Origin of the sequence: Kocuria tytonicola (assembly GCF_003687455.1) — a bacterium.
Taxonomy (GTDB): domain Bacteria; phylum Actinomycetota; class Actinomycetes; order Actinomycetales; family Micrococcaceae; genus Kocuria; species Kocuria tytonicola.
The window spans coordinates 1-53,095 of record NZ_PHOA01000004.1 but is presented as its reverse complement, the minus strand read 5'-3'; the positions used below and the strand labels follow the sequence as shown (position 1 = coordinate 53,095).

General features: G+C 71.1%; 50 protein-coding genes and 1 pseudogene. 24 read left to right on the top strand and 27 right to left on the bottom strand.

Annotated features, from left to right (window positions below):
• The first annotated feature begins 74 nt into the window (after window positions 1-74).
• The 4 genes from CWC38_RS01325 to CWC38_RS01310 all read left to right on the top strand — a co-directional run bounded on the left by CWC38_RS01325 (window position 75) and on the right by CWC38_RS01310 (window position 3,976).
• Window positions 75-755 carry a TetR/AcrR family transcriptional regulator gene (locus tag CWC38_RS01325; RefSeq protein ID WP_240624986.1) on the top strand — a complete coding sequence of 227 codons (681 nt, stop codon included), beginning with the start codon at window positions 75-77 and terminating at the stop codon, window positions 753-755.
• 86 nt (window positions 756-841) lie between these two features.
• A complete protein-coding gene (locus tag CWC38_RS01320) occupies window positions 842-1,069 on the top strand; it encodes a DUF3107 domain-containing protein (protein ID WP_121845044.1) in 228 nt (75 codons plus the stop codon).
• Window positions 1,070-1,408: 339 nt separating this feature from the next.
• On the top strand, window positions 1,409-3,100 hold the full coding sequence (locus tag CWC38_RS01315; RefSeq protein ID WP_121845043.1) for a DEAD/DEAH box helicase: 1,692 nt from the start codon (window positions 1,409-1,411) through the stop codon (window positions 3,098-3,100).
• Between the two features lie 6 nt (window positions 3,101-3,106).
• Complete coding sequence (locus tag CWC38_RS01310) at window positions 3,107-3,976, top strand: DNA-methyltransferase (RefSeq protein WP_121845042.1); 870 nt, start codon at window positions 3,107-3,109, stop codon at window positions 3,974-3,976.
• Between the two features lie 31 nt (window positions 3,977-4,007).
• On the opposite strand, the gene CWC38_RS12215 is transcribed toward CWC38_RS01310, so the two are convergent.
• Window positions 4,008-4,859: a PHP domain-containing protein gene (locus CWC38_RS12215; RefSeq protein ID WP_206059834.1), complete on the bottom strand. Its 852-nt coding sequence runs from the start codon at window positions 4,857-4,859 to the stop codon at window positions 4,008-4,010.
• A gap of 125 nt (window positions 4,860-4,984) precedes the next feature.
• On the opposite strand from CWC38_RS12215, the gene CWC38_RS01300 reads away from it, so the two are divergent.
• Window positions 4,985-6,580, top strand: a complete 1,596-nt coding sequence (locus CWC38_RS01300; protein WP_121845054.1) for an aminopeptidase P family protein — start codon at window positions 4,985-4,987, stop codon at window positions 6,578-6,580.
• A gap of 98 nt (window positions 6,581-6,678) precedes the next feature.
• On the opposite strand, the gene CWC38_RS01295 is transcribed toward CWC38_RS01300, so the two are convergent.
• Window positions 6,679-7,680: a general stress protein gene (locus tag CWC38_RS01295; RefSeq protein ID WP_121845041.1), complete on the bottom strand. Its 1,002-nt coding sequence runs from the start codon at window positions 7,678-7,680 to the stop codon at window positions 6,679-6,681.
• A gap of 226 nt (window positions 7,681-7,906) precedes the next feature.
• Between CWC38_RS01295 and CWC38_RS01290 the strand changes: the two genes are divergently transcribed.
• From CWC38_RS01290 to CWC38_RS01280, 3 genes are read left to right on the top strand one after another with little or no spacing between them, the layout of a single operon-like run.
• Window positions 7,907-9,205 (top strand): magnesium transporter MgtE N-terminal domain-containing protein, encoded by a 1,299-nt coding sequence (locus CWC38_RS01290; protein WP_121845040.1) that lies wholly within the window; start codon window positions 7,907-7,909, stop codon window positions 9,203-9,205.
• A complete protein-coding gene (locus CWC38_RS01285; protein WP_121845039.1) occupies window positions 9,198-9,905 on the top strand; it encodes a DUF1003 domain-containing protein in 708 nt (235 codons plus the stop codon). Before CWC38_RS01290 ends, CWC38_RS01285 begins: the two co-directional genes overlap by 8 nt.
• The gene (locus CWC38_RS01280) at window positions 9,902-11,104 is read left to right on the top strand and encodes an Mrp/NBP35 family ATP-binding protein (protein WP_240624985.1); all 1,203 of its coding nucleotides are present in this window, start codon (window positions 9,902-9,904) and stop codon (window positions 11,102-11,104) included. The genes CWC38_RS01285 and CWC38_RS01280 overlap by 4 nt, the downstream gene beginning before the upstream one ends.
• A gap of 46 nt (window positions 11,105-11,150) precedes the next feature.
• On the opposite strand, the gene CWC38_RS01275 is transcribed toward CWC38_RS01280, so the two are convergent.
• Entirely contained in the window at window positions 11,151-11,510 is a 360-nt protein-coding gene (locus CWC38_RS01275) for a twin-arginine translocase TatA/TatE family subunit (RefSeq protein WP_121845038.1), read from the bottom strand.
• Between the two features lie 44 nt (window positions 11,511-11,554).
• Window positions 11,555-12,241, bottom strand: coding sequence for a hypothetical protein (locus tag CWC38_RS01270; RefSeq protein ID WP_121845037.1), 687 nt, complete (start codon window positions 12,239-12,241; stop codon window positions 11,555-11,557).
• Window positions 12,242-12,478: 237 nt separating this feature from the next.
• On the opposite strand from CWC38_RS01270, the gene CWC38_RS01265 reads away from it, so the two are divergent.
• Genes CWC38_RS01265 through crcB form a run of 3 tightly spaced genes read left to right on the top strand, consistent with a single transcriptional unit; the run spans window position 12,479 to window position 14,057 of the window.
• Window positions 12,479-13,111 carry an O-methyltransferase gene (locus CWC38_RS01265; RefSeq protein ID WP_121845036.1) on the top strand — a complete coding sequence of 211 codons (633 nt, stop codon included), beginning with the start codon at window positions 12,479-12,481 and terminating at the stop codon, window positions 13,109-13,111.
• A complete protein-coding gene (locus CWC38_RS01260) occupies window positions 13,111-13,689 on the top strand; it encodes a fluoride efflux transporter FluC (protein WP_240624984.1) in 579 nt (192 codons plus the stop codon). Before CWC38_RS01265 ends, CWC38_RS01260 begins: the two co-directional genes overlap by 1 nt.
• Window positions 13,686-14,057, top strand: coding sequence for a fluoride efflux transporter CrcB (crcB, locus tag CWC38_RS01255; RefSeq protein ID WP_121845034.1), 372 nt, complete (start codon window positions 13,686-13,688; stop codon window positions 14,055-14,057). Before CWC38_RS01260 ends, crcB begins: the two co-directional genes overlap by 4 nt.
• A gap of 113 nt (window positions 14,058-14,170) precedes the next feature.
• On the opposite strand, the gene CWC38_RS01250 is transcribed toward crcB, so the two are convergent.
• From CWC38_RS01250 to dapE, 4 genes are all read right to left on the bottom strand, one after another.
• Window positions 14,171-14,338, bottom strand: coding sequence for a DUF3117 domain-containing protein (locus tag CWC38_RS01250; protein WP_121845033.1), 168 nt, complete (start codon window positions 14,336-14,338; stop codon window positions 14,171-14,173).
• A 125-nt stretch (window positions 14,339-14,463) separates the two neighbouring features.
• Window positions 14,464-15,759 carry a putative hexosyltransferase gene (locus CWC38_RS01245; protein ID WP_240624983.1) on the bottom strand — a complete coding sequence of 432 codons (1,296 nt, stop codon included), beginning with the start codon at window positions 15,757-15,759 and terminating at the stop codon, window positions 14,464-14,466.
• Between the two features lie 83 nt (window positions 15,760-15,842).
• Window positions 15,843-16,679 (bottom strand): LOG family protein, encoded by an 837-nt coding sequence (locus tag CWC38_RS01240; RefSeq protein WP_121845031.1) that lies wholly within the window; start codon window positions 16,677-16,679, stop codon window positions 15,843-15,845.
• A gap of 21 nt (window positions 16,680-16,700) precedes the next feature.
• Window positions 16,701-17,807 carry a succinyl-diaminopimelate desuccinylase gene (gene dapE / locus CWC38_RS01235; RefSeq protein ID WP_121845052.1) on the bottom strand — a complete coding sequence of 369 codons (1,107 nt, stop codon included), beginning with the start codon at window positions 17,805-17,807 and terminating at the stop codon, window positions 16,701-16,703.
• A gap of 140 nt (window positions 17,808-17,947) precedes the next feature.
• On the opposite strand from dapE, the gene dapD reads away from it, so the two are divergent.
• Together dapD and galE are read left to right on the top strand one after the other, a co-directional pair.
• Entirely contained in the window at window positions 17,948-18,919 is a 972-nt protein-coding gene (gene dapD / locus CWC38_RS01230; protein WP_121845030.1) for a 2,3,4,5-tetrahydropyridine-2,6-dicarboxylate N-succinyltransferase, read from the top strand.
• Window positions 18,920-19,088: 169 nt separating this feature from the next.
• Window positions 19,089-20,105, top strand: coding sequence for a UDP-glucose 4-epimerase GalE (gene galE / locus CWC38_RS01225; protein ID WP_121845051.1), 1,017 nt, complete (start codon window positions 19,089-19,091; stop codon window positions 20,103-20,105).
• Between the two features lie 187 nt (window positions 20,106-20,292).
• Here galE and CWC38_RS01220 read toward each other — a convergent pair whose 3' ends face one another.
• From CWC38_RS01220 to CWC38_RS01190, 7 genes are all read right to left on the bottom strand, one after another.
• Window positions 20,293-21,594, bottom strand: a complete 1,302-nt coding sequence (locus CWC38_RS01220; RefSeq protein ID WP_121845029.1) for a citrate synthase — start codon at window positions 21,592-21,594, stop codon at window positions 20,293-20,295.
• Between the two features lie 174 nt (window positions 21,595-21,768).
• The gene (dapC, locus tag CWC38_RS01215) at window positions 21,769-22,914 is read right to left on the bottom strand and encodes a succinyldiaminopimelate transaminase (RefSeq protein WP_121845028.1); all 1,146 of its coding nucleotides are present in this window, start codon (window positions 22,912-22,914) and stop codon (window positions 21,769-21,771) included.
• A gap of 4 nt (window positions 22,915-22,918) precedes the next feature.
• Window positions 22,919-23,242, bottom strand: coding sequence for a ferredoxin (gene fdxA / locus CWC38_RS01210; RefSeq protein ID WP_121845027.1), 324 nt, complete (start codon window positions 23,240-23,242; stop codon window positions 22,919-22,921).
• Between the two features lie 62 nt (window positions 23,243-23,304).
• Window positions 23,305-23,730, bottom strand: a complete 426-nt coding sequence (locus CWC38_RS01205) for a hypothetical protein (RefSeq protein WP_240624982.1) — start codon at window positions 23,728-23,730, stop codon at window positions 23,305-23,307.
• A gap of 197 nt (window positions 23,731-23,927) precedes the next feature.
• Window positions 23,928-24,833: a PIG-L family deacetylase gene (locus tag CWC38_RS01200; RefSeq protein ID WP_121845026.1), complete on the bottom strand. Its 906-nt coding sequence runs from the start codon at window positions 24,831-24,833 to the stop codon at window positions 23,928-23,930.
• 2 nt (window positions 24,834-24,835) lie between these two features.
• Window positions 24,836-26,743, bottom strand: a complete 1,908-nt coding sequence (gene typA / locus CWC38_RS01195; RefSeq protein ID WP_121845025.1) for a translational GTPase TypA — start codon at window positions 26,741-26,743, stop codon at window positions 24,836-24,838.
• Between the two features lie 175 nt (window positions 26,744-26,918).
• The gene (locus tag CWC38_RS01190) at window positions 26,919-29,108 is read right to left on the bottom strand and encodes an alpha/beta hydrolase family protein (RefSeq protein WP_121845024.1); all 2,190 of its coding nucleotides are present in this window, start codon (window positions 29,106-29,108) and stop codon (window positions 26,919-26,921) included.
• A gap of 108 nt (window positions 29,109-29,216) precedes the next feature.
• Between CWC38_RS01190 and CWC38_RS01185 the strand changes: the two genes are divergently transcribed.
• The 3 genes from CWC38_RS01185 to CWC38_RS01175 all read left to right on the top strand — a co-directional run bounded on the left by CWC38_RS01185 (window position 29,217) and on the right by CWC38_RS01175 (window position 30,697).
• The gene (locus CWC38_RS01185; RefSeq protein WP_121845023.1) at window positions 29,217-29,927 is read left to right on the top strand and encodes an AzlC family ABC transporter permease; all 711 of its coding nucleotides are present in this window, start codon (window positions 29,217-29,219) and stop codon (window positions 29,925-29,927) included.
• A 1-nt stretch (window position 29,928) separates the two neighbouring features.
• Entirely contained in the window at window positions 29,929-30,231 is a 303-nt protein-coding gene (locus CWC38_RS01180) for an AzlD domain-containing protein (protein ID WP_121845022.1), read from the top strand.
• Between the two features lie 187 nt (window positions 30,232-30,418).
• Complete coding sequence (locus CWC38_RS01175) at window positions 30,419-30,697, top strand: DUF1540 domain-containing protein (RefSeq protein ID WP_121845021.1); 279 nt, start codon at window positions 30,419-30,421, stop codon at window positions 30,695-30,697.
• A gap of 3 nt (window positions 30,698-30,700) precedes the next feature.
• On the opposite strand, the gene CWC38_RS01170 is transcribed toward CWC38_RS01175, so the two are convergent.
• Window positions 30,701-31,549, bottom strand: a complete 849-nt coding sequence (locus tag CWC38_RS01170) for a hypothetical protein (RefSeq protein ID WP_121845050.1) — start codon at window positions 31,547-31,549, stop codon at window positions 30,701-30,703.
• A 150-nt stretch (window positions 31,550-31,699) separates the two neighbouring features.
• On the opposite strand from CWC38_RS01170, the gene CWC38_RS01165 reads away from it, so the two are divergent.
• Window positions 31,700-32,995: a CapA family protein gene (locus CWC38_RS01165; protein WP_240624981.1), complete on the top strand. Its 1,296-nt coding sequence runs from the start codon at window positions 31,700-31,702 to the stop codon at window positions 32,993-32,995.
• 68 nt (window positions 32,996-33,063) lie between these two features.
• Here the strand turns inward: CWC38_RS01165 and gatB are convergent, their stop codons facing one another.
• Genes gatB through gatC form a run of 3 tightly spaced genes read right to left on the bottom strand, consistent with a single transcriptional unit; the run spans window position 33,064 to window position 36,469 of the window.
• Window positions 33,064-34,569: an Asp-tRNA(Asn)/Glu-tRNA(Gln) amidotransferase subunit GatB gene (gene gatB / locus CWC38_RS01160; RefSeq protein ID WP_121845020.1), complete on the bottom strand. Its 1,506-nt coding sequence runs from the start codon at window positions 34,567-34,569 to the stop codon at window positions 33,064-33,066.
• Window positions 34,569-36,170 carry an Asp-tRNA(Asn)/Glu-tRNA(Gln) amidotransferase subunit GatA gene (gatA, locus tag CWC38_RS01155; protein WP_206059833.1) on the bottom strand — a complete coding sequence of 534 codons (1,602 nt, stop codon included), beginning with the start codon at window positions 36,168-36,170 and terminating at the stop codon, window positions 34,569-34,571. The genes gatB and gatA overlap by 1 nt, the downstream gene beginning before the upstream one ends.
• A 2-nt stretch (window positions 36,171-36,172) precedes the next feature.
• Window positions 36,173-36,469: an Asp-tRNA(Asn)/Glu-tRNA(Gln) amidotransferase subunit GatC gene (gene gatC / locus CWC38_RS01150; protein WP_121845018.1), complete on the bottom strand. Its 297-nt coding sequence runs from the start codon at window positions 36,467-36,469 to the stop codon at window positions 36,173-36,175.
• Between the two features lie 105 nt (window positions 36,470-36,574).
• Here gatC and CWC38_RS01145 point away from each other — a divergent pair, with 105 nt between their 5' ends.
• Both CWC38_RS01145 and CWC38_RS01140 read left to right on the top strand, forming a co-directional pair.
• Complete coding sequence (locus tag CWC38_RS01145; RefSeq protein WP_240624980.1) at window positions 36,575-37,132, top strand: hypothetical protein; 558 nt, start codon at window positions 36,575-36,577, stop codon at window positions 37,130-37,132.
• 165 nt (window positions 37,133-37,297) lie between these two features.
• Window positions 37,298-38,359 (top strand): calcium:cation antiporter family protein, encoded by a 1,062-nt coding sequence (locus CWC38_RS01140; protein ID WP_121845016.1) that lies wholly within the window; start codon window positions 37,298-37,300, stop codon window positions 38,357-38,359.
• Between the two features lie 80 nt (window positions 38,360-38,439).
• On the opposite strand, the gene CWC38_RS01135 is transcribed toward CWC38_RS01140, so the two are convergent.
• Together CWC38_RS01135 and CWC38_RS01130 are read right to left on the bottom strand one after the other, a co-directional pair.
• Window positions 38,440-39,138, bottom strand: coding sequence for a maleylpyruvate isomerase family mycothiol-dependent enzyme (locus CWC38_RS01135; RefSeq protein WP_121845015.1), 699 nt, complete (start codon window positions 39,136-39,138; stop codon window positions 38,440-38,442).
• Window positions 39,139-39,339: 201 nt separating this feature from the next.
• The gene (locus tag CWC38_RS01130; protein ID WP_240624979.1) at window positions 39,340-41,484 is read right to left on the bottom strand and encodes an ABC transporter ATP-binding protein; all 2,145 of its coding nucleotides are present in this window, start codon (window positions 41,482-41,484) and stop codon (window positions 39,340-39,342) included.
• 71 nt (window positions 41,485-41,555) lie between these two features.
• Here CWC38_RS01130 and CWC38_RS01125 point away from each other — a divergent pair, with 71 nt between their 5' ends.
• A complete protein-coding gene (locus CWC38_RS01125; protein WP_121845047.1) occupies window positions 41,556-42,224 on the top strand; it encodes a PH domain-containing protein in 669 nt (222 codons plus the stop codon).
• On the opposite strand, the gene CWC38_RS01120 is transcribed toward CWC38_RS01125, so the two are convergent.
• The 3 genes from CWC38_RS01120 to CWC38_RS01110 all read right to left on the bottom strand — a co-directional run bounded on the left by CWC38_RS01120 (window position 42,209) and on the right by CWC38_RS01110 (window position 46,737).
• Window positions 42,209-43,309, bottom strand: coding sequence for an ABC transporter permease (locus CWC38_RS01120; RefSeq protein ID WP_240624978.1), 1,101 nt, complete (start codon window positions 43,307-43,309; stop codon window positions 42,209-42,211). The genes CWC38_RS01125 and CWC38_RS01120 overlap by 16 nt on opposite strands.
• Window positions 43,306-44,841 (bottom strand): ABC transporter permease, encoded by a 1,536-nt coding sequence (locus CWC38_RS01115; protein ID WP_121845014.1) that lies wholly within the window; start codon window positions 44,839-44,841, stop codon window positions 43,306-43,308. The genes CWC38_RS01120 and CWC38_RS01115 overlap by 4 nt, the downstream gene beginning before the upstream one ends.
• A 108-nt stretch (window positions 44,842-44,949) precedes the next feature.
• Complete coding sequence (locus tag CWC38_RS01110) at window positions 44,950-46,737, bottom strand: ABC transporter family substrate-binding protein (RefSeq protein ID WP_121845013.1); 1,788 nt, start codon at window positions 46,735-46,737, stop codon at window positions 44,950-44,952.
• A 273-nt stretch (window positions 46,738-47,010) separates the two neighbouring features.
• Between CWC38_RS01110 and CWC38_RS01105 the strand changes: the two genes are divergently transcribed.
• Both CWC38_RS01105 and CWC38_RS01100 read left to right on the top strand, forming a co-directional pair.
• Complete coding sequence (locus tag CWC38_RS01105) at window positions 47,011-47,574, top strand: LapA family protein (protein WP_121845012.1); 564 nt, start codon at window positions 47,011-47,013, stop codon at window positions 47,572-47,574.
• A gap of 118 nt (window positions 47,575-47,692) precedes the next feature.
• Entirely contained in the window at window positions 47,693-49,906 is a 2,214-nt protein-coding gene (locus CWC38_RS01100) for an NADP-dependent isocitrate dehydrogenase (protein WP_121845011.1), read from the top strand.
• A 142-nt stretch (window positions 49,907-50,048) separates the two neighbouring features.
• On the opposite strand, the gene tpx is transcribed toward CWC38_RS01100, so the two are convergent.
• Entirely contained in the window at window positions 50,049-50,546 is a 498-nt protein-coding gene (gene tpx, locus CWC38_RS01095) for a thiol peroxidase (RefSeq protein WP_121845010.1), read from the bottom strand.
• 137 nt (window positions 50,547-50,683) lie between these two features.
• On the opposite strand from tpx, the gene CWC38_RS01090 reads away from it, so the two are divergent.
• Complete coding sequence (locus CWC38_RS01090) at window positions 50,684-51,670, top strand: malate dehydrogenase (RefSeq protein WP_121845009.1); 987 nt, start codon at window positions 50,684-50,686, stop codon at window positions 51,668-51,670.
• Window positions 51,671-51,825: 155 nt separating this feature from the next.
• Here CWC38_RS01090 and CWC38_RS01085 read toward each other — a convergent pair whose 3' ends face one another.
• On the bottom strand, window positions 51,826-52,344 hold the full coding sequence (locus tag CWC38_RS01085) for an O-acetyl-ADP-ribose deacetylase (RefSeq protein WP_121845008.1): 519 nt from the start codon (window positions 52,342-52,344) through the stop codon (window positions 51,826-51,828).
• A gap of 155 nt (window positions 52,345-52,499) precedes the next feature.
• Window positions 52,500-52,886 carry a YchJ family protein gene (locus tag CWC38_RS01080; protein ID WP_121845046.1) on the bottom strand — a complete coding sequence of 129 codons (387 nt, stop codon included), beginning with the start codon at window positions 52,884-52,886 and terminating at the stop codon, window positions 52,500-52,502.
• An 83-nt stretch (window positions 52,887-52,969) separates the two neighbouring features.
• On the opposite strand from CWC38_RS01080, the pseudogene CWC38_RS01075 reads away from it, so the two are divergent.
• A pseudogene (locus CWC38_RS01075) lies at window positions 52,970-53,095 on the top strand (IS5/IS1182 family transposase); the annotation flags it as partial.

The window sequence follows — 53,095 nt, the reverse complement described above, 5'->3', positions numbered from 1 at the left end:
CCCACAGACACCCCGCGCCCCCGCGCGGCGAGCTGATGCCACCACGGACACCGCCGTCCGCAGAGGAGAACCCCATGACAGCCGTCGACGACCGCGATCCCGCCTCCCGCACCGCGCCCACGCGCGCCCGCCGCATGAGCCGGGACCAGCGCCGCGAGCAGCTGCTGGACACCGCCCTGCGGGTGTTCTCGGACGGCGGCTACCACGCCACGTCCATGGACGAGATCGCGGCCGCCGCCGGGGTGTCCAAACCCGTCCTGTACCAGCACTTCCCCGGCAAACGGGACCTCTTCCTGGCGCTGGTGGAGCACACGCTGCGCGAGCTGTCCGGGCGCCTGGAGGAGTCACTCTCGGAGTCGGACACGCACCGGGAGCGGGTGCGCAACGTGATCGTCACGCACTTCGACTTCGTGCACAGCCACCCCCAGGCCCACCGTCTGGTGTTCAGCGCGGACGTGATGTCCTTCCCGGAGGTCGCCGCCCAGCTGGACGACTTCTCGGAGGGGGTCGCAAGCGCCGTGGCCGCCCTGCTGGGACCCACCACGGGCGCCCCGCCCGCGCAGGCCATGCTGCTCTCGCGCGGTCTCGTGAACATGGTGCAGACCTCCGCGATCTACTGGATCCGCCACCCGGAGTCCGGGTCGCGCGAGGAGGTCCAGGACCGGATCTTCCGTTTAGCCTGGGGCGGAATCAAGTCCCTCAGCGAGGAGCGCCCGGAGCCTGCTCCTAGACTGGGCCGCAACGACCGGGACTGACGCCCCGTCCCCGCACGGCGCGTCCGGTCCGCAGCACACCGTCCCGCTCCGCGCGCAGCGGCCGGGACCGTCGCAGGAGGGTATCCATGGAAATCAAGATCGGCATCCAGAACGTCTCGCAGGTGCTCATGCTCAACAGCGACCTGTCCGCTGACGAGGTGCGGGCCAGGGTGACCGAGGCGCTGTCCTCCGGATCCCCCCTCGTGCTGGAGGACACCAAGGGCGGCACCGCCATGGTCCCCGCGGCGAGCATCGGCTACGTGGAGACCGGCAAGGAGACCCGCCGGAAGGTGGGCTTCGCCCCCGTCGCCTGAGCTCCCCGAACCATCCGCCGGGCCCGAGCGGTGCGCCACGACGCCCCCGTCCCGGGGGCGTCGTCCCGTTCCGGCCTCTCGTATTGCGGGTACACTGGGCTCGTCTAGCAGGATGACCGGTCGTCCCAAGAGACCGTCACGTTCACTTTCCACCCGCTCCGGCACCGCGCCCGGAGGGCGCACGCGCCCTCCGCTGAGCGCCCGGGCGGGGTGCGTTTCACGATCGGCTTCCTCACACTCGCGCGGTGGCCCCCGGCTCGCGCCGTGCCCGTCCCCCGCAGGACGGCAGGCGCACGAGACCCGGTGCCGGTGCCCCGCGCCTACCCGTGAAGGATCGTTTTGACCGACATCACCGCAACACCCGAGCAGGACGCCCCCGAGCCCGACGAGGCCGGGGTGCAGGCCATCGAGACCGCCGAGCCCGTGGCGGAGTCCTCGTTCGCGGACTTCGGGGTCCGCCAGGACATCGTGGACGCCCTCGCGGCCCACGGCATCACCTCTCCCTTCCCCATCCAGGCGATGACGCTGCCCATCGCCCTCTCGGGGCAGGACATCATCGGCCAGGCCAAGACGGGCACCGGAAAGACCCTGGGCTTCGGCATCCCCGCCCTGCAGCGTGCGGTGGGCCGGGACGACGAGGGCTGGGAGCAGCTGAAGAAGCCCGGCGCCCCGCAGGCCCTGATCGTGGTCCCCACGCGTGAGCTCGCCGTTCAGGTGGGCAGCGACCTCGCGATCGCCGCGAAGACCCGCAACGCCCGCGTGGCCACCATCTACGGCGGACGCCCGTACGAGTCGCAGATCGCCGAGCTCGAGAAGGGCGTGGAGGTCGTCGTGGGCACCCCCGGGCGCCTGATCGACCTGAACCGTCAGCACTTCCTGGACCTGAGCCACGTGCGCATGGTCGTGCTGGACGAGGCGGACGAGATGCTGGACCTGGGCTTCCTCCCGGACGTGGAGAAGCTGCTGGCCGCCGTTCCCGAGGTGCGCCAGACCATGCTGTTCTCGGCCACCATGCCGGGTCCCGTGGTCGCCATGGCCCGCCGGTACATGACCCACCCCATGCACATCCGCGCGGCGGCCCCGGACGAGGGCACCACCAAGAAGGACATCCGCCAGGTCATCTACCGCGCCCACCACCTGGACAAGGACGAGGTGGTCGCGCGCATCCTGCAGGCCGAGGGCCGCGGGCGCAGCATCATCTTCACGCGCACCAAGCGCGCCGCGGCCAAGCTCGCGGACGAGCTCATCCACCGCGGCTTCGCGGCTGCTCCCCTGCACGGGGACCTGGGCCAGGGCGCCCGTGAGCAGGCGCTGCGCGCGTTCCGCAACTCCAAGGTGGACGTGCTCGTGGCCACGGACGTCGCCGCGCGCGGCATCGACGTGGAGGACGTCACGCACGTCATCAACTTCCAGTGCCCCGAGGACGAGAAGACCTACCTGCACCGCACGGGCCGCACGGGCCGCGCGGGCAACAAGGGCACGGCCATCACGTTCGTGGACTGGGACGACGTCCCCCGCTGGCGCCTGATCGACAAGGCGCTGGAGCTCGGCGTCCCGGAGCCCGTGGAGACCTACTCGTCCTCCGAGCACCTCTACACGGACCTGAGCATCCCGCGCACGGTCAAGGGCAGGCTGCCCAAGTCCCAGCGCACCCTCGAGGGCCTCGACGCCGAGGAGCTCGAGGACCTCGGGGACGCCCGCCCCCGCCGCGACGACAAGCGCCCCGCGGGCGGCTCCCGCGGAAGCTCCGGGGAACGACGCCGCTCGGGCGGCTCGGGCTCCGAGCGCCGGCGCTCCGGCGGTTCCGACGCGGGCGGTTCCGGTTCCGGGCAGCGCTCCCGCCGTCCCCGCTCCGGCGACGGCGAGGGCTCCCGCGGGACCGGTCAGGGTGAGAGCTCCACGCGGGAGACGTCCGTGGAGACCTCGGGCGAGGGCGGCGCCAAGCGGCGTCGGCGGCGTCGTCGTTCCTCCGGGCAGAATCGGGCCGACAGCGCGCAGAACGCCCAGCAGTCCTCCGACGCCGGGGAGTAGGAGGCGGTGAGCGCGGCGGAGCCCTTCGTGTTCGACCCGGAGGGCACCAGCGCCGTCGTGCACGGCGAGAACCTCACCGTGCTGGAGTCCCTGCCGGACGAGTCGTTCTCCCTGGTGTACCTGGATCCCCCGTTCAACACCGGGCGGGACCAGGTGCGCCGCACCACCCGCTCGGTCCCCGTGGCCCACGGCCAGGGGGACCGAGTGGGGTTCGCGGGGCGGTCCTACGAGACCGTCATGGGCTCGCTGCGGCGCTACGAGGACTCGTTCGCGGACTACCTGGGGTTCCTGGAGCCGCGGCTCGCGCACGCGCGCCGCGTGCTGGCGAACCACGGCACCCTCTACGTGCACCTGGACTACCGGGAGGTGCACTACGTGAAGATCCTGCTGGACGCCCTGTTCGGCCGGGAGTGCTTCCTCAACGAGATCATCTGGGCCTACGACTTCGGCGGCCGCACCACCCGGCGCTGGCCCGCGAAGCACGACACCATCCTGGTGTACGTCAAGGACCCCGCCGCGTACCACTTCAGCTCCGAGGACGTGGACCGCGAGCCGTACATGGCTCCGGGGCTCGTGGGGCCCGAGAAGGCCGCGCGCGGGAAGCTGCCCACGGACGTGTGGTGGCACACCATCGTCTCCCCCACCGGGCGGGAGAAGACCGGCTACCCCACGCAGAAGCCCGCGGGCGTGCTGCGGCGGATCGTCACGGCGTCCTCCCGCCCCGGGGACTGGGTGCTGGACTTCTTCGCGGGCTCCGGCACCACGGGTGCCGTGAGCGCGGAGCTGGGGCGCCGGTTCGTGTGCGTGGACAGCAACCCCGAGGCCGTGGACGTCATGCGGCTGCGCCTGCCGGACGTCCCCGTCCACACCGTCTGAGCCACCGACGCCGCCACCGTGCGCCGGCCGCTCAGGGCCAGCGCACCTCCACGCCGGAGGTGGCCTGCTCGCAGATCCGGGTGAGCGAGCGCGCGGACGTGGAGTTCTCCCCCAGCCGGTTGGGCTTGCCCTCACCGTGGTAGTCGCTGGAGCCGGTGACCAGCAGGTCGTGCTCGGCGGCCATGGTCATGAGGATCGCGCGGGACTCGTCCGGGTTGTCCCGGTGGGCGACCTCCAGGCCGGCCAGGCCCGCGTCGATCATCGCCTCGAAGTCCGCGGCACTCGCCACGCGTCCCCGCAGCGGCGCCATGGGGTGCGCGCACACGGGCACCCCACCCGCCGCGCGCACGAGCTTGATGGCCTCCACCGGGTCCAGTGCATCGTGGCGCACGTAGTACTTGGACCGCCCGGAGAGCAGGTCGGAGAACGCCGCGGACCGGGTGGGCACCACGCCCAGGGAGACCAGGGCATCCGCGATGTGGGGGCGGCCCACCGTGGCGTCCGGGCCCACCTGCGCCATGACGTCCTGCCACGAGATGTCGAAGTCCTCCCCGAGCAGCTCCACCATGCGCCGCGCCCGGGTGAGCCGGTTGCGGCGGCACTCCTCGATGCGCGCCACGAGCGGCTGGTACCCGGGGTCGTGGAGGTAGCTGAGCATGTGCACGGAGATCCCGTCCGCCGTGGTGCACGTGACCTCCATGCCCGGCACGAACGCCACGCCCAGGGAGACCGCGGTGTCCCCGGCCTCCTGCCACCCGGCGGTGGTGTCGTGGTCGGTGAGTGCGAAGACGCTGAGCCCGGCGGCGTGGGCCGAGCGGGCGACGTCGGCGGGGGTCTCCGTGCCGTCCGAGGCGATCGAGTGGGTGTGCAGGTCGATTCTCACCGGCTCCACGATACCGGCGGTGCCCCGTGCGGGCGCGCTGTTGACCGGCGTGACACCATGGACGGGACAGACCCGCACCCCACCCGTGCGCGAGCGATCGCGCCGCGAAGGAGATGACCGCGCCCATGAGCCAGGGCCCCCAGCACACCGCCGCTTCCCACCACGCGAGCGAGGACGCCGCGCAGCCCATGGACGAGCGCGTGGACAACCGCTCCCAGCGCCCGGACAACGAGCAGTTCCGCGAGTTCATGGCCTCGGGCTGGGCCGCGCCGGAGCACACGACGACGCCGCGCGCAGAGGTTGCCGAGTACGCGGCCGCGCGCCGTGCCCGGCTCTCGCGCCTGTTCCCAGGCGAGCGCCTGGTGATCCCGGCCGGTGCCCCCAAGGTGCGCTCGAACGACACCGACTACCGCTTCCGCCCGCACTCGGCGTTCGCGCACGTGACGGGCATGGGAGTGGACCACGAGCCCGAGGCCGTGCTGGTCATGGAGCCCACCGAGCCGGGCCGGGGCGACAACGGCAGCGACCACGTGGCCACTCTCTACTTCCACCCCATGGCGGGGCGGGACTCCGCCGAGTTCTACGCGGACGCCAAGAACGGCGAGTTCTGGGTGGGACCGCGACCCACCCTGCAGCAGCTGCAGGACGAGTTCGGTCTGCCCACGCAGGACCTCTCGGCTCTGGAGACGGCCGTGACCAAGGACGCCGGCAACGCTGCCCTGGGCGGTCTGAGCATCCGGCTGGTGCGGGACGTGGACCTGAACATGGACGCGCTCGTGGACACCTCCCGGATCAACACGGGCGTGGACCTCGAGCAGTCCGACGCGAAGGACGCCACGCTGGCCGAGGCGCTGAGCGAGCTGCGGCTCGTGAAGGACGACTACGAGGTCGGTGAGCTGCGCAAGGCCGTGGACGCCACCATCCGCGGCTTCGAGGACATCGTGGCGGTGCTGCCCCAGGCGATTGGCGGCGAGCGCGGTGAGCGCGTGGTCGAGGGAGCGTTCTTCTCGCGTGCCCGCCTCGAGGGCAACGACCTCGGGTACGACACGATTGCGGCCTCCGGCAACAACGCCACGGTGCTGCACTGGATCCGCAACAACGGCTCGGTCAAGCCCGGGGAGCTGATCCTGGTGGACGCCGGGGTGGAGGCGGAGTCCCTCTACACGGCTGATCTCACCCGCACCCTGCCGGTGGACGGCACCTACACCGAGGTGCAGCGCCGGATCTACCAGGCCGTGCTGGACGCCTCCGAGGCGGCGTTCGAGGTGGCCGTGCCCGGCAACCGGTTCCGGGACGTCCACGCCGCGGCCATGGACGTGCTGGCCCACCGCCTCGAGGAGTGGGACCTGCTCCCGGTCTCCGCGGAGGTCTCCCTGTCCGAGTCGGGCCAGCACCACCGCCGCTGGATGCCCCACGGCACGAGCCACCACCTGGGGATCGACGTGCACGACTGCGCCCAGGCCAAGCGCGAGCTGTACCTGGACGCCGTGATCGAGCCGGGCATGGTGTTCACCATCGAGCCGGGGCTCTACTTCAAGGAGGAGGACCTCGCGATCCCCGAGGAGTACCGCGGGATCGGCGTGCGCATCGAGGACGACGTCCTCGTGACCGAGAACGGCAACGAGAACCTCTCCGCGGCGCTGCCCCGCCACCCGGACGACGTCGAGTCGTGGATCCAGGGCATCTGGAACCGCACCGAGAACGTGGGCCCGCGCGCCTGACCCCGAGCCCGGACCATGCAGAACGCCCCGCACACCGTGCGGGGCGTTCAGCATTTCCACCGGGTGCGGCTCGTGGGCCGGCACCGGTCACCGAGGACTCAGCGGCGGTTCTCCGGGGTGCCGTTCTCGGCGCCGCCGCCCTGCTGGGCGTCGCGTGCGTCCCGGGCGTCCTGCGCGGCGGCGGGGCCACCCGTGCGGGTCCACGGCGCGGAGCGGTCGACCTCGGGAGTGGCCTCGGCCTCCACGCGGATGCCGTACTGGGGCCGTCCGTCCGGGAGGTCGGGGAACTTCGCGGAGCGGTTGGGGTCCTGCTGCTGGGCCGCCGGGCCCGGCTGCGTGTCCTGGGAGGCACCGGGGGCCGACGCCGCGGAGCTGCTGCCGTGCGCGGCACCGGAGGGCGTGCCCTGGCCCGGCACGCCCGGCCGCCCCTCGGGGCCACCGGTGTACGTGCCGTTCCGGGGTGCACCGCCGTGGGGTGCACCCTGCCGGGCTCCGCCGTGGCCCGGGTCGCCCGGGCCCCACTGCTCGCCGTTCCCCCCGTCCTGCCGGGCCCCGCCCGGACCGCGTCCGCCGAAGGGGGCGGGGTTCTGGGCGCGTGCCCCGGCACCCGGCTCACCGGGCATGCCGCCGAGCACCTGACGGGCTTGCCCGGCCACCTCGGGTGCGGCGAGGACCTCGTAGCTGCCCGCCACGATCCGGCTGGTGGAGGTGAAGTCCCGCTTGCCGCGCGACATCGCGTACGTGATGGTGGCCATCAGCATGAAGAACGCCCCGCCCAGCAGCATGGTGAGCAGCACCGTGGGCACCATGTTCGCGCCCCCGAACATGGTCATGACCAGGCCGAAGAAGGCGCCGAAGAAGATGCCGTTGAGCGCCCCCTGCAGGGCCACCCGCGGGTACGAGAGCCGCCCGGTCACCTGCTCCACGGACTTCAGGTCGCTGCCGATGATCGAGACCATGGCCACGGGGAAGTGCTCGTCGGACATGTAGTCCACGGCCTTCTGCGCCTCGGCGTAGGTGCGGTAGCGCCCCACCACCTCCCCGCGGGGCATCTCCGGGGCGATGGACAACTGGGCTGGGCTGCGGTTCGGGTTGCTCATACCGGACATTGTCCCGCACAGCGGTGCGAGCGCGCCGGGAAACCCCTGGGGCATCGCAGCGGGTGAACCCCGTGGGACCGCATCCCGCCGGTGTCGTGGCACCGCACCTGCCGGGGTGCCGCCTGTCCCCGGCCCTGCTCCGGTCCCGCAGGGCCACGGCCCCGTGGCGTTGTGCCCGGTCCGGCCCCGAATGTCCCCATCCTGCGTGGATCACTAGGCTGGGCGGGTGAGCACAAACCTTTCCAAGATCTTCGTCGCCCGGCTGATCGGCCTGGACGTCTTCGACCCCCTGGGCGACCGCCTGGGGCGGCTGCGCGACGTCGTCGTGCTGCTGCGCCCCGGCACGCGCCCGTCCGTGAAGAACCGGCCCCTCGTGGTGGGCCTGGTGGTGGAGGTGCTCGGGAAGAAGCGGGTGTTCGTGCCCATGACCCGCGTGACGAGCATCGACGCGGACCAGATCATCTCCACGGGCCTCGTGAACCTGCGGCGCTTCGAGCAGCGCGGGGCCGAGACCCTCGCCGTGGGCGAGCTCTTCGACCGCACCGTGGTGCTGCTGGACGGATCCGGCACGGCCACCATCGAGGACGTGGCCATGGAGAAGTCCAACAACCGCGGCGACTGGGTGGTGTCGCAGCTGTTCGTGCGCCGGTCCCAGGCCACGGGCGGACTGATCCGGCGCCGCAACCAGACGCTGATCGTGGACTGGGAGGACACCGACGACCCCTCCAACGCGGGGCACCAGCCCGCCACCCAGTGGATCGCGCAGCACGAGGAGGACCAGGCCGCGGACCTCGCGGACGAGCTGCGGGACATGCCGGACAAGCGCAAGCTCGAGATCGCCGGGGAGCTGCAGGACGAGCGCCTCGCGGACGTGCTCGAGGAGCTGCCGGAGGAGGACCAGGTGTTCATCCTCACGCACATGGCGAAGGAGCGCGCCGTCGCCCTGCTCGAGGAGATGGACCCGGACGACGCCGCGGACCTGCTCAACGAGCTGCCCGAGGCGGAGGCCGAGCGCCTCATCACCATGATGGAGCCCGAGGACGCCGAGGACGTCCGGCGCCTGCGCGAGTACGAGGAGGGCACCGCCGGTTCCCTCATGACGCCGGTGCCCATCGTGCTCTCCCCCGAGGCCACCGTGGCGGAGGCGCTCGCGCACATCCGCCAGGAGGAGATCATCCCCGCCGCGGCCTCCGCGGTGCTCGTGTGCCGCCCGCCGCTGGAGACCCCCACGGGCAAGTACCTGGGGTTCGTGCACACGCAGCGGCTGCTGCGCTACCCTCCCCCCGAGGCCATCGGCAACCTGATCGACCGGTCCATCGAGCCGGTCTCCGACCAGGCGTCGCTGGCGGACGTCGCTCGGGAGCTGGCCACCTACGACCTCACGATCCTGCCGGTGGTCAACGACCAGGACCGGCTCGTGGGAGCGGTCACGATCGACGACGTCCTGGACGCGCTGCTGCCCGACGACTGGCGCACGTACGACGACGGGACCCCGGTCCGGAAGGTGGGCAAGAGGTATGAGTAGCCCCAGGCAGAGCACAGGCTCGCAGTATTCCCCCGGTCCCCTGGACCAGCCGCGCGAGAAGCGCCCGGGGTTCCTCAACCGCTTCCGCCCCAACCCGGACTCGTTCGGTGAGCTCACGGAGGCCATTGCCCGCTGGATGGGCACCCCGCAGTTCCTGCTGTGGATGACGGTGTTCGTGGCCATCTGGCTGTCCTGGAACACGCTGGCGCCGGAGGAGATCCAGTTCGACCCGCGGTCCCTGAACTTCACCCTGCTGACGCTCATGCTGTCCCTGCAGGCGTCCTACGCGGCTCCGCTGCTGCTGCTGGCGCAGAACCGCCAGGACGACCGCGACCGCGTGGTCGCGGAGGAGGACCGCCAGCGCGGCCAGCAGAACCTCGCGGACACCGAGTACCTCACCCGCGAGATCGCCTCGTTGCGCATCGCCATGCGGGAGGTCGCCACGCGCGACTACGTGCGCTCGGAGCTGCGCAGCCTGCTCGAGGAGATCATCGACGCCCAGGACCAGCGTGCCGAGGCGGCCGGGACCGGTGCTCCCGAGCGGAAGTCCGAGAGCGCACGGAAGTCCGGGGGCGGCAGGAAGTCCGAGCGGGCCAAGCGCCCCGGCGCGGCCGGGGAGACGGCACGCTCCGGTGGTTCGCACGCGGCGTCGGCCCCCGGGGCGGGGAACGACGGTGCGGGCGGGGAGACCCCGCGGTGACCGGGAAGGACGGCACCGCCGGAACCGTGGACCCGCGGCTGCGCAGCGCCCTGGACGGGGTCATCGACCCGGAGCTGCGCCGGCCGGTGACCGAGCTCGGCATGATCCCCGCGGCCACGCTGGACGGCACCACGGCGCACGTCACGGTGCTGCTCACCGTGTCCGGCTGCCCGCTGCGCGGGACGATCGAGGCGGACCTGCGCACCGCGCTGTCCGAGGTGCCCGGTGTCACCGAGGTGGTCGTGGACGTGGGCGTGATGACCCCCGAGCAGCGCCGGGAGCTGCAGGAACGGCTGGGTCACCACCGCAGCAACCCGTTCGCGGACCCGGACTCCCTGACCCGCGTGCACGCCGTGACCAGCGGCAAGGGCGGGGTGGGCAAGTCCAGCGTGACCGTCAACCTCGCGGCGGCCCTCGCCGCGATGGGGCGCACGGTGGGGATCGTGGACGCGGACGTGCACGGCTTCTCCGTCCCCGGTCTGCTGGGCATCACCCAGTCCCCCACGCGTGTGGGGGACATGATCCTGCCCCCCGTGGTGGAGGTGCCCGAGGGCGTGGACCGGCTGCCCCAGGACAGCGCGGCGGGCGCGGGGCACCGTTCGCGCGGCGTCGTGAAGGTGATCTCCATCGGGATGTTCGTGGACCCCGCCCAGCCCGTGGCGTGGCGCGGGCCCATGCTGCACCGAGCCGTGGAGCAGTTCCTCACGGACGTGCACTTCGGGGACCTGGACCACCTGCTCCTGGACCTGCCGCCGGGCACGGGGGACATCGCCATCTCGGTGGGTCAGCTGCTGCCCCGCTCGGGGGTGCTGGTGGTCTCCACCCCGCAGCACGCCGCGGTCAGCGTGGCCCAGCGCTCCGGGACGCTCGCGGAGCAGACCGGGCAGAGGGTCACGGGCGTGGTGGAGAACATGTCCGCCATGGTCATGCCGGACGGCTCCCGCATGGAGGTCTTCGGCGCGGGAGGCGGGGAGACCATCGCCACCTCGCTGAGCGAACGCCTCGGCTACCCCGTCCCGCTGCTGGGCAGCGTGCCGCTGGACGTCACCGTCCGGGAGGCCTCGGACCGGGGTGTGCCCGCGGTGTGGGCGGACCCGGACTCACCCGCCGCCGCCCAGCTCTGGGAGATCGCCCGGGCGCTGGACCGCCAGGGCCGGGGACTCGCCGGGCGCAGCCTGGGCATCACGCCGCGCGGCTGAGCCGTCCACCGCCCCGCGGGCCTGCGTGCCCCGGTGACGACGCCGCTCAGGTGGCCTCGGTGTCGAACGGCGCCCGTTCGCCCCGGGCCAGGCGCCGCACGGTGGGGGCGGCCACGGTGGAGGCCGAGTACTGCGGACGGGGGCGCTCGGCGTCGTCCTCCAGGAGAGCCTCCCGCACGATCACGCGGGGGTCGTACTGCCGGGGGTCGAGCTTGCGCCAGTCCAGGTCCGAGAACTCGGGGCCCAGGGTCTCCTTGAGGTCCTCCGTGGCACCCGTGGCGTAGCTGCGGACGGCCTTGACCATCTCCTTGAGCTTCTGGGCGTACTCGGGAACGCGCTCGGGCCCGATGATCACCAGGGCCACGATGAGAATGATGATGGCTTCTCCGCCAGAAATCCCGAACACGCGCTGAGCCTATCAACGTCGGGCAACGCCCCGCGGGGTCGTTCCTAGCCGAACAGCTTCTGCAGGCCGTCCACCACGGTGGCGCCGAAGCTCTCGTCGTGGCGCGAGGGCAAACTCACACGGGCGCGGTCCTCCGCCACCACCGCGCTCACGGTCTCGGCCACGGTGGCCGGGGGCGTGTCCGAGGTGATGGTGTAGACCGCGTCCGGGCGGACCATCACGGCGCGCCACGGGTCCTCGCGCTCCACCCACAGCCGGGACCCCGCCACCACGGACTCGTGCAACCCCTCGGCGCTGACGGGCAGTCCGCTCACGCCGTCCACGGGGTTCTCCGGGTTCACGTGGCCGCGCTGCTCCACGATCTCGACCGTGCCGCGGTCGTCGTGCAGGGTGAGGGCCACGGCGGGCTCGCCGCCCACGGTGGTCTGGCGGATGTCGGTCACGCTGTAGCCCTCCGCGGCAAGCCCGGGCACGGCCCAGCCCAGTGAGCGCAGGGAGCGGATGTCCGCCGCGGACGTGGTGTCCACCATGCCCTGGGCCCCCGGGGACCACGTGGCCGCGGCCTGCGCGCCACTGAGCTGCTCCTGCTGCGCCCTGCGACCCACGCTCCACACCGCGGTGGCGACCAGGGCCACGCACAGGCACGTGGCGACGGCGGCCACGAGAGTGACGGTGCGTCGGGCGGGCCGGCGCGTGGGCCGGACGGCCGTGCCTGCGCTGCGTGTGGACACCCCGTCCCCTCTCCTCGAGCGAATCCTGCGTGTGACGCGTCCCGAACCGGGGCGCGTCTCCATTGTTCTGCAGGAAACTGACAGCGATCTGGGCGGGCACCGGGGGTTCCCCGCGCCCCGCGCCCGGACCGCGATAGGCTGGCCTCCGGAAAACTCCGGCGCCACGCCGGGGCGTCACATCGGGCGCCGGGGCCCGCTGGCTCCCGCCGCACACGGCAGCGAAGGACATGCGCGTCCATGACCACGGACAAGACCACGAGCTGGGCCTACTGCGAGGCCTACGCCACGGAGGACGAGACCGCCTTCCGTGCCCGCGAGCGCTCCCTCGCCCTGCGGCTGGACCCCGTGACACCCGCCTCGGCCGCGCTCCTCACCGTCCTGGCGTCCTCCGCCCGACCCGCGACCGTGGTGGAGGTGGGCACCGGAGCGGGGGTCTCCGGGCTGGCACTGCTGCGGGGGATGCCCGCCGAGTCCGTGCTGACCACCATCGACACGGACATCCGTGCGCTGCGCGCCGCCCGGGACACGTTCCGCGAGGCGGGTTTCGAGACCAAGCGGACCCGCACGATCTCCGGCGCCGCAGCCCTCGTGCTGCCCCGCCTCACGGAGAACGCATACGACATGGTCTTCGTGGACGCGGACGTGGCCAACACAGCGGAGTACGTGATCGAGGGCGCGCGGCTGCTGCGCCGCGGCGGCATGCTCGTGGTCAACGACGCCCTGCACCAGGACCTCGTGCCGCAGCCCGCGCAGCGGCAGGAGGAGACCGTGATCATGCGGGAGGTCGTGCGCACCCTGCGTGACGAGCCCCGGCTGTCCACCGCGGTGGTGCCCACGGGGACGGGCATGCTGCTCGCCGTGCGCCGCTGATGCCTTCCCTGCTGCGCGACGTCTGTCTCGTGGCCCTCGGCGGTGCCGTGGGCAGCGTGGCCCGCTGGGGTGTGGCCCACGTGCTGCCCACCGGCTCCTTCGGGCACTGGCCCACGTTCGCCGTCAACGTCCTCGGTGCACTGCTGCTCGGGCTGCTCCTCGAGGCCCTCACACGGCCCGGTCCCGAGACCCCGCGCGCGCACACCGTGCGGCTGCTCGTGGGCACCGGGGCCCTCGGCGGGGTCACCACGTACTCCACGTTCGCGCAGGAGCTCTGGGACGGGGTCAGCTCCGGTGCCACGGGCCCCGCCCTGGGGTATGCGGGCCTCACGCTCGTCTCCGGTCTGCTCGCCGCCGCCCTCGGGATGATCCTCGGGGCGCGCGTGCGGGGCCCCGGCGGCGCCCGCGCGGCGGAGCAGGCACTGGACACCACCGCTGGGGACACGCGGACCGGTGCCCCGGCGGCGTCGGCCACCGCGAGCCCGACGACGCCTGGCGGCCTGCCTGCCGGCGCCGACGAGCAGCCCCCGGCCGGGTCGTCCTCGACCGGCCCGGCGTCCTCCGGGGAGCACCGGTGATCGCGGTGCTGGCCGTCGCGGTGGGCGGTGCAGTGGGCGCGGCGCTGCGCCACCTGACGGACCGCGCCGTGAGCGCGCGCCAGGAGCGGCCGTTCCCCCTGGGCACGGTGCTCGTGAACGTGCTGGGCTCGTTCGTGCTGGGCGTGGTCAGCGGGCTCGGCATGGTCCTGGGCCCCGAGTGGACGGTGGCCCTGGGCACGGGGCTGTGCGGGGGTTTCACCACCTTCTCCACCGCGATGGTGGACGCCGTGCGGCTGGCCCGCGAGCGCCGTGGTGCCGCGGCCCTGGCGGTGGTGCTCGGCACGCTGCTGTGGGCCCTGCTGGCCGTGGCCGCGGGTATAACGCTCGGGACGCGCTGGGCGGCCTGAGCACGGCTGAGCACGGAGCAGCGCGAGAGCCCCTCACCGTGGTGAGGGGCTCTCGCGCTGTGGAACCGGGGATCCGCGGGTCACGGGTCCGTTCCGAAGACGGGGTGACGCCGCTACTGGGTCACGCCGGAGAGGCATTCGCGCAGCTCCGCGGCCTCGTCCGCCTTGAGCTCGACCACCAGACGCCCGCCGCCTTCCAGGGGGACCCGCATGATCAGGCTGCGTCCTTCTTTGGTGACCTCCATGGGTCCGTCACCCGTTCTCGGCTTCATGGCCGCCATTTAGCGCTCCTCTTCGTGGATGTGTGCGCCCACCATCTTATCGAACGCGAACCCCTGGCCGTGACGCCGCCCACGGCCCCCGCCGCGCGGCCCGGCAGCCGCCGCCCCGTGCCCGGGTTGCGGTCTCACGGCGGGTAGTCCCCTCCCCCGGGGAGCTGCTTCCAGTGCCACAGCCACCCTACCCACACCACCTGCAGGACGGCTCCCGTGACCACGAGCAGCGTGCGGTACGCCCGGGACCCGCTCGCGTGCACGAGCGGCGCGGCGAGAGGGGCCCACGGCAGCAGCAGGCGGAACGTGGAGGACTGCGGGTTGAGCACGAGCAGCAGGTAGCAGCCGTACGCGGCGATCCACACGCGCACGAAGAACGGCAGCGAGCGCCGCACCACGCCGGAGCGCAGCACGCACACCACGGCCACCACGAGCAGCACCGGGGCCAGCAGCCCGCCCACCGGCCCGAAGAGCGAGACCGCCTGCTCGAACCACGGCAGCACGGGCACCACGGTGGAGCTCCCGCGCCACGCGGCCTCGGTCTCGGTGTACGCCCCAGGATCTCCGGTGACGGCCCACGCGATGGCGGGCCAGGCCAGCGCCGCCGCACACGCGAGCAGCGCGACCGCGAGCCAGCGGTCCGCGCACCGGTACCACGCACGACGCCGGGCCCGCACGTCCCGCACCGCGCGCCACAGCCACCACACGCCCAGGGCCGCCGCGAGGGCGACGCCGGTGGGCCGGGTGAGCGCCTGCAGCACCACGAGCACGGCGGTCCACACGGGCCGCCCCCGCACGACGCACAGGATGGCGCCGAGCAGGAGCAACAGGCTCAAGGCCTCGGCGTAGGGGGTCTGCAGCACGGGGGCCACGGGGTTGAACGCGAACACCGCCACGGCCCACAGCGCGGGGCGCGAGGTGCCACCGGGTGTCCGCGGGCCGGCCATGACGGGCGCGGTGCACACCAGCCGGTACAGCACGAGCGCCGCCCCGAACCCCGCGAGCAGGGACACCGTGGCGGCGGTGCCCGCCCAGCCCGTGCCGGTCACCCCGGCGATCCCCCGGGCCAGCAGCGGGAAGACGGGGTAGAAGGCCCAGGGATTCTCCTGCACCGTGCCCAGGGCATCCGTGGGCAGCTGCGAGGGGTAGCCCTCCCGGAAGATGGTGCGGTACCAGTCCGAGTCCCACGTGGCCACGAAGTCCAGGTACCCCAGCGGGCCGTCGCCCCACGGCCCCGGGCCCTGCTGCGCGCCCACCACGCCGAAGACGGCCCAGCCCCACAGCCGGGAGATGCCGTAGACGGCGACGACGGCGAGCCACCACGGAGCCCGCGAGAACAGGGCCCGCGTTCGGGCCGCTGCCCCGCGGGCGCGGCTCTCTCCGGCGCGCGGGGCGCGGCTGGCACCAGCAGAGTCCTGCGGTGCGGTCACCGTGCGGTCCCTCGCCGGGCTGTGGCCGGGCTCTTCGCACTCGCGCGGGAGGCTCTCGGAAGGCGAGTCGGGTGGAACCGGACTCATGCCTCGGAACCGGGGCGGGCGGCGTCGTCGTCCGGGGGTGCGATCCCCATGCCGGGGTCCTGGGCATGGACGGAGGTGAGGATCTCCACGACCTCCTCGGCGGTGTCCACCACGCGCAGCAGGTCGAGGTCCGCGTCCGAGGCCTTGCCCCCGGCCACGAGGGTGCCCGTGATCCAGTCCAGCAGCGGACGCCAGTACTCGGTGCCCACCAGGATCACGGGGAAACGGGTGATCTTACCGGTCTGCACCAGGGTCAGCGCCTCGAAGAGCTCGTCCAGCGTGCCGAAGCCGCCGGGCAGCGCCACGAAGCCCTGGCTGTACTTCACGAACATGGTCTTGCGCGCGAAGAAGTACCGGAAGTTGATGCCCAGATCCACCCAGTGGTTCAGGTGCTGCTCGTGGGGCAGCTCGATGCCGATGCCCACGGAGTGCGCCCCCACGTCCACGGCGCCGCGGTTCGCGGCCTCCATGACGCCGGGGCCGCCCCCTGTGACCACGGCGTAGCCCGCCTCGCCGACGGCCCGGCCCACCGCTCGCGCGAGCTCGTACTCCGGGTGGCCCGGAGCCGTGCGCGCGGAGCCGAAGACCGTGATGGCCGGACCCAGGTTGGCGAGTGCGTCGAAGCCCTCCACGAACTCGGCCTGGATGCGCAGCACGCGCCACGGGTCCGTGCGGGTGAAGTCGTCCGGCTCGGCGGGGCGCTGGTCCAGGAAGCGCTGGTCGGAGGTGCGCCGCTGCAGCTGGGCACGGCGCAGCACCACCGGACCCTTGTGGCGCTCGGCGGGACTGCTCGCGCCGGAGTCGGGTTCAGGAGTCGTGTCGTGGGAGGTCATGGACCCAGGCTACGTGCCGGATCAGGACAACCAGTGGGCGAGGGCGGCGTGGCAGGCCCGCACGGCGTCGTCGTGCACGTGCTCGTCGTCCGTGTGGGCCAGCAGGGCGTCCCCCGGACCGAAGTTCACGGCCGGGACGCCGGCCTCCGAGAAGCGGGCCACATCCGTCCAGCCGTACTTGGGCATCGGCTCCAGCCCCACGGCCGCCACGAACTGTGCCGCGGCCGACCGGTCCAGGCCGGGGCGCGCCGCCGGGGAGAGGTCCTGCCACTCGATCTCGTAGCCCTCGAACACCTCGCGCACGTGCTGCTGCGCCTGCTCCAGGGTCTTGTCCGGGGCGAAGCGGTAGTTGACCTCGGTCCACGCGGTGTCCGGGATGACGTTGCCCGCCACTCCCCCGCCGGTGCGGATGGCGTTGAGACCCTCCCGGTAGTCCAGGCCCTCCACGGTGATGGTGCGGGGCTCGTAGCGGGCCAGCCGGGCCAGCAGCTCCGCCTGCTTGTGGATGGCGTTCTCCCCGATCCAGGAGCGCCCCGAGTGCGCAGCCCTGCCGTGCGTGGTGATCCGGAAGCGCATGGTCCCGTTGCACCCGCCCTCCACGGTGCCGTTGGTGGGTTCCAGGAGCACCGCGAAGTCCGCTTCCAGCAGCTGCGGGGAGTGGCGCATCACGCGCCCCAGCCCGCTGGCGTCGCTGGAGACCTCCTCGTGGTCGTAGAACACGTAGGTCACGTCCCGCGTGGGCTCCCGCAGCTGCTGGGCGAGCACCAGCTGGACGGCCACCCCGCCCTTCATGTCGGTGGTGCCGCGGCCGTAGATCACGTCCCGGTCCCCCTCACGACGCCGCACGGACGGCACCGCGCCCAGCGCGCCCTCCACGGTGGGCAGGGGCACGGTGTCCAGGTGCCCGGCGAGGATCACCCGCTCGTCCCGGCCCAGCTCCGTGCGGGCCACCACGGTGTCCCCGTCCCGGTGCACGCTCAGGTGGGGCAGCTCGCGCAGGGCGGCCTCCACGGCGTCCGCGAGCGGGCCCTCGTGGTCCGAGACGGACTCCACGTCCACCAGCGCGGCCGTGAGGTCCGCGGGATCCATCGTGAGGTCGAGTGCGGGTGTCTGCTGATCGGCTGCCATGGCGGCCAGCATAGTCACCGGGTCCCCTCGTGCCTGGGAACGGCAGGTGCCGCACGGGCGGGTCCAGCAGACCTGGCCCACCTGGTGAGACGCGGCCCGCGCGCCACCGGTGGACACGGCACGACACTTAGGATGGGGCCATGACTTCAACGAGCGAGAGCACCGTCAATTCCCGCACCGCATCCGGCGTGGGCCTGGCCACCGTCGTGGATGCCGGCGAGCGCGCGGGCACCGTCCTGGACGTCTTCTACCCCGCCCCCGCCCTCAGCGCGAACCCCGACTCCAGCTACGAGGCGGACCTGCGGGTGGCCGCGACCACGGACCCCGACCGCAACGTGCGCTCCGGGATCGTGACCACGGTGGTCGACCTGGACGCGGCCCCGCAGGACACCGCGGACGCCTACCTCCGGCTGCACCTGCTCTCCCACCGGCTCGTCCAGCCGAACACGATCAACCTGGACGGCATCTTCGGTCTGCTCGCCAACGTGGCGTGGACGAGCCGCGGGCCGGTCCTGGCCGAAGAGCTCACCCGCTCCCTGCTCGCCCTGCGTGCGGGCGGGCCCGTCACGGTCTTCGCCGTGGACAAGTTCCCCCGCATGGTGGACTACGTGGTCCCCTCCGGTGTGCGCATCGGTGACGCGGACCGCGTGCGCCTGGGCGCGCACCTCGGCGAGGGCACCACCGTGATGCACGAGGGCTTCGTGAACTTCAACGCGGGCACGCTCGGCGCGGCCATGGTGGAGGGCCGCATCTCCGCGGGCGTGGTGGTCCACGACCACACGGACGTGGGCGGCGGCGCGTCCATCATGGGCACCCTCTCCGGTGGCGGCAAGCAGCGGATCACCCTGGGCGAGCGCTGCCTCCTGGGCGCGAACGCGGGCGTGGGCATCTCGCTCGGCGACGACTGCGTGGTGGAGGCCGGGCTCTACGTCACCGCGGGCACCCGCGTGTCCCTGCTCGACGCCGCCGCCGAGCCCCGCGTGCTCAAGGCCTCCGAGCTCTCGGGCGTCTCCAACCTGCTGTTCCGCCGCAACTCGGTGAACGGCGCCGTGGAGGCCCTGCCCCGCAGCGGCGGCTCCGTGGAGCTGAACTCAGTGCTGCACGCGAACTGAGCGCGGCGGCGTCGTCGCGCCGGGAGCGTGTGGCCGGTCCTGGCAACGGGACCGGCCACACACGTTCCGGCACCGCACGCCTTCGCGGCGTGCGGCTGCCGGGGAAAGGGGCGACGGGCCGGCCCCGGCGCGCAGAGGATTCCCGGGCGCGCTGGATAGGGTGGACCCCATGAAGATTCTTGTCACCGGGGGAACCGGCTACATCGGCTCGCACACCGTCCTCGCACTGCTGGAGGCGGGCCACGACGTGGTGGTGCTGGACAACCTCTCCAACTCCTCCCGCACGTCCCTGGAACGGGTCGCGGAGCTCGCGGGCCGCGACGTTGCCGCGTTCGAGCAGGTGGACCTGCTGGACCGCCCGGGTCTGGGCACCGTGTTCCGCGACCACCACCCGGACGCCGTGATCCACTTCGCCGGTCTCAAGGCCGTGGGCGAGTCCGCGGAGAAGCCGCTGTGGTACTACACGAACAACGTGAGCGGCACCGTGAACCTGCTGTGGGCCATGGAGGAGAACGGCTGCCGGTCCATCGTGTTCTCGTCCTCCGCCACGGTCTACGGCGCACCGGAGACGATGCCGCTCACCGAGAAGCTCGCCATGGACGCCCAGAACCCCTACGGGCGCACCAAGGAGCACATCGAGGACATGCTCACGGACCTGGCCGCCTCGGACGAGCGGTGGTCCATCGCGCTGCTGCGCTACTTCAACCCCGTGGGCGCGCACGAGTCCGGGCGCATCGGTGAGGACCCCTCGGGCATCCCCAACAACCTGATGCCCTTCGTCGCGCAGGTGGCCGTGGGGCGGCGCGATAAGCTCATGGTCTTCGGCGGGGACTACCCCACCCCGGACGGCACCGGCGTGCGGGACTACATCCACGTGGTGGACCTCGCGGACGGCCACCTCAAGGCCCTGGACCGGATCACCGCGGACCCCGGGCTGCACGTGTGGAACCTGGGCACCGGGCGCGGCTACTCCGTCCTGGAGGTTCGCGAGGCGTTCGAGAAGGCCTCGGGCCGGGAGATCCCGTACGAGATCGCCCCCCGCCGCGCGGGCGACGCCGCCGTGTCCTACGCCGATCCCTCCGCCGCCCTCGCGGAGCTGGGCTGGTCCGCGGACCGGGACATCGACACCATGTGCCGCGACCACTGGAACTGGCAGAAGAACAACCCCAACGGCTACGAGGGCTGAGCCCCTCCCCCGTGCCCCGGGCCGACGCCGCCGGGTGCGGTCAGATTCCGGGGCGCGGCGCCACGGTGCGCACGGGCTGCTCGGCGCGCCTCCTGCTGTGCACGGCCGAACGCCGCGTCACACGGGAACGCCGCCCCGGTCACCGAGAAGGTGACCGGGGCGGCGTCGTACCGGGAGACCGGTGGGGTCAGCTGGCCGTGGGGTAGTGGCGCTCGCCCTCGCCCACGTAGAGCTGGCGGGGACGGCCGATCTTGGTCTCGGGGTCCTCGATCATCTCGCGCCACTGGGCGATCCAGCCCGGCAGGCGCCCGATCGCGAAGAGGACGGTGAACATCTTCTCCGGGAAGCCCATGGCCTTGTAGATCAAACCGGTGTAGAAGTCCACGTTCGGGTACAGCTTGCGCTCCACGAAGTAGTCGTCCGCGAGCGCTTTCTCCTCCAGCCCGATGGCCAGGTCCAGCAGCTCGTTGTTGCCGCCCATCTTGGCCAGGACGTCGTGCGCGTAGCCCTTGATGATGCGCGCACGGGGATCGTAGTTCTTGTAGACGCGGTGCCCGAAGCCCATGAGGCGGACTCCGTCCTCCTTGTTCTTGACCTTCTCCATGAACTCGTCCGCGGAGAGCCCGCGGTTCTGGATCTGGTCCAGCATGGCGAGGACGGCCTCGTTGGCGCCGCCGTGCAGCGGACCGTAGAGGGCGTTGATGCCGGCGGACACGGACGCGAACATGTTCGCGTGCGAAGAGCCCACCAGACGCACGGTGGAGGTGGAGCAGTTCTGCTCGTGGTCCGCGTGCAGCATGAACAGGATGTCCAGGGTCTTGGCGACCACCGGGTCCACCTCGTACTCCTCGGCGGGCACGCCGAAGCACATGCGCAGGAAGTTCTCCGCGTAGTTGAGGTTGTTGTGGGGGTAGAGCTGCGGCTCGCCCACGGACTTCTTGTACGCGTACGCGGCCAGGGTGGGGACCTTGGCGAGCAGGCGGATGGTGGAGATCTCCACGTGCTCCTTGTTGAAGGGGTCCAGGGAGTCCGAGTAGAAGGTGGACAGCGCCGAGACCGCGGAGGACAGCACGGGCATGGGGTGCGCGGAACGGGGGAACCCGTTGAAGAACATCTTGATGTCCTCGTGCACCATGGTGTGCGTGGTGATCCGGTGCTGGAAGTCCTCGTACTGCTCGCGCGTGGGCAGCTCGCCGTAGATCAGCAGGTAGGCGGTCTCCAGGAAGTTGGAGTGCTCCGCGAGCTCCTCGATGGGATAGCCGCGGTAGCGCAGGATGCCCTGGGCGCCGTCGATGTAGGTGACCGAGGACCGCGTGTTGGCGGTGTTCACGAACCCGGGGTCGAAGCTGACGTTGCCGGTCTCCTTGAGCAGGGAGCCCACGCCGTAGCCCTTGTTGCCCTCGGTGACCTCCAGCATGGGAAGCTCGAGGGACTTGCCCTTCTCGTAGTTCAGTTCCACCTTGCCGGTGTTCTTCTTGGCCTCTGCCATGGTGAGTCCTTCACGGTTTGCTCGGGTGTTCCAGGTGTCGGTGCGCGCTGCGGGCCGTCACGGCGTCGTGGCAGCGCAAGGGCGTGCGCGTCCGGTGGGAACACGGTGTGATCGTGGTCCAACCTACTCGCTAGTGCGAGCGGTATTCCACTTGCCGCCGCGCGCGGGGCGGTCTCACAGCGCCTGTCGGAGACGCTGCACGGCGGCCGCGACGCGCTCGTCCGTGGCGGTCAGGGAGAGCCGCACGTAGCCGTGGCCCGCGTCCCCGTAGAACGTGCCGGGACCCACCACGATCCCCAACCGGGCGAAGCGCTGCACGGAGGTCCAGGTGTCCTCCCCCGCTGTGGCCCACAGGTAGAGTCCGGCTTCGGAGTGCTCCACGGTGAACCCGAAGGCCTCCACCGCGGGTTTCAGCGCCGCGCGGCGCTGCCGGTAGAGCGCCTTCTGCGCCGCCACGTGGGCGTGGTCCCCCAGGGCCACGCGCATGGCCTCCTGCACCGGGTACGCCACGATCATGCCCGCGTGCTTGCGGGAGTTCACCAGGGATGCCATCAGCACCGGGTCACCGGCGAGGAACGCTGCCCGGTAGCCCGCGAGGTTCGACTGCTTGGACAGCGAGTACGCGCTGAGCAGCAGCGACATGTCCCCGCCGCTCACCCGGGGGTCCAGCACGGACGGCACGGGCTCCCCGCCCTCGGAGACGTCCCAGCGGCCCCAGCCGAGCTCCGCGTAGCACTCGTCCGAGACCACCACGGCGCCCTGGGCGCGGGCCTGGTCCACGAGCCGGCGCAGGGACGCCACGTCCCGCACGATGCCGGTGGGGTTGCCCGGGGAGTTGACCCAGACCATGCGCGCCCGTTCGCGCACCGCGGGCTCCAGCTCGTCCAGTGAGTCGGCGGCCACGGACTCCGCACCCGCGAGACGCGCACCGATGTCGTAGGTGGGGTAGGCCACCACGGGGCGCACCACCACGTCACCAGGGCCCAGACCCAGCAGCAGCGGGAGCCAGGCCACGAGCTCCTTGGAGCCCACGGTGGGCATCACGGCCTCGGGGTCCAGGCCCGGCACCCCGCGGCGCTCGGCATACCACGCCGCCACCGCCTCGCGCAGAGCGGGCGTGCCGTGCGTGGTGGGGTAGCCGGGCGCGTCCGCCGCCGCGGCCAGGGCGTCCTGCACCACGAGCGGCGTGGGATCCACGGGCGTGCCGATGGACAGGTCCACCACGCCGTCCGCGTGCTCCCCCGCCTGCGCCCGGTACGGGGCCAGGGAGTTCCACGGGTAGTCCGGCAGGTCCAGGCCGAAGCCCCCGCGCTCGCTCACCGGATCAGTCCTGGTTCTGCGGGGGCAGTTCCGCGATCATCGGGTGGTCCTTGTGGGTGTTGCCGAGCTTCGCGGCTCCGCCCGGGGATCCGAGGTCGTCGAAGAACTCCACGTTGGCCTTGTAGTAGTCGGCCCACTCGTCCGGGGTGTCGTCCTCGTAGTAGATGGCCTCCACGGGGCACACCGGCTCGCACGCACCGCAGTCCACGCACTCGTCCGGGTGGATGTACAGGGAGCGCTCACCCTCGTAGATGCAGTCCACGGGGCACTCCTCCACGCACGCCTTGTCCTTGACGTCCACGCAGGGCTGAGCGATCACATAAGTCACGTTTCTCGGACCTTCCCTTCAGTTCCCAAGTTGTCCAACATTCTAGCGAGGGGCCTTCGAGGCTATCGCGTGCGCCGACGCACGAGCCAACGTCCCGTCACAATCACGGCGGCCATGACGGCCAGGAAGACCACCACGAACCACAGGATCCCCACCACGCCGACGGGTGCCGTCCAGGTGGTGGCCACCAGCGCAGAGCCCTGCCGCAGGTAGGCACCCGCCCACGCCACGAGGTACGTGAGCAGTCCGGGCACGGCCGCGGCCCAGACCCGCCGGGTGGAGGTTCCGCACCACACGCCCGCGCACAGCAGCAGCATGCCGGAGAACACGAGCCCCCACGGAAACCACCAGCCGCCCAGGTACCAGATGCCGCCGTGCATGGCGGTGGCCACGGGACCCACCACGAGTCCCGTGGGCACCGCGGTCACCGCCGACGACGCCGTTCCCGGCCGTTCGTCCGCGCGGCCCGGAGTCTCGGGGTTGCCCACCGCGGAGTCCGCCTCCGGTTCCGCAGGCAGGGCCGCCCATGGTGCGGCGGGCTCCGTGCCGTTCAGCGGACGCGATCTTCTCCGGGCAGGAGGCGTCGGGGCGTCCCGCGCTCCCCGCGCGGCACCCGGTGCGCGCGGCGAGGTGGCGGCGCACTGGCCGCCGTCCCCGTCACGGCCGCTGTCCGAGTGCGGTGCGTTCACGGGGTGCGCCGATCGAGCAGCCGGTACGTCTCGGTGGTGTTGATGTGCTGGAGCACGCCGTTGGACATGGTGTACCCCGTGTCCTGCGGGTCCGGCGCGAGCACGATCTGCGTGGCGTGGGCGGCCATGGCGGCCCGTTTCACCGCGAGGTCGCCGCGGATCGCGGCCTGCAGCCGGCGGTCGGCGGGGTCCACCTCGCTCTCGATCCCCCACGTGAGGGGCACGGACCAGGCGTCGTTCTCGGCATCGCCCGCCGCCGCGGCCAGCTGCACGGCGCGCACGGTCACCCGGAACGTGGCCACGTGGTCGGGGTGGCCGTAGCCGCCGTCGTCCGAGTAGGTGACCACCGCGTGCGGCTGCAGCGCCCGGACGGCCGCGGCCACGTGGGCGGCGGCCTCCTCGGGATCGGCCGCGGTCAGTGCGGCGGGCGAAACATCCGCGGCGGGTTGGGCGTGGCCGTCCGGCCCCCAGCTCATGCCGGAGTCCACGTACTTCCCCGCGCCGTTGGCGAAGCCCACGGCCGGGTCCAGGGCGGGGGGCTCCCCCGCGTAGAACCGGTCCGTGAGGCCCATGGCGGCCGCGGCGGCGTCGAGCTCCGCGATCCGGTAGAGGCCCAGGGCGGTGCCGTCCGTGTCCGGGCAGTCCGGGTGCCCCACCTCCAGGTGGGCCAGGGCCGGCGGGATGACCTCGCCGCGCTCACCCCGCGTCATGGTGAGCAGCACCGTGACCGCCCCCAGGGCGCTGTAGTGGCCCATGGTCGCGGCGGTGTTCACCGCCTCGTCGTCCGGGTGGGCGTGCACGAAGAGCAGACGCGCCCGGGCGGGGTCCACACCCTCGGGCAGCAGCGAGTCCACTGCGCCCTCGGTGGCGTGTCCCCCGCCCGGGTACTTCGGGTCGACCACGATCAGGCGCGGGCCCGTGCGCGCGCCACCTTCAGGCGCTCGTTGGCGTCCAGGACCACCTTGCGGATGCGGATGGCCTCCGGGGTGACCTCCACGCACTCGTCCTCGCGCGCGAACTCCAGGCACTCCTCGAGCGTGAGCTTGCGCGGGGGGGTGAGGTTCTCGAACGTCTCGGAGGAGGCCGCACGCATGTTGGTGAGCTTCTTCTCCTTGGTGATGTTCACGTCCATGTCGTCGGCGCGCGAGTTCTCGCCCACGATCATGCCCTCGTACACCTCGGAGGTGGGCTCCACGAAAAACGAGCCGCGCTCCTGCAGGTTGATCATGGCGAACGGCGTCACCACACCGGCGCGGTCCGCGACCATCGAGCCGTTGGTGCGGTACTCGATGTCCCCGGCCCACGGCTCGTAGCCGTCCGCGTAGGAGGAGGCGATGCCCGCGCCGCGGGTGTCCGTGAGGAACTTGGTGCGGAAGCCGATCAGACCGCGGGAGGGCACCTTGAACTCCATGCGCACCCAGCCGGTGCCGTGGTTGCTCATGCCCTCCATGCGGCCCTTGCGCCCGGCCATCAGCTGGGTCACGGCGCCCAGGTACTCCTCGGGGACGTCGATGGTCATGTGTTCGAACGGCTCGTGCACCTTGCCGTCGACGGTCTTGGTGACCACCTGGGGCTTGCCCGCGGTGAGCTCGAAGCCCTCGCGGCGCATCTGCTCCACCAGGATGGCCAGCGCGAGCTCGCCGCGGCCCTGGACCTCCCACGCGTCCGGACGCTGGGTGGGGAGGATCTTCAGGGAGACGTTGCCGATCAGCTCCTTGTCCAGGCGGTCCTTGACCTGGCGCGCGGTGACCTTGGCGCCCTTGACGCGCCCGGCCAGCGGGGAGGTGTTGATGCCGATGGTCATGGAGATGGCGGGATCGTCCACGGTGATCAGCGGTAGCGGAGCGGGGTTCTCCAGGTCCGTGAGGGTCTCACCGATGGTGATGTCCTCGATGCCCGCGACGGCCACGATCTCACCGGGTCCGGCGCTCTCGGCGGGAACGCGGTCCAGGCCCCTGGTGGCGAGCAGCTCGGAGATGCGCACGCTCTTGAGGGTGCCGTCCTGGCGGGCCCAGGCGACGGTCTGGCCCTTCTTGAGGGTGCCGTTGAAGATGCGCAGCAGCGCCAGGCGGCCCAGGAACGGGGAGGCATCCAGGTTGGTCACGTGGGCCTGCAGCACGCCCTCGGGGTTGTAGGACGGCGCCGGGATGTGCTCGATGATGGTCTTGAACAGCGGCTCGAGGTCCTCGTTGTCCGGCAGCTCGCCGTTGGCGGGCTGGTCGGTGGAGGCGCGGCCGGCCTTGCCCGAGGCGTACACCACGGGGACGTCCAGCACGGCGTCCAAGTCCAGGTCCGGGTTGTCCTCGGCGATGTCCGAGGCCAGGCCCAGCAGCAGGTCCATGGTGTCCGAGACGACCTCTTCGATGCGCGCGTCCGGGCGGTCCACCTTGTTCACGACCACGATCACGGGCAGCTTGGCCTCGAGGGCCTTGCGCAGCACGAAGCGCGTCTGGGGCAGGGGGCCCTCGGAGGCGTCCACGAGCAGCACCACGCCGTCCACCATGGACAGCCCACGCTCCACCTCGCCGCCGAAGTCCGCGTGGCCGGGGGTGTCGATCACGTTGATGGTGATGGTCTCGCCGTTCGCGGCGGGACCGTCGTAGAACACCGTGGTGTTCTTCGCGAGGATCGTGATGCCCTTCTCGCGCTCCAGGTCGCCCGAGTCCATGACCCGTTCCGCAACCTCTCCGTGGCTGGAGAACGCGTGCGTCTGCTGGAGCATGGCATCGACGATGGTGGTCTTGCCGTGGTCAACGTGGGCCACGATGGCCACGTTGCGCAGATCGGCGCGCTGGGCGGTGTTTTCAGACATACACGAGTCTCTCTTCGCAGGTAGAGGCAGAGGGGAATCGTGGCGATTCTACTCCCCTCCACCTGCCGCCCCGCGCACACGTGACCGAACTCTCCGCCGCCGTACGCGGTGCTCGCCCGACGACGCCGCCGCGCCGCGGGTGGCGACGGCGGGGCGACGCTCCCGGCGGCCCGGTTCAGCCCAGCAGCTCGGGCCGCTCCCAGTCCTTCCCCAGCACGTGCTGGTCCAGGAACGCGAGGGTGGTCTCGTACCAGGTCCGTGCGTTGGCGGGCTTGAGGATCCAGTGCCCCTCATCCGGGTAGTAGAGGAAGCGGTGGCCCGCCACCGAGGTGCTGCGCTGCAGGTCCGCCCACAGCTCCAGTCCCTGGGAGACGGGCACCCGGTAGTCCTTGTCCCCGTGGATCACGAGCAGGGGCACCTCGATGCGCTCCACGAAGCGGTGCGGGGAGTACTCGGCGGCCTGGGAGGGGCCCATGGCCTCGCGCCACAGGGTGTTGTCCGTGGTGGCCCCCATGGAGTCCAGGTTCCACAGGGACGCGTGCGTCACGATGCACCGGAACCGGCCCCCGGTGTGCGTGGCCACCCAGTTGGCCATGTACCCGCCGTAGGAGCCACCCATGAGCGCCTGCTTCTCGGGGTCGATGTCCGCGCGCGCCGTGGTGGCGTCCACGAGCGCCATGACGTCCGTGAACGGCGCCCCGCCCAGCTCCTGCTGACCCCGTTCGATCATCGACTGGCCGTAGCCCGTGGAGATCGCGGGGTCCGGCAGCAGCACCGCGTACCCCTTCGCCACGAACGGCCACGGGTTCCAGCGCCAGCTCCACTGGTTGTTGGAACCCCACGGACCCCCGTGCACGAACACCACGAGCGGGTGCCGGGTGCCCGCAGCACTCTCGGGCAGCGCGAGCCACGCGCGGATCTCGGTGCCGTCCCCGGCCGTGGTGGTGACCTCCTCCAGACGCCCGGGCACGGCGTCGTCGGGAACCAGCCCGGTCACCGGGGCGGGTCCTGCGGATCCCTCGGGCGCGTCCGACGGCGCCGGGTCACCGTGGCTCGACGACGTCGCCCGCGCACCGGCGTCGGAGGCTGCCGCACCGGGCGCGGACCAGCGCACCAGCTGCGCGGGGTGGGCGTAGCTCGCACGCAGGCCCACGAGGTCCTCCCCCGCCACGCGCACCGAGGAGTAGGTCCAGTCCTGGTCCGCGCCACCGGCAGCCGTCTGCACGCGGACGTCCCCGCCGCGGGGGCAGTGCACCCGGAGCACGATGCCGCGGCCGCGGTGGTCGGAGACGCACACGAACGAGTCGTCGTCCAGCCACGCCGCGTCCGCCGCCCAGTGCTCGTCCCACGGCACGGCCTCGATCTCCTCGCCGGTCGCCATGTCCCGCACCCACAGCGACAAAGCCATGTTCACGCCGTCCCGCCAGAGCCGGTGGCGGGTGAGGACCACGCGGGAGCCGTCCGGACTCACCTCCCCCGGGGACCACTGCTCCGCCACGGAGGCGTCGTGCAGCAGCTCGGCCTCCCCCGCGCCGACCGGCCCGCCGCGGGACGGTGCGGGCTCACCTGCAGCACCTTCCCGCTCTGCCGAGTCCGCTGCGCCCGCGCCCTCCGGGCTGTCCGCGGCGGGTGCCGGGGCGGGCAGGGGGATGCGCCACAGCTGCGTGCGCTCCACACCGCCCTCGGCCACCACCGCCATCTCCACGAGCAGCCACGTGCCGTCCGGGGCCACCGACACGTGGCCCAGACGCCCGGCAGGCAGCTCGACGCGCCGGACGGCCCCGGCGGCGTCGTCATCCGCCGAGAGGGACCCGGTGTCCAGGAACCAGAGGGCGTCCTCCGCCGCCGGGAGGTCGTGGTCCCAGAAACGGATGGGCGAGCGGTCGTGGAGCACGGCGCTCACACCGGTCTCCTCCCGGCGGTCGTGGCTCTCGCGGTTGCGCGCGAACTCGTCCTGCGCGCCGCGGGCGGCGGGGTGCAGGCCCGAGACGAAGAACAGCCGGTCCCCACCGAGCTGGAGGTGGGAGATGCCCTCGGGGGCGTCCAGCACCGCGCGGGCCTCACCGCGCTCGGGAAGCAGCCACAGCCGGGTGCGCTTGTCCTCGTCACCGGGCACGGGGCGGTCGGAGGTGAACCACACGGTGCCGGAGCCGGTGGGGCAGGCCTCCCGGACGCCCCTCTCGTCGTGGGTGAGCTGCACCGGCTCGCCCCGCGCGGGCACGGCCCAGGCGTGGGTGACGTAGCGCGTGCCGTCCGGGGAGAGCTCCTGGCGCAGCGCGACCACCGGGCCGTCGCGGTGCGCCGCGAGTCCGGCGAGTCGAGGGGTGGCCACGAGGTCTGCGGGAGTTGCGTAACGAGAGGTCATGTGTCGTAGGTTACAGTCGCCCAGCGACGCGCGGAGTCCACCGCAGGCCCGGGTCCGCGCTAGCGTGGCCGGGACCCGCAGGACGAACGGTGAGGAGCGCCGCCCCGCATGAACACGGAGAAGGGCAGCCTGCCGTGGGCCCTGAGGGTCACGGTGCCCGTGGCCATGGGGTACCTGCCGCTGGGCATGGCGTTCGGTGCGTACTCGGTGTCCCTGGGATTCGCCCCGTACCTCGCGCCGCTCACCGCACTGGTGGTGTTCGCGGGCTCCATCGAGTTCCTGCTGGTGGGTTTCGTCGCCGCGGGCGCCGGGCTGGCGCAGATCGCCGTGACCACACTGCTGGTGAACAGCCGCCACGTGTTCTACGGTTTCTCCTACCCCACACACCTGCTGCACTCCCCGTTCGCGAAGTTCTATGGTCCCTACGCGCTCACGGACGAGGCCTACGCGCTGATCAGCAGCGGAGTGCATCCCACCACCCAGCACCAGCTGCTGCTGGTCCAGGGCGTCTCGCACTTCTACTGGGTGTTCGGCGCGGCCGTGGGTGCCTTTGCGGGTGGACTCGTCCCGGAGTCCGTCGACGGCTTCGACTTCGCCCTCACGGGTCTGTTCTCCCTGCTGTTCGTGGGCGCGATCACCGCCTCGACGCAGCGGAGCAAGATCCTTGCCGCAGCGCTGCTCTCCATCGGCGTGGGACTGCTGCTGCCGCGCAGCCTCTTCCTGCTGGGCGCCATGCTCTGCTACGCCGCGCTGTGCGTCCTCATGGTGCGGCGTCCGCGCAGGACCACGACGCCGCGCGGTGCCGGCAAGAAAGCATGACGTGATTGCCGCCATTCTCGTGTGCGCCGCCGTGACCTTTGCCCTGCGCTTTCTCCCCATGCAGGTGGCCCACCGTTTCCGCAACCGCGAGGACCTCACGGAGTTCTCCACGCTGCTGCCCGCCGGGCTCATGCTCATCCTGGTGGCCTACACGCTGGTCGAGGCGGACTCCGGGACACAGCTGAGCCGGCTGGTCCTTGCGGCGGTGGTGTCCGTGCTGGTGAACCTGGCCTCCAAGAACTTCCTGATCAGCTTCCTCGCGGGGTTCGCGGCCTACTCCCTGGCCGGACTGGTGCTGTCCTGATTAGGGAAATGTCCATTTCCGTAATTCGCTGAGCATGCCCTGCATTCACTCGAACGTAATGCAATCCAATTAGCAAACAATGCTGTGTCGTAAGGTAGAACTTACTAGTCACATTCCGGAAATGCCTTTAGTGTTCTTTTCATCACGACCGATGCCACGAGCACCACACGAGTCACAGGAGAAGATCATGGCCACTCTCACCGCTGTTTCCACCTGCACCGCCACCGGCTGCGCCTTCAACGACAACGGCTGCACCGCACCCGCCATCACCGTGGGCGGTCAGGGTTCCGACGCCTCGTGCACCACGTTCATCTCGCTCGACGCCCGTGGCGGTCTGCCCACCGCCAACGGCCAGGTGGGCGCGTGCCAGCGCCTGGAGTGCACGCACAACAAGGACCTGCTGTGCACCGCATCCGCCATCGAGGTCACCGCGGACGCGAACTGCGGCAGCTACGAGGCCGAGTAGGACTCAGGCGGCGGACCGCACCCCGAGCAGCGTTCTGAGGTGGGCCGCCGCGCCACCCGGGGCGGCGCTGCGGAGGTCGAAGGGCACGAAGTAGACGCTCGTCTCCTCCGCCCCGTGGCGCAGGACCGTGACGCCCGTGCGGTCCACGTCCACCACGAAGTCGCGCTCCAGCGTGTGCTGGCAACCGCCCAGGGACGGTGTGCGTGTGAGCAGGTGTGCGGGAATCCAGCCCTGCTCCGCGGCGTCGCACAGGGCGGCGAGGTCCAGCCGGTCCACGTCCGTGACCGCATCCAGGGCCGCCGACTCCAGCTCCTGCACGTACCCGGACGCCACGGCGCCGTTGCGGCCGTGCTGCTGGAGGTGGGCGAAGGCCAGGGGCGTGGCACCGGTGCCGTCGTGGAGGATCACGCGAGCGGTGTCCAGCACGGCCAGGCGGCCCCCGGGCGCTCCGGCCACCGCGGCCACCAGATCCGGCAGCTCACCGCTCCCTCGCAGCAGCTCGGCGTCCAGGGGGTGCAGCCACTCGAGGCTCGCGAGCAGATGCATGCTCGCCGCGACGATCCGCACGTCCGGCTCCGGAGCGATCTTGGTGATGTCCACGCGCACGTCCATCGGCTCCCCCGGAACCAGCGCGTCGGCGCCCACCTCCGCGGGTCCGACAGTGGTGGCCACCACGAGTTCCCCGCGGCGCGTGAGCCCGTGGGCCACCGAGGTGACAGTGGGCTGACCCTCCAGGCGGTACGCCACCACGGAGGCCTGCCCGGCGCCCGAGAGCATGCGGTGCGCGAGCGAGACCGCCCGCTCCTCGACACCCGCGTGGGCGGCACCCGCCCCGTTGTCGGTAGGACCCACGTCCGTCCCCACTTTTCCGCTCGACACCAGAACTTAGGAAAGCCTTACCTGAGCATGATGTCCGGCCCCGGCAGAAAACGCAATTTCGTCAGATTCATGTGACGTAATGGGGCATGATCTGGCTCACGGCGTGTGCGATAGCATCGCCGGATGGTTGTCCGCACACCGTCCTCGCGCCGCTCACGTGCTCGCCGACGGGCCGGTTTCGCCCTCCTCACGACGGGCGCCCTGCTGCTCTCCGGCTGCGGTGCCCCCGCAGAGAATCCCGGAGAGGCCCCGCAGAGCGCGGGGGCGACGTCGTCCCCCCGCGCAAGCGAGGAGCAGCACCGCACCGGCGCCGGGAAGGGACCCGAGTGCCCCGAGGACGCATGCCTGAGCCTGGCGGTCTCGGGCGACCTGTTGCTGCACGAGGGGCTGTGGAGCCAGTTCGCCGCGGATCCGCAGCGCGCGCACGGCGCGAACTTCGACTTCGCGCCCCTGCTCCAGCAGCAGCGGGCCTACCTGGACCGCGCGGACGTGGCCGTGTGCCAGGCGGAGACGCCCGTGGCGCCCGCGGGCGGTCCCTACGCCGCGTACCCGGAGTTCAACGTGCCGCCGGAGATCCTGGGCGCGGCAAAGGACGCGGGCTACGACGCGTGCACCTCAGCGAGCAACCACGCGGTGGACCAGGGGGTGGCCGGCGTGGAGCGGACCATCGAGACGATGGACGCGGCCGGGCTGCAGCACACCGGTTCCTACGCCTCGCAGCAGGAGGCGGAGCAGCCGATGGTCGTGGACACCCCCACCGGAAAGCTCGCGGTGGTCACGGGGACGAACAGTCTCAACGAGAAGCCCCAGGACACCCCGTGGCGCATCGACCGGCTGCGGGACGGCACGGACCCCCGCGTGGGAGAGGACACCGCGGCCCAGGACGTGGCCCACGCCGTGGCCCAGGCGGAGAAGGCCCGCGAGCAGGGCGCGGACGTGGTGGTGGCCGCCATGCACTCGATCAAGGAATACACCGACACGGCGGACGAGTACCAGAAGCGCACCGCCCACGCCCTCGCGGCTTCTGGCGCCTTCGACGCGGTGTACGGCCACGGCTCCCACAGCGTGCAGCCCATCGAGAACCACCGCGGCACGTGGATCGTCTACGGCGTGGGCAACAACGTCACCGAGACCGCCCCGCCGGTGGCCGAGAGCAACAACCAGGGGATCGTGGCCCGCTTCCAGTTCGCGCGCGGCGCGGACGGGCACTGGCGCGTGAGCGACCTCGCGTGGGTGCCCAGCTCCAACACCCGGGCCGGACGGTACGCGTGGTGCCCCGTGGCCTCGGACGCCCCGTCCGGCGTGTGCCGCTCGGACGCGGAGGACCGGGCGATCCGCGAACGCATCGCGGGGGTCGTCACCACCGACTCCGCACGGGAGCACGGGCTGCACGAGTGGCGGCTGAGCGACGAGCTCTAAACCGGCACGGCACCGGCCCGGTTCCCCGCGCGGGGAACCGGGCCGGTGGCCAGAAGTAGCGCGGGGCGTCAGCCCTGCACGCCGAGCTTCTCCAGGATGATCTGCCGCACGCGTCCGGCGTCCGCCTGACCGCGGGTGGCCTTCATGACGGGACCGATCAGCGCGCCCACGGCCTGGACCTTGCCGCCCTTGATCTTCTCCACGACGTCCGGCATCTGGGCCATGGCGTCGTCCACGGCGGCGCTCAGGGCGCCGTCGTCGGAGACGACCCCGAGACCGCGGGCCTCGACGATCTCGCCCGGGGTGCCCTCGCCCGCCACGACGAAGCCCAGCACCTTCTTGGCGAGCTTGTCGTTGATCTTGCCGTCCGCGATCAGCGCGTCCAGCTCGACCACGTGCTCCGCGGTGACGGGCAGCTCGGCGATCTCCACCTCGCGCTGCTTGGCGAGGCGGGCGATCTCGCCCATCCACCACTTGCGGGCGGTCGCGGCCGTGGCGCCGGCGGCAATGGTGCGCTCGATCTCGTCCAGCACACCCGCGTTGACCACGTCCCGGAACTCCTCGTCCGAGTAGCCCCAGTCCGCCTTGAGCCGCTTGCGGCGCTCGGCCGGCGGCTCGGGCAGGGTAGCCCGGATCTCTTCGATCCACTCCGCGGTGGTGACCACGGGCACCAGGTCCGGCTCGGGGAAGTAGCGGTAGTCGTCCGCGTCCGACTTGGGGCGCCCGGCGGTGGTGGAACGGGTGTCCTCGTGCCAGAACCGGGTCTCCTGCGTGACCTTCTCCCCAGCGGCGAGCACGGCGGCGTGGCGCTGGATCTCGTAGCGCACGGTGCGCTCGACGGCGCGCAGCGAGTTCACGTTCTTCGTCTCGGAGCGCGTGCCGAACTGGGTGGCGCCCTTGGGCATCAGCGAGACGTTCGCGTCGCAGCGCACGTTGCCGCGCTCCATGCGGGCGTCCGAGATGCCGAGGTTCCTCACGATCTCCCGGATAGCCGCCACGTACGCGCGCGCCAGCTCCGGAGCCCGCTCCCCCGCACCCACGATGGGCTTGGTCACGATCTCGATGAGCGGCACACCCGCGCGGTTGTAGTCCACCAGGGAGTACTGCGCGTTCTGGATACGCCCGGCGTCACCGCCCATGTGGGTCAGCTTGCCGGCGTCCTCTTCCATGTGGGCGCGCTCGATCTCCACGCGGAACTCCGTGCCGTCCTCGAGCTCGAGGTCCAGGTACCCCTCGTACGCGATGGGCTCGTCGAACTGCGAGGTCTGGAAGTTCTTGGGCGTGTCCGGGTAGAAGTAGTTCTTCCGCGCGAAGTGGCACCTCTGCGCGATCGAGCAGTTCAGCGCGAGGCCCAGCTTGATCGCGGACTCCACGGCCTTGCCGTTGACCACGGGCAGCACACCGGGCAGTCCCAGGGACACCGGCGTGATGTTGGTGTTCGGCTCGTCCCCAAAGGTGTTGGGCGCGGCGTCGAACATCTTGGTCCGGGTGTTCAGCTCCACGTGGACCTCGAAGCCCAGCACGGGCTCGAAGCGCTCGAGGGCCTCCTCGAAGGACAGCACGTCCTGACTCATCACTTGCCTCCCTGCGCGGCCGTGGCCGCAAAGTCACGAACGGTCCCGACGACGTCGCCGCGGTGCCGCCACAGCGGTCCGCCCCAGTTCTCGGTGAGCAGCCGCTCCAGCCCGGCTCCGGCCCGGTACACCCGGGCGTCCTCGCGCGCGGGCGCCATGAACTGGATGCCCACGGGCAGCCCGTCCTCCGGTGCCAGCCCACCGGGCAGCGAGAGCGCGGGGATTCCCGCCAGGTTGGTGGGGATGGTCGCGATGTCGTTGAGGTACATCTGCATGGGGTCCGCGGACTCGTCCACGCCGCCGATGTCGAACGCCGTGGTGGGTGCGGTGGGAGAGATCAGCACGTCGGCCTTGTCGAAGGCCGCCGCGAAGTCCCGCTGCACCAGAGTGCGCACCTGCTGGGCCGAGCCGTAGTAGGCGTCGTAGTACCCGGCGGACAGCGCGTAGGTGCCCAGGATGATGCGGCGCTTGACCTCGTCCCCGAAGCCCGCGGCGCGCGAGGCGCCCATGACCTTCTCGATGGTGGGCGTGCCCTCGGGCGTGACCCGCAGACCGAACCGGACGCCGTCGTACTTGGCGAGGTTGGAGGAGACCTCCGAGGACATGATCAGGTAGTAGGCGCCCAGGGCGTACTCGAAGTTGGGGGCCTCGACCTCCACGATCTCCGCACCGGCGCCGCGCAGTAGGTCCAGGGACTCCTCGAAGCGCTGCTGCACTCCCGCCTGGAAGCCCTCACCCGTGAGCTGCTTGACGACGCCCACGCGCAGACCCTCGAGTCCGCCGTCCGCGGCACCGGCACGCGCGGCCTGCGCGTAGCCGCCCACGGGGTCCGGGAGCGAGGTGGAGTCCGCGGGGTCGTGGCCGCCCACGACCTCGTGCAGCAGGGCGGCGTCGAGCACCGTGCGCGAGCAGGGGCCCACCTGGTCCAGGGACGAGGCCATGGCAATCACGCCGTAGCGCGAGACCGAGCCGTAGGTGGGCTTCACGCCCACGGTGCCGGTCACGGCCGCGGGCTGGCGGATGGAACCGCCGGTGTCCGTGCCGAGCGCGAGCGGCGCCTGGAACGCGGAGACCGCCGCGGCCGAGCCACCACCGGAGCCGCCGGGGATCTTGGTGAGGTCCCACGGGTTGCGCGTGGGGCCGAACGCGGAGTGCTCCGTGGAGGAGCCCATGGCGAACTCGTCCAGGTTCGTCTTGCCCAGGATGGGCATGCGGGCGGCGCGCAGCTTGCGGGTCACCGTGCCGTCGTAGGGGCTCATGAAGCCCTCCAGCATGCGGGAGGCCGCCGTGGTGGGCTGGCCCTTGGTGACGATGAGGTCCTTGACCGCGACCGGCACACCGGCCAGCTCGGGCAGTTCCTCGCCCTTGGCGCGGGCCTCGTCCACCTCACGGGCCACCCGCAGCGCCTCCTCGGTGTTGCGGTGCAGGAAGGCGTTGAGCCCGTCCGTGCCGCGGGAGCGGTCGGCGGCGTCCAGCGCGGCACCGTCCGTGGCGGCGATCTGGTCCAGGTGCGCCTGGACGGCGTCCACGGAGGACACCTCGCCCGCGGCGAGCTTCGACGCGAGGTCCGCGGCGGAGAGTTCGACGATCGACTCGGCCATGATCACTCCCCGTCCAGGATGGCGGGGACCCGGAACTTGCCGTCCTGGGCGTCCGGGGCGTTCAGGAGCGCCTCGTCCTGCGTGAGCGTCTGCCCCACCACGTCCTCGCGGAAGACGTTCTGCAGGGGAAGGGGGTGGCTCGTGGCGGGGACGTCGGGTCCGGCGGCCTGGCTGACGGAGGCCACGGAGGAGACGATCAGCTCGAGCTCGCCGGCCACGCGGGCCAGCTCCTCGTCCGTCATCTCGATCCGGGCCAGCTCCGCCAGGTGCGCCACCTGGTCGCGAGTGATCGCAGACATGCATGCTCCTGGTCTTGGCTGAGTGGTTCCGATCCAGTCTAGCGAGCGCCTACCCTGGACTCAGCACACCATCCGCCCCTCCACCGTTCTGAGGAGTCCTCCTTCGTGGCACAGTTCTCCGCTCGCCCTGCACGACGCCGCACCACGCCCGCCCGGGGCACGTCCCGGATGACGAAGGCGGAGGCGGCCCGCGCCCGCGCGGACCACGACAACGCGTGGCGCCAGTGGATCTCGGACTCGGCCGTGGAAACCGTGGACACCGCGCTGAGCCACGTGCAGGCCGTGGTGGAGGAGCAGGTCGCGGCGTACGGCGCGTTCCCGGCGTTCCTCGTGACCGGCGGCAAGGACGGCGAGTTCGAGCTGAACTCCGTGGACCCGCAGGAGGCCGCGGACATGCGCCCCGAGCAGATCCTGGACACCCTGCGCGCCATGGCGCGTGAGAAGGCACCCCAGATCCTCGTGGCCGCGCTCGCCTACCCCGCCACCCTCCCGGACCGTTCCGGCGCCACCGCGGTGATCGTGGAAGTCGAGCACCGCGAACGGCTGAGCCTGGAGGTCGTCCAGGAGTACAAGAAGGTCGAGGCCAAGGGCCGGACCTTCGTCAACTTCGACGACCCACACACCGACCGCGCGGACGCCTGGCTCTTCGGCGTGCGCGACTGAACCGTCCCGCCGCGTCCCGGCGCAGCCTCCCCGCTCCACCGCACCTCGTCGCGGCCCTCGCGCCGCACACGGTGCCGGGACGACCCGGTCACCGTTCCACGCCCCCGGGGACGACCCTGCCCCTCGCGGGGCCCACCGGGTCCTGAGGAACCAGGTGATCCTCCGATGCTCCCCACCCTGCGCCGTGTCCTGACCCCGCTGGCGCTCGCCCGGCTCGCGGTCGGGTGGCTCGCCGTCGTCGTCCTGGCCCTGCTCTCCGGGCCCCTCACCCCGCCCGTGCCCGTGCTTCCGCTGGTGCTCGCGCTCGCGGCCATCGTGGGGGTCATCCTCTTCGCCTCCACCGGGGTGGTCGCGCAGGCGGAGCACGTGGCGGAACGACTGGGAGACCCCTACGGATCCCTGGTGCTCACGCTGTCGATCGTGGTGGTGGAGGTGGTGCTGATCTCTGCGGTGATGCTCGGCCCTGGCGAGCACGGGAGCATCGCGCGCGACTCCGTGATGGCCGTGGCCATGATCATCCTCGACCTGGTGATCGGGCTGTGCCTGGTGGTCGGCGGGCTGCGCCACGGCGGGATGGTCCCCAACCACGCCGGAGCGGCGGCGTACCTCTCGCTGCTGCTGGTGCTCGGCGGCTACGCGTTCTTCCTCCGCCGCCAGACCGGTGTGCAGGCCGGCGACTTCACGGAGGTCGACCCCCGGATCCACCGTGCGGAACGGAGCGCTGCAGCTGCGTCCCCCAGCACGTCGGCGCACGGCTCCGTGTTCCACGAACACCGCGCAGAACTCCTCTCCCGGCTGGCTCTGCTGGTCCTCACCGCCTTGCCCGTGGTCTTGCTGCCCCACAGCATGGCCGCGCTGCTCGACGACGGTCTGGGCAGGCTGGGTGCCCCGAGCGCTCTCGCGGGGGTGCTGATCGCGGGCATCGTCTTCCTTCCGGAGTCCATCACCTCCGTGCGGGCGGCACTGTCCGGCGAACTGCAACGGGTCAGCAACCTGTGTCACGGGGCCCTGGTGTCCACTCTGGGGCTCACGATCCCGGCAGTGCTGGTCATCGGCATGTTCACGGGGCAACCCGTGGTGCTGGCCCCCGAGCCTGCGGATCTCGTGCTGCTCGCGGTGAGCCTGCTCCTGTCGGTCGTCACGTTCACCGCACCGCGCGCCACGGCGGTGCACGGGGTTGCCCACCTCGCCCTGTTCGCGGCCTATGCCCTCGCAGTGCTCTCGTGACCGCAGCGCACGTTTCCTGAACCGCCCGGGAGGGTCTTGGCCGGGCCGGAGGGCCCGCCCACCGTGGCAGAGGCCTCAGCTCACCAGGTGGGCAGCTCGGGCAGCGCGCCCTCCGAGCTGACGCCCTCTTTCCTGCCCCGGGCCAGCCACAGGAGCATCCCCACGCGGTCCCCGGTGACGAGCTGACCACCGTCGCCGATGATCCACTCGTCGTGCTCCGTGGTGCGCAGCGTCATGCCCGGTGCGCCCTTCGCGCGCATCGCACGCACCGCGCCCTCCAGGGTGTCCCGGGCGGACTCGGTGTCCGCATCTGCCAGGGTCCAGGACGTGTCGAGGTCGTCGTGGTGCATCACGAGCTCCGCGATCCGCACCGCCGGAATGGTGGCGGCAGTGATGGGCTTGCCGTCCAGATCGAGATCCTCTGCCCGCAGCGCCCCGGAGAGCCGTTCGCACTGCTGCGCGAAGTACGCGGCGTTGTCCTCCGAGAGCCGGATGAGCTCCTCCCGCGGCAGGTCCGCCAGCTCGTCGATCTCCGCGTCCCGCGCGTCACGGGACGTGTAGGGCTGCTGGGGCTCGCCCGTGACGGCCCACTCCACGAGCTTGGCGATGGCCCGGGCGTTGGACGCGAGGTGGGCGACCACGTGCGCGCGGTCCCAGGACCCGCACAGCGAGGGCTGCGTGAGCTGCGTCGCGGACAGGGACCGGACGGTGGAGAGGTAGGCGCCGGTCTCGCGCCGCAGGCGGGCGAGGTCGGATGAGAGTCGCGTGGGGTTCACCATGGCGCCAGCGTCACCAGCGACTGCGCGGAAAACCCATGGGAACGGGACGCCATCCGGTGGATGACGTCCCGTTCCGTGCTCCTGGGCCGCAACGCGGCAGGTCCGAGTGCCCGCGAGCCTGGACGACCGGTCGGTCGCGGGCCGGCGCGGCGTCGGCTGCGGTTCGACGCCCTGCAGGCCCGACGCCGCCGCGACCCGCCGCTACGACACGTGCTGCGCCATCTGCTGACGCAGCTCGCGGCGCACCCGCTGAGCCTCGGGCGAGGGCACCGGGACGGCTGCGAGCAGCCGCTTGGTGTACTCCTGCTCCGGGTGGCGCAGCACCGCCTCACGCGAGCCCTGCTCCACGATGTGCCCGTGCTGCATGACCACGATGCGGTTGGCGAGCCGGTCGATCACGGCGAGGTCGTGGGTCACGAACAGGCACGCGAAGCCCATCTCCTGCTGCAGCTCCTCGAACAGGTCCAGCACGGTGGCCTGCACGGAGACGTCCAGCGCGGAGGTGGGCTCGTCCGCCACGAGCAGCTTGGGTTTGAGGGACAGGGCACGGGCAATGCCCACGCGCTGCTTCTGACCGCCCGAGAGCTCGTGCGGGTAGCGGTTGCGGTAGTTGCGCGGCAGGCGCACCTGGTCCAGCAGCTGCTCGATCCGGTTCTGCAGCTCCGCACCCTTGGCCGCACCGGCCAGGAACATGGGCTCTCCGATGGACTCGCCGATGGGCAGCCGCGGGTTCAGGGAGGAGGACGGGTCCTGGAAGACCATGCCCACGTCCTTGCGGACCTTGTTGAGCGTGGACCGGGAGGCCCCGGCCAGCTCCACGCCGTCCACCACCAGGGAACCCGCCACCGTGGGCAGCAGACCCACGGCCGCACGGCCGATGGTGGTCTTGCCGGAACCGGACTCGCCCACCAGGCCCACGGTCTCCCCCGCGGCCACGGTGAGGCTCACGTCCTCCACCGCGCGGAACGCCGGGTTGCGGCCCTGCTTGGGGTACTCGATCGCCACGTCCTTGAGCTGCAGCACCGGGGCCACCACGCGCTGCGCGAGGGTGTCCATCGAGGCCTCCTCGGCCGTGCTGCGGTCCGGGGCCAGGGGCATGGCGAGGGAGCGCTCGAGCACCGCCACCATGTCCACGGACTCGTCGGACTCGTTGCCCTGGCCCAGGTGCGGTACGGACTCCAGCAGGGACCGCGTGTAGGGGTGCTGCGGCGCGGAGAAGATCTGCTCCGCCGTGCCCTGCTCCACGATCACGCCCTTCTGCATGACCGCGATCTTGTCCGCGAGGTCCGCCACCACACCCATGTCGTGGGTGATGAGGATGACCGCGGAGTCCAGCTGGTCCTTGAGGTTGCGGATCAGGTCCAGAATCTCGGCCTGCACGGTCACGTCCAGCGCCGTGGTGGGCTCGTCCGCGATCAGCAGCTTGGGGTCGCAGGACAGGGACTGCGCAATCATGGCGCGCTGCCGCTGACCGCCCGAGAGCTGGTGGGGGTAGGAGCGGAACGCCTTCTCCGGGTCCGGCAGCTCCACCATGGTGAGCATCTGCTTGGCGCGCTCGGTGGCCTCCGCCGGGGAGACATCCCGGTGCAGGCGGATGGTCTCCACGATCTGCTGGCCCACCGTGTACACGGGGTTCAGTGCGGTCATGGGCTCCTGGAAGATCACGGCGATCTCCTCGCCGCGCACGCGCCGCAGCGCGTTGCCCCGCAGCCCGATCAGCTCCTCGTCGCCGAGTTTCGCTGAGCCGTTCACCCGGGCGTTGGAGGGCAGCAGACCCAGCATGGACATCGAGCTCGCGGACTTGCCGGAGCCGGACTCGCCCACGATTGCGAGCACCTCGCCCGCAGCCACGTCGTAGTTCAGGTCGATCGCGGCCGGGACCCACTCGCGGTCCACGCCGAAGTCCACGGACAAACCGCGCACGCTCAGCACGGGCTCACCACGCGCCACGGTCTTGCGGGTCCTACTCCTGCGAGCGGTGGGTTCGGGACGCTGGGCCCGGCGGCCGCGGCGCTTCTCGGTGCCCGCGGCGCTCGCACCCGCCCCGGCCGCGGCCACGACCGCGGTTCCTCCGGCGGCAGGCTCCCCGCTCGCGTGCGCCCCGGCCGCCGTGGCCCCGCCCGCCGCGATGCCCGCGGACGAGGTTCCGGGGACGGCGGCACCGGACGCGGCGGCGTCGGCGTCCGGTGTGGCCACGCGGCCGTCCCCGGCCCGGGCGCCGTTCCACGGTGCGTTGTGCTCGGGCGCGGTGGTCTCGTCGGGGTTCACGGAACCGGGGTGCTCCCCCGCGCCGTGCGGTTCGGGCGTGCCCTCGGGGAGGTCACCGGGCTGGTGCGAGGTGCTCATCGTGTGTGCTCCATCGTGTCGAGAAGGGGGCGCGCCGTCGTCCCGTGCGCGCATTGCCTAGCATGGGGGCCATGCCGAAGACCCATGACGAACCCGCCGGGGCCGCGGCCCACGAAACCTTCCGAGCGGCGTCGGCGCCGTGGCTGACCGGATTCCTGGTGGTGCTGGGTCTCGTGGTGGCCGTGACCGGGTGGGGTCACACGGCCGCACACCACGCGGCCTCGGTGTGCGGGTGCCTCGGGCTCGCGGCCCTCGGGTACGCGCTGTACTGGCGCCCCCGCCTGGAGATCCACCCGGGGGAGGTGCGCCTGGTGAATCCCGCGCGCACCGTGGCCGTCCCGTGGGGCCGGATCGTGGACGTGCGCACGCGGTTCGCGGTGACGATCGCCACCGAGGACCGGACCTACTCCAGTTTCGCGCTGCCCGCGGCGGGCGCCGGCGCGACGTTCCGTGCCGGTACGGACGCCGTGAACCGCAACCACCCCATTGCCCGTCCCGACGGGAGCGTGCGTCCGGGTGACCTGACCTCCACGGCGTCCGGCGCCGCCGCCCACCGTGTGCGCACCGAGTGGCAGCGCAGGATCGAGACCGGCGAGCTGGACGTCTTCGCCCGTGACGGACAGGTCGAGCCCGTCCGCATCCGCGTGGTGGCAGGCCCGCTCGCGGCGGTCGTGGTGCTCCTCGCCGCGAGCGGGGTCCTGTACACCGTGGGACACCCGGCTGGTCATCGGGTGGCCTGACCCGCGGCACCCGGCTGCGCGGCGTCGGCGAGCGGGGTCCGGAGGGTGTCCGTGCCCGAGCCGGCCTCGCGGGCGCGCTTGGGGTTGAACTTGCGCTGGCGCGGGTCGAACGCGTCCCGCAGGCCGTCGCCGATGAAGTTGATCGACAGTGCAATGGCGACGATGAACACACCGGGCCACCAGAACAGCCACGGCCGGGTGGCGAAGGCGGTCTGGTTCTCGTTGATCAGCCGACCCAGGGACCAGTCCGGGGCCTGGATGCCCAGACCCAGGTAGGACAGCGAGGTCTCCAGCAGGATCGCGGAGGACATCAGCAGCGTGATGTTCACCGTGATCACGCCCACGGTGTTCGGCAGGATGTGCTTGAAGATGATCCGGCCGCTGGAGGCGCCCGCCAGGCGTGCGGCGTCCACGAACTCGCGCTCGCGCAGGGTGAGAAACTCACCGCGCACGAGACGTGCGAGGGGCGGCCAGGAGGCCAGACCGATCAGCACACCCAGGGCGAGCACCGTGGCAAACGTGGGCAGCCCGTGCGAGCGCACCCAGGAGATAGCCAGCCGGCCCAGCAGCGCCGCCAAGATGACCAGCGGGATGATGATGATGACGTCGGTCAGGCGCATCAGCACGGCCTCGGTCCAGCCTCGGAAGTAGCCTGCGAGGCCGCCCACCACCGTGCCTACGATGCCCGCGATCAGTCCCACCACGATCATCACGATCAACGAGTACTGGGTGCCCTGCATGCACATGGCGAACAGGTCCCGCCCCAGGTTGTCCTGGCCGAACGGGTGCTCCCCCAGCGAGGGCGGCAGCAGCGACAGGGTGGGGCGACCACTGTTCATCACCGTGCCGGTGGCGTCCGGGCTCCACTTCCACCAGCCCGGGATGGGGCCGATGCCGATGGAGGTCACGGAGAGGACGACGATGAACAGGAGCACGACCACGGAGACGACCGCGCCGGTGTTGCCGAAGAAGCGCTGGCGGACCAGCTGTCCCTGGCTCTTGCCGCGCACGTCCTGGGGCTTTTGCCCCTGCTCGGGAACTTGTTCCACGGTCTCGGGAACGTCGATGGGTTGTGGCTGGCTCATGCTTTCACCCTCACACGCGGGTCGAGTACGGAGTAGACCAGGTCTGCAATCAGGTTGAAGACCATGGCCACGATGCCGGTGACGAGGAAGACACCCATCACCGGGTTGGGATCCACGTTGCGCACCGCCTGCACGAAGAGCTGTCCCATGCCGGTGAACGCGAACACGGACTCCGTGATGATCGCGCCGCCGATGAGCCCGCCGATGTCGTAGGCCACGAGGGTGGCCAGAGGGATTAGCGCGTTGCGGAAGGCGTGACGCATGACCACAGTGCGCTCGGACAGCCCCTTGGCACGAGCGGTGCGCACGTAGTCCTGGCCCATGATCTCCAGCATGGACGCCCGCGAGTACCGGGAGTAGGAGGCCAGTGCCAGCAGGGTCAGACAGATGGTGGGCAGCAGAAGGTGGGTGAAGCGGTCCAGCCCGGTGGCCCAGAAGTCACCGGTGAACCCAGGGGTGCCCGAGTTCGCGGTGGCGATGGGGCGACCATGGATGTGACTCGAGTTCACGTATTCCGGCCAGGACTGCATGAAACGGTCCAGGATGATCAGCAGGGCGACGAAGAACCCGGTGACTCCCGCCACGCGGGCGCCCTGGCCGCGGTCGTAGCCGCCGGCGAGGTACCCGATGGCAGCGCCCGCAGCGGTCATGACCACGGTGAAGACGAGAATGGTGAGGAATCCGCCGTTGCTCAGCATGTCCTGCACCAGGAAGTAGACCGCCAGGCCCACCACCACGGTGCCGAGCGCGGCGTACAGCGCGCGCCTGTTGCGCAGTCCGGCCATCAGGATGGTGGCGATCACCGCCACCAGGATGCCCGTCAGCGCGATCAGCGGAATGCCGAGGAACGGGTGGTTCAGCCAGTCGGTGGCGAGCACGAAGTAGATGATGCCGAAGGTCACCACGAAGCCGAGTGCCCCCATGAGGAGCCTGGTCTTCATCTGTCCGAAGGAGACCAGGAACCAGATGACGCCCGCCACGAGTGACATCACCACGATGGTGGCCATGGAGAGCACGGGTTTTTGCAGGAAGTCGTTGAACTGGATGGCCACCACTTCCTTGAGCAGCACCGCGAGCCAGAAGCTCGGCAGGGAGAAGCACAGGAACGTGAAGAACGTGATGCCGTAGTCCAGACCCGAGTACTGGCGCAGAGCGGAGACGATGCCCAGGGTGATCCCCACCACGATCGCCAGGATGGTGCCCACCGTGACCAGCATGATCGTCTGGGTCATGGCGAAGCCCAGCAGCTCGGTGACCTGCTGGCCGTCGCGGCTCACGCCCAGGGAGCAGGTGTCCGCGAAGGGGACGAGGCACCCGGCCGCGCCACCGAGCCACGTGAAGTAGCGCAGCACGGGCGGGGTGTCCAGGTTGAGGGCCTCCACGCGCGCGGGGATGAGCTGCTGTGCGTTGGGGTTGCCGTAGAGGTCCCACAGGGGGTCTCCGGACGCCGCCGTCATGAGGTACACGATGAACGATGCGCCCAGCAGGATGAGCACGGCCGTGATGAGCCGTCTGAGAATGTATGAAGTCATGTTGCTGCCTCTGAACGAGTGGTGGTCACGACGCTGCGCGGACGCGGGAGGCCCGCGCCCGCGCAGCGGTCATGAGGGAAGTGCCTCGGTCAACGGTTCTCGACCGTCCTACTTGCGGCTCCACTCGGAGACGTTCCAGAACACACCGGTCTGATTGGGCTGGTACTTGTCCACGCCGGAGATCTTGTCCGAGGTGGCCACGTAGCCCACGGACTGGAACAGCGGCAGGCCGTACGCGTCCTCGAAGGTGTGCTTGTCGATCTCTGCGATCTGGTCCACACGCTTGGACTCGTCCAGGTTGGTGCGGGCCTCGTCCACGAGCTTGTCGACGTCCTTGTTGGAGTACTTGCTGTAGTTGCCGCCACCGCCGGTCTTGAAGATCTGAGACAGCATCTCGGTGCCCACGCCCGGGGAGACCCAGCCGAAGAGGGAGGCGTCGTAGTCGCCGTCGGAGAGCTTCTCGGACCAGTTGGGGTCACCGAGGTCCTGCACCTTGAAGCCGGCCTTCTCCGCGGACTCCTTGATCAGCTGGAAGGTGTCCGTGCGCTGCGGGTTGCCGTTGTTGAAGAGGATGCGCACGGTGGGCGTCTTGCCGCCGAGCAGCTTCTTGGCGCCCTCGATGTCCGGTTCGCCGTACATCTTCTCGGCACCGTTCACCTCGGTGGCCTTTTTGTATGGCTCCCCCTGACTGGAGACGTACATCTGGGAGTTCAGCACCGAGGCGTCGTCCTTGACCGGCTTGATGAGCTGGTCCACGATCTTCTGGCGCGGGACGGTCTTCAGGAACGCCTCGCGGACATCCTTGTCCTTGAAGGTGTCCGAGCCGAAGTTCAGGTCCAGGTGGTCGTACGCGAGCTGGTCGCCCTTCTGGACATTCACGTTTTCGATCTGCTGCACCTGGTCCAGGGTGTCCTTGTTCACGTTGTTCGGCTGCATGATGTCCACTTCACCGTTGCGCAGCGCCTGGATCTGCGCGGTGGCGTCACCGATGGTGCGCAGCGTGATCTCGTCCAGCTTGCCGGGCATGCTGCCCTTGTAGTTCTCGTTCTTCTTGAGGGTGATGGAGTTGTTCTCCACCACGTTCTCGATCTTGTAGGGGCCGTTGGAGACGAGAACGTCCTTGTCGTCCGGGGTGGAGGTGAAGTTGAAGGCGGTGTCCCACGCCTTGCCGATCTTCTCCAGCTCGGGCTGCTTCTGGGGGCTCTTGGGATCGCCCTTCTTCTGGTTCTCGAGCACCTTGAGCAGCTCGTCTTCGGACATGCCGGCCTTCTTGGCCACCACGTGGGCGGGCATGAAGGAGTTGGAGTCGAAGGCGATCTCCCAGTCCGCGTTGGGCTTGCCCCACGTCACGGTCATCTTCTTGCCGTCCTCGGAGAACTTGGGCATGTCCGTGGTGTGCAGGATGTCCGTGGAGCCGGCAATCGAGAAGTAGTCCTTGCCGGTTTTGGCCTCCTCGTCCGCGTCATTGGCGTACCCGGAGAGTTCGCTCCACCACAGCATCATGTCGGCCTTGTCGATCTTGTTGCCGTCGGACCACTGCGTGTCCTTCAGTTCGTACTCGACCGTCAGAGGATCGTCGGAGACCTTCTTGTAGGTGCCGAACCCCTCGTTGGGGTGCAGCTTCTGCTCCGTGTCCACATTGGCGAAACCCTCGCGGGTCATCGCGGCCACGTGACCGTTGATGTCCAAGTTGGTTTTCGTGTAGCCCGCGTTGGCGCCGGAGAACTTGTTCGTCTCCGCGACGGTCACCACGCCGCCGTCCTTGCCTGCCGCGCTGCTGTCACCACCGCCCTTGCTGTCGTCCCCGCCACCGACGCTCGCGCAGCCGGTCAGCGTGAGTGCGGCGATCGCCGCGAGGGACACGGCGGCCTTGCCCTTGAAGGTGTACTTTCCCATGACGTTTCCTCCTGATGTGGTGCCCATGGAATGTGTGTTGCACCCCCGGTGGTTGTTACCCCGAGCCGTGGCTGGCGTCACCGATGACTGTGGTGCGTCTCACAATGAATGACAGGTTACCCGCCGCTAACCGATTCGGGGAAAAATGCCAGCGTGTCGTCGGGAGGTTTTGTTTTCGGGCGTGTCGTGACGCCACACCTACGCCGCCCACCTCGTCGGTGCCCTGGCCTACGCTGGTGCCACCCAGCACACGACTTCCCCGGGAGGACCCCAATGAGCAACACCCCGCACGACCGCCCCGCCGCTGCCCGTGAGACCGCGGCGTCCGACGCCGGCGGCGTCCGCCCGGACACCGGTGCCGTCCCCGTGTCGAACCCCCAGACCGGGCACCTGGGTGACGCGCCCGGGGAACCCGCCCGATCGGCGTCGCCCGCCGCCGCGAGCCACGACGACGCCGCGGTGCGCCCGGGTGCCGACACGCACCCCGATGCCGGGGGACGCGCCCCGCGGGGCACCGCCGCGGCCGAGACCGTGGACCCGGCCCTGGACGCTCCCGCCAAGCGCGGCGTCTCCGGAACGGTGTGGGCCGCGCTGATCGCCGGCGTGGTGGTGCTGATCCTGCTGCTGGTCTTCATCCTCCAGAACAACGTGCCCGCGCACTTCGAGTACATGGCGTGGTCCTTCAACCTGCCGCTCGGCGTGGCCATGCTGCTCTCGGCCATTGCCGGGGCGCTGATCATGGCGCTCGTGGGCTCGGTGCGGATGTTCGGCCTCAGCCGCCGGCTGCACAAGCTCGAGAAGGAGCGCGAGCGCATCCGGCACACCCTGGGCAGCTGACGCCGGAGAGGGTGGTCACACCCGCGGATCCGCGCCCGTCACGGCGGGGCCGCGCGGGCGGGACAGCGGTAGGCTGACGGGTAGCCCCAGTGACCGTCTATGCAAGGAGTCATTGTCCATGCCCAAGATCATCTACACCGAGACCGACGAAGCGCCCATGCTGGCCACCTACTCCTTCAAGCCCATGGTCGAGGCGTTCGCGTCCACGGCCGGGGTGGAGGTGGAGACCCGGGACATCTCCCTGGCCGCCCGCATCCTGGCGCAGTTCCCGGACCGGCTCACCGACGAGCAGCGCGTCCCGGACACCCTGACCGAGCTGGGGGAGCTCGCCAAGACCCCGGAGGCCAACATCGTGAAGCTTCCCAACATCTCCGCGTCCATCCCGCAGCTGAAGGCGACCATCAAGGAGCTGCAGGCGGACGGCTACGACCTGCCGGACTACCCGGAGGACGCCTCCACGGACGAGGCCAAGGAGATCCGCGCGCGCTACGACCGCGTCAAGGGCTCCGCCGTGAACCCCGTGCTGCGCGAGGGCAACTCGGACCGCCGCGCCCCCAAGGCGGTGAAGGAGTACGCCAAGAAGCACCCCCACGCCATGGGCGCGTGGTCCAAGGACTCCAGGACGAACGTGGCCACCCTCGGCCACGACGACTTCCGCAGCAACGAGCAGTCCGTGGTGATGCCCGCGGACGACACGCTCACCATCCAGCTCGTGAGCGGCGGCGAGACCACCGTGCTCAAGCAGTCGGTGCCCGTGCTCGCGGGCGAGGTGGTGGACGCGACCTTCATGAGCGCCGCCGCACTGGACGAGTTCTTGAAGGCCCAGGTGGCCCGCGCGAAGGAGGAGGGCATCCTGTTCTCCGCCCACCTCAAGGCCACCATGATGAAGGTCTCGGACCCCATCATCTTCGGCCACGTGGTCAGCGCGTTCTTCCAGGACGTGATGCAGCGCTACGGCGAGGACCTCGCCGCGGCGGGGCTCTCCCCCAACGACGGTCTGGCCGGGATCCTCTCCGGCCTGGACGCGCTGGAGAACGGCGCCGAGATCAAGGCCGCCTTCCAGGAGGCCATCGACCACGGCCCCGAGCTGGCCTACGTGAACTCGGACAAGGGCATCACCAACCTGCACGTCCCCTCGGACGTGATCGTGGACGCCTCCATGCCCGCGATGATCCGCACCTCCGGCCAGATGTGGGGCCGCGAGGGCGAGCAGAAGGACACCCTGGCCGTGCTGCCGGACTCCTCCTACGCCGGCGTGTACCAGGCGGTCATCGACGACTGCCGCGAGAACGGCGCGTACGATCCCACCACCATGGGCACCGTCCCGAACGTGGGGCTCATGGCGCAGAAGGCCGAGGAGTACGGCTCCCACGACAAGACCTTCGAGATCCAGAAGGCCGGCACCGTGCAGGTGGTCAACTCCGCCGGAGACGTGCTGATGTCCCACGAGGTCCAGCCCGGTGACATCTGGCGCGCCTGCCAGGCCAAGGACGCCCCCATCAAGGACTGGGTGCAGCTGGCCGTGCGCCGTTCCCGCGAGTCCGGGATGCCCGCGGTGTTCTGGCTGGACGAGTCCCGCGCGCACGACCGCAACCTGATCGAGAAGGTCAACACCTGCCTCGCGCAGGAGGACACGGACGGGCTGGACCTGCGCATCCTCTCCCCCGTGGAGGCCACGAAGTTCACCATCGACCGGATCCGCCGCGGCGAGGACACCATCTCGGTGACCGGCAACGTGCTGCGCGACTACCTCACGGACCTGTTCCCCATCCTGGAACTGGGCACCTCCGCGAAGATGCTGTCCATCGTGCCGCTCATGAACGGCGGCGGGCTCTTCGAGACCGGCGCCGGCGGGTCCGCGCCCAAGCACGTGCAGCAGCTGCAGGCCGAGAACCACCTGCGCTGGGACTCCCTCGGTGAGTTCCTGGCGCTCGCGGCGTCCTTCGAGCACCTGGCCAGCCGCTACGACAACGCCAAGGCCCAGGTCCTCGCGGACACCTTGGACCGGGCCACGGGCACGTTCCTCGACGAGAACAAGTCCCCGTCCCGCAAGGTCAACGAGCTGGACAACCGCGGTTCGCACTTCTACCTGGCCATGTACTGGGCCGAGGAGCTCGCGCGGCAGACTGAGGACGCCGAGCTGGCCGAGGCGTTCCGCGAGATCGCCTCCGAGCTGCGCGCCAACGAGGAGACCATCAACGCCGAGCTGCTGGGCGTGCAGGGCTCCCCCGCGGACCTCGGCGGCTACTACTGGCCCAAGCCGGAGCTGGTCTCGGGCGTCATGCGCCCGTCCGCCACGCTGAACCGGATCATGGACTCCCTCACGGCCTGATCCGCTCCGCGCACGACGACGCCGCCGCGTCCCCTTCCCGGGGCGCGGCGGCGTCTTCTCTGGGCCGGTACGAAAAGTGCGGGTCAGGACTCGGCGACGGCAGCGGCGTCGTACCGCCCGGCGCAGCCCGCAGTGGTGCGGGTCAGGAGAGGGCGGCCACGGCGGCGTCGTAGTCCGGCTCGTCCGTGATCTCCGGGACGAGCTGGGTGTGGACCACCGTGCCGTTCTCGTCCACGACCACCACGGCGCGCGCGAGCAGGCCCGCGAGCGGGCCGTCCGTCATGTCCACGCCGTAGTCCTCCCCGAACGAGGAGCGGAAGGCGGACGCGTTGACCACGTTGTCGATGCCCTCCGCGCTGCAGAAGCGGGCGTGGGCGAACGGCAGGTCCTTGGACACGCACAGCACGGCGGTGTCCTGCAGCTCGGTGGCGCGCCTGTTGAACTCCCGGACGGACTGGGCGCACACGCCCGTGTCCAGGGACGGGAAGATGTTGAGCACCATGCGCTTGCCGGTGAACTCGTCCGAGGCCACGGCGGCGAGGTCCGCGCCCACGAGCTCGAACGGGCGGGCGGTGGAGCCCTCGGCGGGCAGCTCGCCCACGGTGTGCACGGGATTTCCTTGGAATGCGGTGTCAGCCATGTCCTCATTGTGGCCGCGCGGCCCCCGCAGACACAGGGGCTTCCGCCGTCCGCTGAACGGGTACCGCTGATAGCCTCGGGGCACCGACGTCCCTGTGACGCACCACACGCGCGTCACGCACTCGAGGAGGAAACACCGTGAGCCTCTCCCCCGTCACCGTTGCCGTCACCGGAGCCGCTGGTCAGATCGGCTACAGTCTGCTGTTCCGCATCGCCCACGGGGACCTGCTGGGCCGCGAGCGCCCCGTGCGGCTGCGGCTGCTGGAGATCCCGTCCGCGCTGCCCGCGCTGGAGGGCACGGTCATGGAGCTGCAGGACTGCGCGTTCCCGCTGCTGCGGGACGTGGAGATCGGCTCCGATCCCCGCTCGGTGTTCGACGGCGCCCAGCTCGCGCTTCTCGTGGGGGCCCGCCCGCGCGCCAAGGGCATGGAGCGTGGAGACCTGCTGGAGGCCAACGGGGCGATCTTCACGGAGCAGGGCCGGGCACTCAACGACGTGGCGGACCACGACGTCCGCGTGGTGGTCACCGGCAACCCTGCCAACACCAACGCGTTGATCGCCCAGCGCAACGCCCCGGACACCCCCGCCACACGGTTCAGCGCGCTCACCCGCCTGGACCACAACCGGGCCGTGGCCATGCTGGCCGCCGAGACCGGGACGTCCGTGGAGGACGTGAAGCACCTCAGCGTGTGGGGAAACCACTCCGCCACGCAGTACCCGGACCTGGACCACGCGAGGGTCGCGGGCCGCCCGGCCCTGGACCTGGTGTCCCGCGACTGGGTGCAGGACACGTTCATCCCCACCGTGGCGCAGCGCGGTGCCGCGATCCTGGCGGCACGGGGAGCGTCGTCGGCGGCGTCCGCGGCGAGCGCGACGATCGACCACGCGAGGGACCTCATGCTCGGCAACCAGCGCGGGGACTGGACCTCCATGGCCGTGGTCTCGGACGGGTCCTACGGGGTGCCGCGCGGGCTCGTCAGCTCGTTCCCCGTGACCACGTCCGGCGGGGACTGGTCCATCGTGCAGGGGCTGGAGATCTCCGAGTTCTCCCGCTCCCGCATCGACGCCTCGGTGGCGGAGCTGGAGGCGGAACGCGCCGCGGTGACGGAGCTGGGCCTGATCTGAGGGGCCGGACCGCACCGACCGCGGGGCGGCCGCGGGCAGGTCCCGGGCCGCCCGCGCTGTGAAGTGGAGCAAATGCACGGCGGGCCCGTTCCCGGTGCATTTGCTCCACTGGAAAGCGTCTACCGCCAGCTGGGGTCGGCGTTCTGCGGGACGCGTCAGCTCTGCGCAGCGTCGAGGGCTGCCTGGAATGCGGTTTCTGCCTCTGGCGAGAACGGGACGAAGACCACCGTATCCACGTCCGTGTCCGCGGCCAGGACCGTGTCCACCGCGATCTGCGTGGCACCGTCCATGGGCCAGCCGTAGATGCCCGCGGAGATGGCGGGGAAGGCCACGGATGTCGCGCCGATCTCGTCCGCCACGCGCAGCGATTCCCGGTAGCAGGACGCCAGGATGTCGCTCTTGTCCTTCGTCTTGGCGTAGACCGGTCCCACCGTGTGGATGACCCACCTGGCCGGGAGGTCGTAGCCGTCCGTGGCCACGGCCTGACCGGCGGGGAGACCGTCCTGGAGCGTGGTCTCCCGCAGCTGCCTGCACTCGGCCAGCAGCTGCTTACCGGCCGCCCGGTGGATGGCGCCGTCCACTCCCCCGCCGCCCAGCAGCTTGGAGTTGGCGGCGTTGACGATCGCGTCCGTCTGGACCTTCGTGATGTCGCCCTTGCGGATCTCAATGTTCATGGGGCAACCCTACTGCCGGGCCCGGGAGCCGGCACCGACCCAACGGGTGGGAGGGGTGCGTGCACACCGGCGCACTCGGCTGCGCACCCGCGCCCCGGGGCCGGCACCGGTCACAGGGGTGGACGGGCCCTGCCACCGCCGGCGCGGGCGAACGATTACCGGGAGACGGGACCCACGTACATCCAGCGTCCGGCCCGGCGGGTGAACTCGGAGATCTCGTGCATCGCGCCCGGCCGACCACCGCTCTCATGGGCGGCCGTGAACTCCACGATGCCGTGCTCGTCCTCGGGTCCGCCGGCCACGGTGCTCTCCACGCGCAACCCCGTCCAGCGGGTGTCGGGGTCGATGGACGTGTCCGCGGGCCGGGTACGGGGATGCCACGTGCGGAACAGGTGGTCCTCCGCCCCCGTGGCGAACGCCGTGTACCGCGAGCGCATCAGGGCCTCCGCGGTCTCGGGCCACGCCTCGTTCGTCAGGGCCGGCCCGCAGCACTCGGCCAGGGATGCACCGGCAGGGACTCCACCGCAGGGACACACAGTCATGGTCACCGAGGGTACCTGGAACACACCGTGCACCTAGGGCGTGTCTGACAAAGGTTGGTGGCGGGGTCTGAAACGATCGTGGCGTGTCACGTTTTCAGGTTCTCTCGGATGCCCAGTGGTCACTGATCGCGCAGTTGCTGCCCCGCCCGACGGGCAAGCCGGGCCGCAAGTTCTCCGACGCGCGCACGATGGTTGAGGGCATCGTGTAC

What these genes read in the sequence shown, in the direction of transcription:
- CWC38_RS01325 (WP_240624986.1), top strand. Translation starts at nt 75, where the DNA reads ATGACAGCCGTCGACGACCGCGATCCCGCCTCCCGCACCGCGCCCACG.
- CWC38_RS01320 (WP_121845044.1), top strand. Translation starts at nt 842, where the DNA reads ATGGAAATCAAGATCGGCATCCAGAACGTCTCGCAGGTGCTCATGCTC.
- CWC38_RS01300 (WP_121845054.1), top strand. Translation starts at nt 4,985, where the DNA reads ATGAGCCAGGGCCCCCAGCACACCGCCGCTTCCCACCACGCGAGCGAG.
- CWC38_RS01295 (WP_121845041.1), bottom strand. Translation starts at nt 7,680, where the DNA reads ATGAGCAACCCGAACCGCAGCCCAGCCCAGTTGTCCATCGCCCCGGAG.
- CWC38_RS01285 (WP_121845039.1), top strand. Translation starts at nt 9,198, where the DNA reads ATGAGTAGCCCCAGGCAGAGCACAGGCTCGCAGTATTCCCCCGGTCCC.
- CWC38_RS01265 (WP_121845036.1), top strand. Translation starts at nt 12,479, where the DNA reads ATGACCACGGACAAGACCACGAGCTGGGCCTACTGCGAGGCCTACGCC.
- CWC38_RS01260 (WP_240624984.1), top strand. Translation starts at nt 13,111, where the DNA reads ATGCCTTCCCTGCTGCGCGACGTCTGTCTCGTGGCCCTCGGCGGTGCC.
- CWC38_RS01250 (WP_121845033.1), bottom strand. Translation starts at nt 14,338, where the DNA reads ATGGCGGCCATGAAGCCGAGAACGGGTGACGGACCCATGGAGGTCACC.
- CWC38_RS01240 (WP_121845031.1), bottom strand. Translation starts at nt 16,679, where the DNA reads ATGACCTCCCACGACACGACTCCTGAACCCGACTCCGGCGCGAGCAGT.
- dapE (WP_121845052.1), bottom strand. Translation starts at nt 17,807, where the DNA reads ATGGCAGCCGATCAGCAGACACCCGCACTCGACCTCACGATGGATCCC.
- dapD (WP_121845030.1), top strand. Translation starts at nt 17,948, where the DNA reads ATGACTTCAACGAGCGAGAGCACCGTCAATTCCCGCACCGCATCCGGC.
- galE (WP_121845051.1), top strand. Translation starts at nt 19,089, where the DNA reads ATGAAGATTCTTGTCACCGGGGGAACCGGCTACATCGGCTCGCACACC.
- CWC38_RS01220 (WP_121845029.1), bottom strand. Translation starts at nt 21,594, where the DNA reads ATGGCAGAGGCCAAGAAGAACACCGGCAAGGTGGAACTGAACTACGAG.
- typA (WP_121845025.1), bottom strand. Translation starts at nt 26,743, where the DNA reads ATGTCTGAAAACACCGCCCAGCGCGCCGATCTGCGCAACGTGGCCATC.
- CWC38_RS01190 (WP_121845024.1), bottom strand. Translation starts at nt 29,108, where the DNA reads ATGACCTCTCGTTACGCAACTCCCGCAGACCTCGTGGCCACCCCTCGA.
- CWC38_RS01185 (WP_121845023.1), top strand. Translation starts at nt 29,217, where the DNA reads ATGAACACGGAGAAGGGCAGCCTGCCGTGGGCCCTGAGGGTCACGGTG.
- CWC38_RS01175 (WP_121845021.1), top strand. Translation starts at nt 30,419, where the DNA reads ATGGCCACTCTCACCGCTGTTTCCACCTGCACCGCCACCGGCTGCGCC.
- CWC38_RS01165 (WP_240624981.1), top strand. Translation starts at nt 31,700, where the DNA reads ATGGTTGTCCGCACACCGTCCTCGCGCCGCTCACGTGCTCGCCGACGG.
- gatB (WP_121845020.1), bottom strand. Translation starts at nt 34,569, where the DNA reads ATGAGTCAGGACGTGCTGTCCTTCGAGGAGGCCCTCGAGCGCTTCGAG.
- gatA (WP_206059833.1), bottom strand. Translation starts at nt 36,170, where the DNA reads ATGGCCGAGTCGATCGTCGAACTCTCCGCCGCGGACCTCGCGTCGAAG.
- gatC (WP_121845018.1), bottom strand. Translation starts at nt 36,469, where the DNA reads ATGTCTGCGATCACTCGCGACCAGGTGGCGCACCTGGCGGAGCTGGCC.
- CWC38_RS01140 (WP_121845016.1), top strand. Translation starts at nt 37,298, where the DNA reads ATGCTCCCCACCCTGCGCCGTGTCCTGACCCCGCTGGCGCTCGCCCGG.
- CWC38_RS01135 (WP_121845015.1), bottom strand. Translation starts at nt 39,138, where the DNA reads ATGGTGAACCCCACGCGACTCTCATCCGACCTCGCCCGCCTGCGGCGC.
- CWC38_RS01130 (WP_240624979.1), bottom strand. Translation starts at nt 41,484, where the DNA reads ATGAGCACCTCGCACCAGCCCGGTGACCTCCCCGAGGGCACGCCCGAA.
- CWC38_RS01125 (WP_121845047.1), top strand. Translation starts at nt 41,556, where the DNA reads ATGCCGAAGACCCATGACGAACCCGCCGGGGCCGCGGCCCACGAAACC.
- CWC38_RS01120 (WP_240624978.1), bottom strand. Translation starts at nt 43,309, where the DNA reads ATGAGCCAGCCACAACCCATCGACGTTCCCGAGACCGTGGAACAAGTT.
- CWC38_RS01115 (WP_121845014.1), bottom strand. Translation starts at nt 44,841, where the DNA reads ATGACTTCATACATTCTCAGACGGCTCATCACGGCCGTGCTCATCCTG.
- CWC38_RS01110 (WP_121845013.1), bottom strand. Translation starts at nt 46,737, where the DNA reads ATGGGAAAGTACACCTTCAAGGGCAAGGCCGCCGTGTCCCTCGCGGCG.
- CWC38_RS01105 (WP_121845012.1), top strand. Translation starts at nt 47,011, where the DNA reads ATGAGCAACACCCCGCACGACCGCCCCGCCGCTGCCCGTGAGACCGCG.
- CWC38_RS01100 (WP_121845011.1), top strand. Translation starts at nt 47,693, where the DNA reads ATGCCCAAGATCATCTACACCGAGACCGACGAAGCGCCCATGCTGGCC.
- tpx (WP_121845010.1), bottom strand. Translation starts at nt 50,546, where the DNA reads ATGGCTGACACCGCATTCCAAGGAAATCCCGTGCACACCGTGGGCGAG.
- CWC38_RS01085 (WP_121845008.1), bottom strand. Translation starts at nt 52,344, where the DNA reads ATGAACATTGAGATCCGCAAGGGCGACATCACGAAGGTCCAGACGGAC.
- CWC38_RS01080 (WP_121845046.1), bottom strand. Translation starts at nt 52,886, where the DNA reads ATGACTGTGTGTCCCTGCGGTGGAGTCCCTGCCGGTGCATCCCTGGCC.